Origin of the sequence: Corynebacterium sp. HMSC062A03 (assembly GCF_001811145.1) — a bacterium.
In the GTDB taxonomy this organism is placed as follows: Bacteria; Actinomycetota; Actinomycetes; order Mycobacteriales; family Mycobacteriaceae; genus Corynebacterium; species Corynebacterium aurimucosum.
The window spans coordinates 1-56,393 of sequence record NZ_KV803707.1; the positions used below are offsets into that span (position 1 = coordinate 1).

The window sequence follows — 56,393 nt, forward strand, 5'->3', positions numbered from 1 at the left end:
TAGCTGAGGTAGGAACTAAACCCAGGACGCTTCAGCGTGGTCGATTCTTCGGCATCAAGCCACCACACCACCAGGGCCTACCACATCCAGGTAGAAACACCGGGGATTTACCGTCAAGGACAGCGATATACGGTCGTGAAGCCTATACTTTCAACAATCACACTGGACAGTGACTATAAATCACCGATCCCAGACACACTTTCTGACCCTTAACCCATTTTAGCGGACGTGCGGCAACATGGTCCGTATCGGGAACGTGGCAATCAGACCCTAGACATCAAACCCTTACCTAAGTAAGGTAAGGCTATGCAAAAGAAAGACTTCATGAATGTGCGTGCAGTTATCGCACTCGTAGCCACTCTAGCCCTAGGCGCAGGCCTTGTTGCGTGTTCTTCTGATTCTTCTTCTAAGGAAGGAAACGGAGAAAAGAAGATCGAGCGAGTTGTGGCGCTTGATTGGCGCTACGAGGAAATTCTCAAGGCCCTCGATGTGGACCCAGTGGGAATCGTGGAAATCGGTAAGTCGGAGGCACCGACCACTTTGAAAGGGCAGCTGGGTCAAGCGACCTCTGTGGGCCAGGCCAAGCAGCCGAATCTAGAGGTTATCCAGTCCTTGGAGCCGGATCTGATCCTGGCTAGCCCTACCCGTCAAGCCGATATCATGCCGCAGTTGGAAGAGATTGGGCAGACCGAATCCTACCCAGATGAGACTTACTTGGACGTGCTGGACTCGATGGATGAGATCGCGGCCAAGCTAGGTAAAGAGGAAAAGGCCAAAGAAGTCCGTCAGCGCATCGAGGACAAGATTGCTCATACCAAGGACGCGGTAAAGCCGGGGAGTCGTGCGGTCGTGGCTGGCTGGTCCAGTGAGATGCTCTATACCTGGGTCAACCCTTCCTTCCCCCAGTCGCTACTAAGTGAGGTGGGCTATGACTATGCCTTCGAAGGTGAGAAGTCATCCATCGAATCTAAGACTGATGTAGCGGAACTGACCGGCGATAAGCTCCCTGGTATGAAGGCTGACCTAGTCTTTATGTACAAGGACGTCGATGCGTTTAAAAAGACGCCCTATGCCAAGGGTAGCGGCGACATCGTAGAGGTGGACCAAGATATCTGGTCGCGCGCCCGCGGGCCGCTTTCCGCCGAGCATATGCTCGATGACATCATCGCCGCCGAAGAGTAGTGGCACCTCGAACTAAAACCAGCGCCTGCCTGGTCCTTGCAACCGCTGCCGTCGCCTTCGTGTGGTGGTGGCGGCTTCGCCATGTTCAGGTGCCAGCTGATACCCCGTGGCTGGAAGAAGAGCTGCATAGCGTGGCCTTTGACCGTCTCCTTGCCACCACGGTCGTCGGTATCGCATTAGGGGTAGGCGGGTTATTGCTGCGGACGGCAACTGCGAATCCGCTAGCCGATCCGTCCATCACTGGTGTGAACTCCGGTGCGGCACTCGGCGCAGTCGCAACAGCAATGTTTATAGGAAGCGAAACCTCGAGTGTTGACCAGTTGCCCGGTGCGCTGTTGGGTGCGGGGATTGCTGTGGGGGTGACGGTGGGCGTCGGTAAGAGCGGTGCGATCCAGCGCATGGTACTCGTTGGCGTTGCTGTTTCCGCGCTGTGTAGCGCATTGACCTCCATTTTCTTGGTAGTAGATGAAGCTCAACTGGCTACGGTGATGTCATGGCTTTCTGGTCGGCTTGCCGGTGTGCGCCTAAGCGGTATCATGCCGGCGCTGATTGCCGTGCTGGTCGTGGTTCCCTTGACCTTAGTCGGTGCAAAAACGCTGGACTTGCTCGTAGCAGGCGATGCCGTGGCTGGTGCTGTCGGCGCGAAGCCGGAGCGCATTCGGTTGGCAGCCATTGTGGCGGCGGTAGTGCTTATTGCTCCGGCCGTAGCTGCAACTGGGCCGATTGGCTTCTTGGGGTTGATGGCCGCGGCCGTAGCGTGGCGGGTGTGCGGCTCACACCACCGCATGGGGCTGTGCGTGGCTGGAATTGTTGGAGCAGCGGTGCTTTTGGTGGCCGATTCGGTTGGCCAGGCAATCTGGGCGCCAGCCGAGACCCCAGTGGGCATCGTGACTTCTTTGGCTGGCATGCCATTAGTGTTGTGGGCCGTCCATGCGCTGGGGAGGAGGAAGCATGCGGCATAAGAGATTTGTTGGGGTGCTAGTAGGACTCATCCTGGCGTTGGCGTTGAGCGCAATCATCGGCATGGGCGTCGGTGCGGTGATGAAACCGCCGGGCGAGGTGATCACCGCCTTCGTTACCGGAGAGCCGCTCATCTGGAAGTACCGCGCCCCGCGGATCTTGGTGGGAATCTGCGCTGGTATTGCCATGGCCGTCTCTGGCTGTCTATTGCAGTCCGCGCTACGCAATCCTTTGGCCGCACCAGATACGGTGGGTATTACCTCCGGCGGCGGACTCGCGGCCGTTGCGGTACTCATGGGATCAGGCGCCCTGCCGGCCCACCTGCTGACTTTCATAGCCTTTATTGGAGCGTTGGCTGGAACTGGGCTGGTTCTTCTCCTCGCCGGGCGCGGGGCAAGTGATCCGGTGCGCCTGCCGCTTACCGGGGTGGCGGTATCTTTTGGGCTGGGCGCCATCACCGAATTGCTCCTGGTGCGGGCTGCCCCAGAGGCAGGAGCGGCCATGACATGGTTGAAAGGTTCGCTTTACGCCCGCTCGCTTGGCGATGCCACCATTGTCGCCCCCTTTATCCTTCTCGCCCTAACCGTCGCGATGGTGGTGGCAAAACACCTGGATATGCTCGCGCTGGATGATTCCACCATGGCCGGCATCGGCGTGAGCACCAAGATATGGCGCCTAATAGCAGTAGCCTTAGCCGTCATCCTCGGTGCCGCGGGAGTCGCCGCGGCCGGGGTCTTGGGCTTCGCCGGACTCATCGTCCCCCATGCTGCTCGCTTGGTTGTTGGCGCGAACCTGCGCTGGCAAATACCCGTGGCAGCCCTAGGCGGCGCGGTCCTTGTGACCGCATGCGATACGCTCGGTCGCTGGGCCTTCGCCCCCACGGAAATCCCCGTTGGCGCGCTCATCGCGCTGATCGGTGCACCGTATTTCATTTTCCTATTGACTCGACTGACCCGAGTGCGAAACGGAGGCTAGACATGACACTGACGTGCAGCGGATTAACCGTGGGCTACGGTGGACCCGATGTGGTCAAGGACGTAAATCTTCACTTATCCAGCGGTCAAGTAACCGCTCTGATCGGGCCGAATGGCTGCGGCAAGTCGACGCTTCTCAAGACATTGGGCCGCCAACTTACGCCCAGCGCAGGTGCGGTGTACCTCTCGGACCAAAATATCAGCAAGTATTCCTCGCGTGCCTTTGCCCGTGAAGTTTCTTTTCTGCCACAACATCCCGTGGCTCCGGAAGGGGTATTAGTGCGTGACGTCATCGGTTACGGCCGCTATCCCTATACAGGGGCGCTAGCGACGATGCGGGCCGGAGATCATGCAGCGGTTGAGCGTGCTGCCTCGCGTGCTGGGGTGAGCGAGCTTCTCGACGCCCCCGCGGCAGACCTTTCCGGTGGTCAGCGCCAGCGCGTCTTCCTCGCTATGACTTTGGCCCAAGAAACGCCAATTACCTTGCTTGACGAGCCGACTACTTACCTCGACCCCGCGCACCAATTGTCCATTTTGGATCTGATTCGAGATCTCAATGGCGCCGGGGTCACAGTGGTCATGGTGGTCCACGATATGGTCCATGCCGCGCGTTACGCCGATAGAATCGTAGCCATGCGTGAGGGACGCATTGTGGCCGAAGGGGCCACCGAGGAGGTGATGACCGCTGAACTCGTACGCGAAACCTTCCATGTTGAGTGTTTAGAGATGACTGATCCCTCCACCGGTCGACGCTTTCCCATACCCATTTCCGTGCACGCTCCTGAATTTTCTGGAACCCTAGAAGGAAGAAGATAAATCTATTTAAAGGAGTACGTAGCAATGGCAAACGAACTAGGCCACGAAGTTGACCTGGATCGCAACGAATACAAGTACCTGGCATCTGAGGACACTGTGTCTTCGGCAGCTAACTCTGGCACCTCCGCTCGGTCCGGCGCGGCTGCAGCAGGTGCAGGGGTTGCAGCGGCAGGCGCCGCGGGCACAGCCGGCCTATCTACCGCCAGCAAGTACGAGCCGCAGAATCACGTCGTTGCTGGCGCCGACGAAGAGCATGTAGGCTCTGCCTCCGAGCAGCCGGACCTGCAGGAGAAGCTGGATGAGAACAACGCTGACTACGCGCCGAGCCAGCACATCGTAGGTGAGGCGCAGGAAGAGCACATTGGTTCCGCCCCGCAGCAGCCGGACCTGCAGGAGAAGCTGGACGAGGAGAACTCGGACTATGCGCCGAGCCAGCACATCGTAGGCGGCGCGCAGGAAGAGCACATTGGTTCCGCCCCGCAGCAACCGGACCTGCAGGAGAAGCTGGACGAGGGTAACTCTGACTACGCCCCGAGCCAGCACATCGTAGGCGAAGCAAACGAAGAGCGTGTTGCTACTGCGCCGAACCAGGACAACGTCAACGGTCAGCAGTCCTCTGAGCGCCTGGATCAGCTAAAGGACAAGGCATCCGAGGCTGGTAGCGCCGTCGGCGATGCGTTCCAGCGCGCTAAGGGCTTCGTGGAGGACAAGGCACACGAGTACCAAGAGGAGTCCACGAAGAAGGGTGGCTTCTTTGACCGCGTCAAGGGCGCTGTCCGTGATGCTCGCGAGTCCATCGAAGACAAGCGCAAGAACTAACCAGCGCTGATACTAAGCCGCTTTCCCAGGGCTCGGGGAGGCGGCTTTTGTCGTATGCGCAATCCTGCTAATCGTCTAAGGCGTGAAGGTAGAGTTGGCTAATCAGCAGGCGCCTTGGCACGTCCACAAGTGGGCGCAGGGAGGGGAGGAAGGGCTCTGAGGCGGCGTCGATAAGCAGCAGTGTGCGGCCATCGCGCAGGCGCTCCAGAGCGAAGGTCTCCTCGCCGCGCTCAAGGTGTCCGGGAAGGGTGCCGTAGGTGAACCCGCAGCGGCCGTCCTTGTGGAATACATCGACCACGCGGCAGCGAAAATCCCATGGGCCAAAGCCACGTTTCGCGGCGGCCTCTATTTGTTAGAAAGGTCGCTTGACTGATTCGGCTTCACAGTGCTTCGTGGGCCCGAAATCGCTAGGGCAGCATGTGCTTGCCCGTGCGCAAGGAACTGAAGATTAAGGAGAACCATCATGAACAACAAACTGGCGAAGGCATGGCCAACGCCGCGCAGTGGTCGCTCGTAGCCGCTACCGCATTCTTCGCTCTGAGCTTTGTCGGTGCACTTAGGGTGCTCCGTGCTGCGGGGGGGGAGAAGGGTGCCCCCGCAAACAACGCCGATCTCGGTGCCCGCGTTAATCGCGTCCCGAACTGATTTTCCACCCGCGTGCTGCTTTGCGTTGCTGCCAGAAGTGACGGTAGATACCGGGGACATCGGAAAGCTCAGAATGCGTGCCCAGCTGGCTGACTTGCCCGTGTTCATCCAAGACTACGATTTGATCAGCAGATTTGATTGTATCCAGCTTATGGGCGATGACAATAAAAGTAGATTGCTCCCGTAGCTCGTCCATCGCAGCAAGAATGTTTGCCTCATTTTCTGCATCGAGCGCGGAGGTAGCCTCATCAAAGAGTACAATCGGCGCTTGCTTGAGAAGCGCGCGAGCTACAGATACGCGCTGGCGTTCACCACCGGATAGAAGCCGACCGCCTTCACCAACAGGAGTATGCCACCCTAGGCGGTTGGCAATAGAAGTCACGCCTGAAAGATCAGCTGCGCGGAAGACTTCCTCATCGGAGGCGTCGGGACGACCAACGCGGATATTAGCGATTAACGAGTCGTCGAAGAGGTAGACATCCTGAAAAACCATGGACAGTCTGGACATTAACTGTTCGGTTCCAAGCTCGCGGATATCTACGCCGTCAACCATCACCGCCCCGGAATCTACATCCCAGAATCGCGAAATAAGGCGCGCAATTGTGGTCTTTCCGGAGCCAGAAGGACCGACAATGGCGGTAACGGTGCCTGGTCGAGCATGGAAAGCGATATCTACCAATACTGGTTTATCGCCGTATCCAAACGTGACATTACGCAGCTCTACACTTCCCGAACCATCGCCTGGGCGCGGAGTAGTGGGTTCCGGTAGGGAAGGGGCATCGGTGATGAGCTCAGTTTCTGTGAGCGCGATACGGCCGGCATCTAAACCGACGAAAGAAGAACCCAGCTGCTCAAGCGTGCGGGTAAACCTCAAGCTGATTCCGATGATCGCAATTGTTTCTAGTGGCGATAGGGCGCCTTCAACGGCAAGATCCGCGGAGACCATAATGAGAGCCACAATGAAGATCTGCACTACTATGCCGTTGAGTAGCAAAGCTAATGTGGATACCCATAGCTCGCGTATTCGTGCTTTATGGTCGATTTCTAGCGCTTGCTCTAGTGGCGCAAAAACTTGTGATTGTCCTGCCGCGCGCAGGGCTGGTTGACGGTTAGCAAATTCTACGATGCGCTGGGAGAGCTCTTTACTCGGCCCCAGTGCGCGGTTCGATGCTTTCTCACGAATCCATGCAGCCAACTGCATCACCACGAGCGCCAATGGTGCGATGATAAGAAGGACCAAGCCCAGCTTCGGGTTCCAGAAACACGCTCCTACTAACAAGGTGACAAGTGCCGCGCTATCGCGGTATATCGTTCCTTGAATATGCGCAATGGTCTCGGCCGCCACCATAAAGCGATCTGAAACGAGGCGAGATAGGCCGCCGGTATTAGCCGGTACGAACCAGCCGAGCGGTAGCGTTGCTAATTTATCGCCCACAGTCGTGTGCGCGGCTCGGATGAAATCCAAGGCCGTGTGGTAAGAGGCCATGGTTGCGAAAAATCGTAGCGCAAAAGCTACGAGCGCAATTGCCAAAAGCGTCCACATCCATGGTGCGATCGTCGTATCCCCATCGAGTGCCTTTGTAAGTGGCACGAGCGTGAGAACGGCGAGGCCATCAAGCACGCCAACGATAAGCGATAGACAAGCATACCTTTTATTGAGCTTATGGCCTACAGGACTTTGCAGCTTTTTGACACTGCGAGTGAGTAGCGGATCACGAAGACGCGAACTAACAGGCGTAGTGGCATTAGACATGAGAATTATCCTTCATAGGCTTGAGGCAGATTATTTGGTCTGCTCCTTGGATGGACTCCGGCTTGTGGGCGATGACTAAGACGGTCTTGCCTCTGACGAGTGTGGCTAGAGCTGCTTGAATTTCTGCTTCGCAGTCAGGATCAGTTGCCGCAGTAGCTTCATCCAGGATCAAGATTGGGGCATTGGTAATGATTGCCCGGGCAATAGAAATGCGTTGCTGTTGTCCACCGGATAAAGAGGTGTCCTCACCAACAACGGTGTCGAGCCCAGCCGGTAAAGCGCGAATATCAGCAGCTATGTGCGCAGCCTCTGCGGCTTGCCAGATCTCTTCATCGCGGGCTTCTGGGCGTGCAAGGCGAATGTTTTCCCGAATACTCATACGCAGTAAGTGAGGATCTTGTAAGACGAAAGCCACAGTGCGGTACAAACTGTCGAAAGTGAGATCACGGATATCCACGTTGTTGATAGTGATTGTGCCCGAATCTGGATCCTGGAAACGCGCCAACATCGTTGCTGCTGTGGATTTGCCAGACCCGGAGGGGCCAATCAATGCCGTGACAGTGCCTGCATTTAGTTGCGCAGAAAAGTCTTGGAGGACTGGTGTGTCTGGGGCGTAGCTAAAGCTGACCTTATGGAACTCCACCTCCATGTCTTGACTATTGGCGTCGAGGCTCTTTTGGCCTTCTTTCACATGGGAAATTGTCATGACTTCATCAAGGCGCAACGCCGCATTGCCAGCGAGCTGGTAAGACCACATCATTTGGCCGACGGTTTGAATCGTGCCCGGGAGCACCAGCGCAATTAACGTTGTTGCGATGACTTCAGCGACCGTGACATAGCCACCAGCTATCAGCAGGGAACCGACTCCTAGATTGATAAGGATGAGGACAGGAACCGCCACCACAGACTCTGAGATTGCGGAAACACGCAGAAGCGGACGTACCCACTCGTAATAGAATTCCGCGAATTTTTGGGCAGCTTCGCTATATCGAGCGTGGGCTTTGCCAACGGTGCCGAAAGCCTTGACGACGGAAATACCTTCGGAGAACTCCACCGCAGTCGCAGAGACCTCACCCAGATAATTATCCATTTCCGCAGTTTTTGTGCCCATATCTTTCATTGAATATGCTTGGATTGCTAGGAAAATGGGCACAGTGGCAATAGAAAGTAGACCAAGGCGCCAATCCAAGATAAAGGCATAAACCAGAAGCGCGAGGGGCGTAAAGATCGCGGCGACCTTCTCTACAGGAGCATGGGCTGTCAGGGTGTGCAGAGTTAACGTATCGTCCTCGACGGCTTTGCGGACTTTGCCGGAATTAGTCTGGCTAAACCACGAGAGTGGTGCTTTCGCAATAGCGGTAATAATTCGGCGCCGGTTAATCCCCACCAGCTTTGCATCAGCGAAGTGGGTGATTGCAAGGGCAAGGAAATAGAAGAATAGCTGGCCCAAAAATGCAGCAAGTAGCCATTTCACAATGGACGCGACGTCATCAGTATTGCCGTCGATTAGAGCATTTCCCAGTGCCACCAACGCGACGTAGGGTGCTACGGCGAGTACCGAGGATATAAGCGCGAGAAACTGTGCGAAGTAGATGGTTGTTTGCACTGGGGCCAGTAGTTTTTTTAGAGCGACCTGGCCGGCTTTTAGTTTTGCGCGAGCCTCTTCTTCCGGTGACGCACCGTGTGATTCTGGTGCGTGGGTTCCGCTTGATTCTGTGGAACTTTGTTTTAGTTCAGACATTTCTTTCTCAATTCTTGTTGATGTCAGTCATCTCGATGATTCTGGTGACTGATTCTTGGATGAATTCGTGGTCATGGGTGATGACGATGACCACTGCTCCGCTTGCTGCAAGAGATCGAAGTAGCGCAGAGATGGATTGCAGTTGGCGCCAGCCCACGCCAGAGGTAGGTTCATCGAAGATGTAGATCGCTGCTTGCTCGGCTTGGGCTGAAGCTATGGCTAAGCGTTGCCGTTGCCCACCGGACAGAGACTGCGGATGCCGTTGGGCCATTCCTGCCAGATCGAGGCGATGGAGAATCTCATTGACATCGATGTGGTCCCGCTTCTTCTTTGCCAGTCCGAGCGTGACTTCTTCTTCGGTGGTGGCTGCGAATAATTGGCGGCCAACATCTTGCATCACCATGTACGCGGCACGTCTGCGGGCAGCCGCTCCTACTCGTTTGCTGTTCAAACGGAGACTACCGCCGCGTTTGGGAGAAGCAAGACCACAAATGATCCTGGCGAGGGTGGTTTTTCCAGCGCCGTTGGGCCCGATTAAGGCGGTGACTTCGCCGCTGGGGAAAAATGCGTGGTCAATGTTTAATACCTCATGTGCGCCATAAGAAAAACAGATGTTGCTTAGCTCGAGTCCGCTCCGCTGGGGATCGGCGTTTTCGAGCGTGGGTGGTACCGGCACGCTCGCGGGCAGGGGAACGTGGTGTAAGCTGCGTAGCCCCAATTGTTTGCGTTCGGGTTCGTCTAAGGCATAAAACTCCTGAGCGTGGAAACTCCGCGTTATTTTTCCCTGAGTCAAGTAAATAACTTGGTCAGCGATATCTTTTAAGAAAAAGAGGCGGTGATCAGCGATAATGATCGTTGTGCCTAATTCCTTCAAGCGGTGTAGCGTGCGTGCAAGAATATCGATGCTTTCCATGGAGAGATTGGACGTGGGTTCATCGAGAAGCACGAGACTGCCCGGGGACACAAGCGCGCATGCGCATGCCACGTTTTGTAACTGTCCACCGGATAATTCTTTGAATCGCCGGCCCCGAAGATCGTTAATGCCTAGTAGCTCGACCGCTGATTGAATCCTCGACTCAATTTCTGTGGGATCCACACCAAGGTTTTCTAGCCCGAAGGCCAATTCTGCATTGACGCTTTCAGTGAAAAATTGTGTCCTTGGATTCTGGAATACTGAGGCGCTGAACTCGATGGCTCGGGACAGCGGTTCTTCCGCAGGGTTAAAAGCCTGGTCATCCTTTATAATAGTGATGGCGCCTAGTAGCTCTCCTGGATTGAAATGGGGGATGAGTCCGTTGATCAACTTGAGTACCGTGGACTTTCCCGATCCGGAATCACCGGTAATCAGTAGACACTGTCCTGGAGAGACAGAAAAAGACACATCAGATACACCTTGAATGCCTGGCCGAGCGCCCAATGGATATGTAAAAGAAGCGTTGTGGGCGTTTACACTGGTTGCGATACTGCGTTCGTTCATAAGTGGACCTCCGTGGGGAGCCAGACAGAGGCAACAATGAGGCCCAACCCAGCTAGTGCAGTTGCATCGACAAGCTTGAAGGAAAGATCGGCGGTGGTGGTTGGGCGTGTGGGGCCTCCCAATCCGCGGACAAGAGCAGAGGCAGCGAGCTCATCACCAGCGCGGACGACGGCGCCTAATAGGGGGATGATCAGCATCGTGGACGATTGTGTGGGCTGTGTGATCCAGCTTTTTACTCCAGGCTGGAGACCCCGAAGGACCATGGCATCGCGGATCGCTTTGGCTTCTGCCACGATTATCGGCAAAACGCGCAGGAAAACCGCCGGTGGAATGGTGGCCCAGCCTGGTAAACGCAGGTCCCGCAGTGCTGAGGTCAACGTGGATGGTGTGAGAGTGAGCAAGCCGAATGCGCCGATGGACATGCTGATGACAAAACGGCTTAGCCACGAAAAAATTGCCGCTGAAAAAGCGAAAAATGTGGAGCCAGGAAGCTGTAATAGGCCCCAATACCCTAGATAGGATAATGCAAAAGCGAACAGGCAAATAAGACCATAGTGTGGCTTTACTGTAGCTAGTGCGATGGAGCTGAAGGCGATAGAAATCAGCAGTGTCGGTAGGTGGCCGTGGCTGAGAGCTACCGCATTGATTACTAGAACAGAAAGCAGCACGGTTCGTGGATCGATCGAAGATCGACGAAGCACGCCCTGTTTTTGCAGGCTCACAGGAGACCAGCGCTTTCAAAGTGTTTGCGGCTGACGCGAACTCCGACCTTTCCTCCGATAAAGCCGACGATGAGCGCACAAATGGCCAGTACTCCAATGGTCCATGGCTGGAAGATATCCGACATAGCATCGGCGTATTCTTGACCCATTTGGTCTGCGATATCGACGTAGTATGAGTCCGTATCCAGAATTAGCGGGATAAAAGGCAAAGAAATCCAGACACAGAAGATGCCGTAGGCAATAGGGAAGGACTTGGCAATACTGAGGTGGCTTTTTGTAATAATCAAATCTGCGATAAACCCAAGAATTATGCTTCCCAGCAAGGTCCAGAAGTAGTGTCCGGTGAGCATGAATGCTAATCCGTTAATACCACCGACGAGGGTGAAAGCACCCATTTTGGACGTGCGGACGGCATAAAGCGCTAGCACGATTCCGTTTGCGATTGCCGCGATAAACCATCCAATAAACATGAATTGTGGTCCTGCGAATCCAATCATTCCGCTTATAAAGGTGATTACAAAGTAAAGTGCAGCAAAGATGCCAGCGTTGATGAGATCTCTGGTGTTTAAACGTGTCGTCGACCCACTGGATGAGCTTGTACTCCGTGCGGGCGTAGAGGACTGTTTGGTCATAGTAAACCTCGATTCATGAAAATCAGGCAAGGTAAGGCTTGCCTAATACATATAATACTGTTTATAAACTATTTCTAGTTTTGATCTGAAGGTTCACCCTTAATGGGGGTGAATGCAGATAAGCGGACATCAAACCAGAGCACGACTGCCGACTACGCACCGGCCAAGTAGGCACGAACGGCAAGACAACCCTGCGATGGGGCGACAAACTACGCCGTCTCTACATCGGACGCCGATGGGGCGGAGAACCCATCATGGTCTGCGTCAACAACCACGTCGACATCAAAATAACCGCCACCGGGGCACAAATCGCCGCCTACACACTCACCGAAGAAAAGATCTATTACAACAAGAAAGACAACGAACTCAACCCCCAACGGGGCAACTAAAAACTAAAAATCTCGAGACACCGACCGGAACGATGTCTCGAGACTTCACAGTGTGCCCCAGAGAAGATTCGAACTTCCGACACCGGCTTTAGGAGAGCCGTGCTCTATCCCCTGAGCTACTGGGGCGGGGTGCGTTGCGCACCTAGGTAAGACTAGCAGCACCGCGCGGTGTGGCGGTAAATGTGTCGCCTTGGGTTTACTCGCCGACCAGCTCCGCGTACTTGGCGCGGACCTCGCTGGCGGAAGGGTTGGTGACGTGGGTGCCGTCGGAGTAGAGGACGGTCGGAACGATGCGGTTGCCGTCGTTGACGGACTCGATCCACGCATTGATGTCTTCGGTGCCGTCGGCTTCGACGTCGACGAGCTCGTATGGGGTTTCGGTGCGATCCAGGTTTTTGATCAGCTTTGCACAGAACGGGCACCAATCAGCGAAGAAGATGGTGACGTGCTCAGTGGTTTCGGGAGTGGCAACGTTGGTGCTCATTATGCAGCAGCCTTTCTGTCGTAGGTGAGGAATCGGTATTTCATCGGCAGCTCGCTGGGCGGCTGGCCTGGGATGGTGAGGTGACCGGATGCGGAGGTGAGCCAGTCGCTATCGGCAGACAAGCTGAACTCATCCGGCACTTTCGGGGCCAGGACGGCATCTGCTTCGTAGGCATCGCCCACTTGCACACCCATGAGGGTGAGCTCGATTGTATCCACGCGGTCGAGGGCGGAGTTATAAAGCTGGCCACCGCCGATGATCCAGGCGTCGCCGAGCGCGGTTTCGAGTGCGGCGTCGATGTTGCCCACTACGGTCGCACCTTCGGACCACTCGCCAGGTTCGCGGCGGGACAAAATGATGTTCTCTCGACCGGGTAGCGGGCGGAACTTGGGGTTGAGGGATTCCCACGTCTTGCGGCCCATGATGACGGGCTCGCCCAGGGTGACTTCCTTGAAGTGCTTGAGGTCCTCCGGCACGTGCCAGGGCATGACCACGCCGTCACCAATGACACCGTCGAGGGACTGGGCCCAGATTGCGCCCAGCATTAGACGGATACCTGTGCCTTGATGGTGGGGTGGGGGTCGTAGCCGATGACCTCAAAATCATCGAAGTCATAGTCAAAGAGGCTCTCAGCCTTGTGGAGCTTGAGCTGTGGGTACTCGCGGGGCTCACGAGAGAGTTGCTCTTTGACCTGCTCGATGTGGTCGTTGTAGATGTGGCAATCCCCACCGGTCCAGATGAGCTCGCCCACCTCAAGGCCTGCTTGCTGCGCAAACATGTGAGTCAGCGCGGCGTAGGAGGCCAAGTTGAAGGGAACCCCGAGGAACATGTCCGCCGAGCGCTGGTAGACCTGCATGGACAGCTTGCCGTCAGCGACATAAAGCTGGAAAAGCAAGTGGCAGGGCATGAGCGCCATCTTGTCCAACTCAGAAACGTTCCACGCGGAGACCAAGTTGCGGCGCGAATCCGGATTGTTCTTGAGCGTATCCAGCGCGACCTGAATCTGATCGATGTGCTGGCCATCCGGCGTGGGCCAGGAGCGCCATTGCACGCCATAGACGGGGCCCAGCTCACCGTCCTCATCGGCCCACTCGTTCCAGATACGGACCTTGTTTTCCTGGAGCCACTTCACGTTGGACTCGCCGCGCAGGAACCACAGCAGCTCACCAATCACGCCGTGGAAGTAGACCTTCTTGGTGGTCAGCAGGGGAAAAGACTCCGCCAGGTTATAGCGAAGCTGGGCACCGAACAGGGAGAGGGTGCCGGTGCCAGTGCGGTCGCCTTTGGGAGCGCCTTCTTCCAGGACGCGGCGCAGGAGGTCCTCGTACGGAGTCTCAATCATGGTCGCCATGATAGCACTCTTGCGCCCGTGCCACGCGCGTGGGGTTAGTACCCGCCGTTGGCCTCAGCGTAGGCGGTGGCGTGCTCCAGAATCTCGTCTGCCAACTCCGGGCGGCAGATCAAAAGATCCGGGATGAAGGTGTCCTCATTGTTGAATTTGATGGGGGAGCCATCCAGTCGTGAACAGTGCAGACCCGCCGCCAGAGCCACGCCCACCGGGGCGGCCTGGTCCCACTCGTACTGGCCACCGGCGTGGATGTAGCCGTCATAGTCACCGAGCAGCACGTGGATCGCCTTCGCACCTGCGGAGCCTACGCCGACGGTCTCAAAGCCCATCTTCTCCGCGACGTAATCCGCCACCTTCGGCGGACGGTTGCGGGAAACCACAAACTTCTTCGACAGCGGGCCGGTCACCGCGCGCACGTCGGAGGACTTAAAGGTCACACCCATGTCCGGCATGCCGACGGCCGCGTGGATGGGGGTGCCGTTTTCCACCAGCGCGATGTGGACGGCCCAGTCCTGGCGGCCGGTAGCGAACTCCTTCGTGCCGTCGAGCGGGTCAATGATCCACACGCGGTCCTTCTTCAAACGGCTCAAGTCATCGGCAGCCTCTTCCGACAGGACGCCGTCCTTGGGACGGTGCTGCTCAAGGACGCGGGAGATCCACTCCTGAGCGGCCTCATCGCCGGCATCACCCAGCGCCAAGCCGCGCAGCAGGCCACCGTTGCGCACGCCTTTGAGGATTTCGCCGCAGCCATCGGCGAGGGAGTTGGTTAGACGGGAATCAGAAATCTCAACGGTCATAGTGACCAGATTAGCGCGCGCGATACAGTAGGGCATGTCTAAAAACGTTCTGGCGAAGTTTCGCCCACAGGTGGCCGGGTGGTTCCAGGACGTTTTCGCCGCCCCCACCCCCGTCCAAGAGCAGGCATGGGAGGCGATTTCCGGTGGTGCGAATGCACTGGTTGTAGCGCCAACCGGCTCTGGTAAGACGCTCGCGGCATTTCTGTGGGCGCTGAATTCTTTAGTGGAGCGCGAGGGTCAGACCGCGCTACCGCTGAGTAATGAACCCTCCCGCGAGGGAGCTCATGATGGCGTGAGAGTGCTGTATATCTCACCGCTCAAGGCTTTGGGCGTGGACGTTGAGAATAATCTGCGCGCCCCGCTCAACGGCATTGCCCGCACCGCCGAGCGGCTGGGCCTAGAGGTGCCGGATATTACCGTCGGCGTGCGCTCAGGGGATACCCCGCAGGCAGAGCGCGCCCGCCAGGTGCGCAAGCCGCCAGACATCCTCATCACCACGCCGGAATCGGCCTACCTCATGCTCACTTCCAAAGCTGCGGGGATTCTGAAGACCGTGGATACCGTCATCATCGATGAGATCCATGCTCTGGCTGGCACCAAGCGCGGCGTGCACCTAGCTCTGACTTTGGAGCGCCTCGGGCTTATCGCCGGGGAGTTCCAGCGCATTGGGCTCTCCGCCACGGTGCGCCCGCTGAGTGCTGTCGCGAACTTCTTGGGCGGCGACCGTCCCGTGGACATCATCGCCCCGCCCGCGAAGAAGCGCTGGCAGCTCGACGTCCACGTGCCGGTCGAGGACATGTCGGACCTGCCCACCCCGGAGCAGGGATCCCCCATCGGGGAGGCGACTGTCGACGACCCCCTTGGCATCACCCAAGGCCCCCAAGACGCCCTGCGCGTGCAGGCGCAGCGTGGGGAAACGGACACACACGGCGGGGCAGGAGACTCCGCCTTGCCCACGGCGAAGTCCATCTGGCCCTTCATCGAAGAAGAGCTGTACGCCGAAATTATGGAGCAGCGCTCCACCCTTGTCTTCGTCAACTCGCGTCGCACCGCCGAGCGGCTTACTAGCCGGCTCAACGAGCTTTATGCCCAGGAGCACGATCCGGAATCCTTGAGCCCAGCGACCCGGCGCGACCCGGCCCAGCTGATGAAGCAGGTGGACGTCGCCGGGAAGGCACCTGCCGTTATTGCCCGCGCGCACCACGGTTCGGTGTCTAAGGACGAGCGCGCGTTGACGGAGACGATGCTCAAGGAAGGCACGCTCAAAGCCGTTGTGGCCACGAGCTCCCTGGAGCTGGGCATCGACATGGGCGCGGTGGAGCTGGTGGTGCAGGTGGAATCTCCACCCTCGGTGGCCTCCGGCCTGCAGCGCGTGGGTCGCGCCGGGCACTCCGTGGGTGCGGTCTCTCACGGTTCTTTCTATCCCAAGCACCGCGCGGACCTCGTGCAATCAGCACTCACCGTCGCCCGCATGGAGGAGGGCCTCATTGAGGAGATGCACGCACCGCGCAACCCGTTGGATGTCTTGGCACAGCAGACGGTGGCGGCGGTGGTGGCGTCGGCAAGCGCGGGCGCGAGCGAGGGCCTCGAGGCCGACAGTTGGTATGACACCGTGCGCCGTGCCTGGCCCTATAAGGACCTGGCGCGCGAGGTCTTCGACTCCGTGCTGGACTTGGTCAGCGGTGTGTACCCGTCGACGGATTTTGCGGAGCTCAAACCCCGTGTGGTCTATGACCGCGTGACGGGCGTGCTCACCCCGCGCCCCGGCGCGCAGCGCGTGGCGGTGACCAACGGCGGCACCATCCCGGACCGCGGCATGTTCGGCGTCTTCCTCGTGGGCGGTGAGGAGAAATCGCCGCGCCGCGTGGGTGAGCTCGATGAGGAAATGGTCTATGAAACCCGGGTGGGGGATATCTTCACCCTCGGCGCGACGAGCTGGCGAGTGGAGGAGATCACGCGCGACCAGGTGTTGGTGACACCCGCGCCGGGGCACACCGGCCGTTTGCCCTTCTGGAACGGTGACCAAGCTGGGCGTCCCTATGAGCTGGGCAAGGCGTTGGGTGCATTCCGGCGGGAGGCGCTCGCGGATCCGTCGGTGGTGCGCGGTGCGGATGAGAATGCGCGGCGCAATATCGCCGCCTACCTGCAGGAACAGAATGAGGCCACCGGGCTTATCCCGGATGAAAAGACGCTGCTGCTGGAGCGCTTCACGGACGAGCTGGGGGATTGGCGCGTGCTGTTGCACACCCCGTTTGGCCGGCCGGTGAATGCGGCGTGGGCGCTGGCGGTGGGGCAGCGCGTGGCGGAGCGCACCGGGATGGATGCCCAGGCCGTGGCGGGCGATGACGGCATCGTGCTGCGCCTGCCGCAGGGGGAGCAGGACCCCGATGCTGCGCTCTTTCTTTTCGACGCCGATGAGATCGCGGACATCGTCACCGAGCAGGTGGGCAACTCCGCGCTCTTTGCTTCCCGGTTTAGGGAGTGCGCGGCGCGAGCGCTGCTTCTGCCGCGGCGCAACCCCGGCAAGCGCGCGCCCTTGTGGCAGCAGCGCCAGCGCGCGGAGCAGCTTCTCGACGTCGCCCGCAACTACCCATCCTTCCCCATCATCCTGGAGACCGTGCGCGAATGCGTGCAGGATGTCTATGACCTGCCAGCACTCACGGAGGTCATGCGGGAACTGGCGCACCGCCGCGTGCGCATCGCGGAGGTCACCACGGAGCAGCCTTCGCCTTTCGCATCCTCGCTGTTGTTCAACTACACCGGCGCGTTCATGTACGAGGGGGACTCGCCCCTGGCGGAAAAGCGCGCGGCGGCCTTGGCATTGGACCCGGCGCTGTTGGCGAAGCTGTTGGGCACGGTGGAGCTGCGCGAGCTTCTCGACGGCTCCATCATCGCTGAAGTCCACGCCCAGCTGCAGCGCACCACTCCGGAACGCCAGGCGCGCACCACTGAGGAGGTCGCGGACCTGCTGCGCGTGCTCGGCCCCATCCCGATCGAGGAATTCGGCGCGCACGCCACGGTGCCACCCAGCGCACTCGATGCGCTCGGCGCGCGGATCATGCGGGTGCGCATCAACGGCCGCGAGCACGTGGCGCAAGCGCTCGATGCGCCGTTGCTTCGCGACGGCCTGGGAATCCCCGTCCCGCCCGGTATTCCTGCACAGCAGGCCACGATTACCGATGCCGTCGATCAGCTGGTCAGCCGCTGGGCGCGCACGCGCGGGCCCTTTGTAGCGCGCGATGTGCAGGAAGCTTTTGGCCTGTCAGCCGCGGTGGCGCACTCGACGCTGAATGGGCTGGATTCCATCCTGGCGGGGCACTACCGGCAAGGCGTGGAGGAACAGGAGTACTGCGCGGCGGAGGTGCTCAAGGTCATCCGCTCGCGCTCGCTGGCGGCTGCCCGAGCTGCCACGCAGCCTGTTTCTCCCGCGGCCTTCGGGCGCTTCCTGCCGGACTGGCAGCAGGTAGCCGCGGTGGGCCGGCGCCCAGTGCTGCGTGGGGTGGACGGCGTCTTCGCCGTCATCGAGCAGCTGGCCGGCGTGCGCCTGCCGGCCTCGGCCTGGGAGAGCCTCATCCTTCCTGCGCGCGTCGGGGATTATTCGCCGACGATGCTCGATGAGCTCACCGCCAGTGGCGAAGTCCTCATCGTCGGCGCGGGTAAGGCCGGCTCCAACGACCCGTGGATCATGCTGCTGCCGGTGGATTATGCCGCACAGCTCGCCCCGCAGGTCTCTGCGGAGGAAGCGGGCGTGCCCCTGCTGCAGACCCAGTTGCTCGAGGCCCTGCAGGGCGGCGGCAGCTACCTCATCTCCGATATTCAACCGCAGCTCAGCGGCACACCCGAGGAGGTCCGGGAGGCGCTCTGGGGCTTGGTGGAAGCAGGTCTGGTCAGCCCCGATTCCTTCGCTCCTATCCGGGCCCACCTGGCCGCAGGTGGGCGCGCCGGGCGTGCGGCGCATCGCGCGCGGCGTCGGCCAGCGCGCTCGCGCCTGCGCATGGGGCGCACGTCCTTTGCGCAAGCGCACAATGTGTCTGGTGCGCAGGTCGCACCAGACGTGGTGGGGCGCTGGTCGCTGTCCGTTCCCGCGGCCACGGATGCCACGTCGCGCTCCATTGCCCACGGCGAGGCCTGGCTGGACCGCTATGGCGTGCTCACCCGCGGATCAGTGGTGGCCGAGGACGTCCTGGGTGGTTTCGCCTTGGCTTATAAGGTGCTCTCCGGTTTTGAGGAATCCGGCAAGGCCATGCGCGGCTACGTTATTGAGGGCTTGGGCGCCGCGCAGTTCTCCACGCCCGCGGTCATCGACCGCCTGCGCGGTGTGGATGATTCCCCGGACGTTACAGGCTGGCCCTCCGGCACCCGCGAGCCGCAGACGTATGTTCTTGCCGCGACGGACCCGGCCAACCCTTATGGCGCAGCGCTGTCTTGGCCGCCGACTGATGCTGGTGACTCTGGTGCCCGCCCCACCCGCGCCGCGGGTGCCTTGGTGGTGCTCATGGATGGCCTGCCGGTGGCGCACTTAACCCGCGGCGGGAAGACGCTGACGACGTTCTTTAACGCTCTTCCCGAGGGCATCGAGCGCACCGAGGTACTAGCCGCAGTGCTTGCAGGCCTCAACGAGCTGGTGGCCGCCGGGCGCTTGAGCAAGCTGGTCATTGAGAAGGCGAACGGGCGGCCCATCTTCGAATCAAAGCTTGGCGGTGAGCTGCGCGCACTGGGGGCGGCACTGACCCCGAAGGGCGTGCGGATTACCGGATCTGCCCACACCGCCTCTTCCGGCCGTGCAGGACAGCACGGTCACTCTGGAGAAGCCGCGCGCTCCGCCGAACCTTACCGTCCCGCACGTCGCGGTGGGCGTCGCGCCGTCGAGGCGATGGAGGAGCTCTCCTTCGATGATCTGGACAGCGAAGCTTCTGAGGCCTTGGGGGACCCCGGTGCGCCCGATACACCGGGGAGCCCAGGAGGTTTTCGCCCCCGTCGGCGGCGGCACTGAATTTTATTTAGCAGCGTTTGGGCATGGGCTTTTCCTAGGTCTACCCTCAGATGTTGATAGACCTATAGAAAAGGAGTCTTGTTGCCATGCGGCTAAAGCGCCAACTGCCTAACGTGTCCGAGCTGAAGAACCTCATGAGGTTTGAAGCACCCAACCTCGACCGCCGGGCTGCCCGCTTGGCGGAGGCCGCTGATGTGTGGGACCTGCGCAAGATAGCCAAGCGCCGCACCCCGAAGGCGGCCTTCGACTACGTCGATGGTGCCGCCCGAGACGAGGTCAGCTACCAAGAATCCCGCGATTTCTTCCGCGACGTGCGCTTGCTCCCTAACGTTCTCAACGGCGCACACGACATTTCCTTAAGCACCGAGATTGCCGGCGAGCCCGCGGCCCTGCCCTTCGGCATCGCGCCGACCGGCTTTACCCGCTTCATGCACGCCGAAGGTGAGGACGCCGGTTCCCAAGCCGCCCGCGACGCAGGCATCCCGTTTACGCTCTCCACGATGGGCACGCGCTCGGTGGAGGAGGTCGCGGCCTCGCAAGGCACTAGCGGGCGCCGCTGGTTCCAGCTCTACCTGTGGAAGGACCACTCCGCCTGCCAGGAGCTCATCGAACGCGCGGCGGCCAACGGCTATGACACCCTGGTGGTCACCGTGGACACGCCCGTGGCCGGCCAGCGTCTGCGCGATACCCGCAACGGCATGCGCATCCCGCCGCGCCTGACCGCCGGAACCGTCTTCGACGCCGCGTGGCGCCCGGAGTGGTGGTTCAACTTCCTCACCACGGACCCGGTTACTTTTGCCTCCCTGACCTCGACCACCGGCACCCTGGGCGAGCTGGTCAACACCATGTTCGACCCGGGCCTTAACTTCGAAGACCTGGCGTGGATCCGCGAGTCCTGGCAGGGCAAGCTCTTTGTCAAGGGAATCGTCAACCCCGAGGACGCCCGCAAGGTCATCAACCTCGGCGCCGACGGCATCGTGGTGTCCTCCCACGGCGGGCGCCAGCTCGACCGCGTGGTCAACACCCTTCAGGCCCTTGAGGCTGTGCGCGCAGAAGTGGGCCCGGACGTGGAGATTATCTACGACTCCGGCGTCATGTCCGGCGTCGATATCGCCATTGCGCTGGCGCTGGGGGCGGACTTCGTCCTCATCGGCCGCGCCTACCTCTACGGGCTGATGGCCGGCGGCAAGGAAGGCGTCGACCGCGTCATTGAGCTGCTGGCGGAGGAGTTTAAGAACACCCTGCAGCTGCTCGGTGTGAAGAGGATCGAAGACCTAGGCCGGCAGCACGTGGTTACCCCGTGGGAGCCGGGCGCGCTGGCATTCGGTGCGGGAAAGGATGCGCCGGTAGAGTAGGCACCCGTTTGGTGAGGAGGTTCTACTGTGCCAGAGGGTGATTCCGTTCTGCAGCTGTCGAACCGGCTCCAGTTCATGGAGGGCCGGCGCGTGACCTCCTCCTCCCTGCGCGTGCCGCGCTATGCCACCGTGCGTTTCGACGGGCTGGTGTGCGAGGAAGTCTGGCCCTATGGCAAGCACCTCTTCATGGACTTCGACGGCGAGCTGATCCTGCATACGCACCTCAAGATGGAGGGCACGTGGGCCATCCACTACGCCGGTGACCGCTGGCGCAAGCCCGGCCACAGCGCGCGCGTAGTGCTACAGATGGAGAACGCCCCGCGTGATATCGAGCTAGTAGGGCACTGGCTGGGGCACGTGGGAGTGTTTCCCACGCGCGAGTTTGAGCAGCGCATGGCACACCTTGGCCCCGACATCCTCGCGCCAGAATGGGAAGAAGGAGGCTTCGAGGAGGCCGTGCGCCGCATCGAGTCCCGCTCTGAGCGCAGTATCGGTGCGGCCCTCTTGGACCAGCGCAACGTGGCGGGCTTGGGCAACGAGTACCGCGCCGAAATCTGTTTCTTGGCCGGCGTTCATCCAGCGACGCCGGTAGCGCTTGTCGACGTCCCCCAGATCCTCACCCTCTCCCGCCGCCTCATCTGGGCTAACCGGGACTCGCCGGTGCGTGTCACCACCGGTGTGAAGCGGGCGGGGGAGACCACGTATGTCTTTGGCCGCAACCGTCAGCGCTGCCGGCGCTGCGGCACTCTCATTGAGAAATCCACGCTGGGTGGCGTGGACGCCGGCGGCGACGAAGGCGAGTTGGAGCGTGTGATCTGGTGGTGCCCACACTGCCAGCCGCGCCGCTAGGCTGGGATGTATGAAGATCATTTTTAACATCATCTGGTTGGCAACTGGTGGCCTTGTCCTCGCCCTAGGCTACTTCCTTCTTGGAATCCTGGCGTGCATCCCCATCGTGACCATCCCCGCAGGCGTGGCCTCGATGCGCATGGCCAACTTCGCGCTGTGGCCTTTCGGACGCTCCGTCATTCAGCCGATCAAGGGGACTGGTGGCATGTCGCGGTTCTCCAACGTTGTCTGGTTCCTGGTCGCTGGCCTGTGGCTAGCCATCGGCCACGTGACCACCGCAGCAGCCCAGGCCGTGACCATCGTGGGCCTTCCAGTTGCCTGGGCCAACCTAAAGATGATCCCGGTGACATGCTTCCCGTTCGGCCGCAAGATTGTCGACTCAGATGAGATCCCCTTCGGCTGGGAGTCGATGATCAAGCTTTAACGATTCTCTCTCCGGTTGCGGGGGTGGTCAGGGTGCTTTAGTGTGCTGAGTCATGGGGGATTTAGAGACCTATTTCTCCTACCGCAACTCGGGGATTTCTTTGGTGGAGCAGGCGGTAGGAGGCGAGAAACACTTACGCACACTCGGCGCTTCACCTGCCGACGCTGCCGAACTGGCACGCCTGAACCACATTTACTTCGGCACTACGAAGTTCACGGGTAAGCAACGCACTGCCCGTACCCGGGCCGCAGAGCAACGCCACGACCTAGCCACATTAAGCCTGATTGAGTCCTACACCAAGAAGCTGAAGAACCAGCTACACGCGTGGAATCTACGGGTCAAGCTTGCCGGCACACCTGCCCACAGCATCCCAGCCGTGGCAGTCAAGCGCTTAAAGGAGCTCAAACCCAAGCGCGTTCCTACACCTGGTGTGCGCATGACCTACCGGGCTGATGGGCCGCACTCGCTAACCATTACCGATGATCCCATGACCGTCACCGAGATGCGCGGCGTTCTAGAATCTCTCAACCAGGACAATCTGTTGAAGGCAGCCAAACACGTCTTCTTCAGCAAGTCCCACGGCGGAACCAAACCGGCCATATTCACCAGTGTGGTGGTGACCTTGGACAAGCTCGACAAGATTGTCAGCGGCGACGGCGATGACATCGTCCTAGAGCTGACCAATGGTGGACGGATGACAGGGCGGGAGTTTCTGAACTATAAGTTCGCCGAGATCGGCTACGTCACCCTCATCCACCCCACCATCGGGCCGGTGTGGCTGCACCGCATGAAACGCTTAGCCGGTTTTGAGCAGCGCATGATGGCTAGTGCTGAGCATCCCACCTGTGCCAGGAAAGGATGTAATAAGCCTGCTGATTATGCCCAGGTGCACCACCTCATTCCGTGGAAAGCAGGAGGTACCACCGACCCGCCGAATCTGACGATGCTGTGTGCTTATCACAACGGCATTAACGATGATGACCCAGAGAAACCCACCGGGGCCGGCTATGTCTTCCGACTGCGCGGTGATGTGGACTACATCCCACCCTGGGGAGAACCAATCACCGCCCAGGTTGCCTATCAAGCCGCGCAGCACGGACTTGGACCGCCCGACAGCTAAACCGCCACGCAACACAAAAGACACGCGGATGCCCGCAGGAAGGTAAAACACCACGCGGACGCCCACAAGGGCCTCCGCGGCGTTGGCGATCGCACATGTCGATTGCGCGCCAAAAAAGGCGTGAACCCCCGACCGTTCGGCCGGGGGACGTCGCCAAGCAGTGCTTAACGGTGGCTGCGGTACCAACCGATCAGAGCATCGGTGGAACCGTCGCCGGATGCGGCTTCCTCCTTGCCGGAGACTGCTGGTGCTAGGTCATTAGCTTGCTGCTTGCCCAGCTCCACGCCCCACTGGTCGAAGGAGTTGATATCCCAGATGATGCCCTGGGTGAACACGATGTGCTCGTAGAGCGCAATGAGCGCGCCGAGGGTCTGCGGGGTGAGCTCCTCCGCCAGAATGGTGGTGGACGGTCGGTTGCCCGGCATAACCTTGTGCGGCACGAGGGCTTCGTCCACGCCTTCGGCGGCAATCTCTTCTGCAGTCTTACCAAAGGCCAGAACCTTGGTCTGCGCGAAGAAGTTACCCATGAGCAGGTCATGCATCGAACCGGTGCCATCTGCAGTGGGGAAGTCCTCCTTCGGGCGGGCAAAGCCGATGAAGTCCGCCGGGATGAGCTTGGTGCCCTGGTGCATGAGCTGGAAGAAAGCGTGCTGGCCGTTGGTGCCCGGCTCACCCCAGTAAATCTCCCCGGTGCCGGCGCTCACCGCAGTGCCGTCGCGGCGTACGGACTTGCCGTTGGACTCCATGGTCAGCTGCTGAAGGTAGGCGGGGAAGCGGCCGAGGTCCTCGGAGTAAGGCAGCACCGCGTGGGTCTGCGCACCGAAGAAGTTGGAGTACCACACGCCGAGCAGGCCCATCAGAGCCGGCACGTTCTGCTCCAGAGGAGCGGTGCGGAAGTGCTTATCCATGGCGTGGAAGCCTTCGAGGAAACGCATGAAGTCCAGGGGGCCGATGGTGCACATCAGGGACAGGCCGATGGCGGAATCGACGGAGTAGCGTCCGCCCACCCAGTTCCAGAACCCGAACATGTTCTGGGTGTCGATGCCGAACTCCGCGACCTTCTCCGCGTTGGTGGAGACCGCAACGAAGTGCTTGGCGACGGCCGACTCGTCACCATCAAACTGCTCAATCAGCCAGCGGCGCGCGGCGTGAGCGTTGGCCAGGGTTTCCTGAGTGGTGAAGGTCTTGGAAGCGACGATGAAGAGGGTGGATCCGGCATCGAGGCCGTCGAGAGTTGCGGCGAGATCCGCCGGGTCGACGTTGGAGACGAACTCCGCGCTAATGCCCGCTACCTCGTAGGAGCGCAGGGCCTTCGCGGCCATGGCCGGGCCCAAGTCGGAGCCGCCGATGCCGATGTTGACCACCTTCTTGATGGTGTGGCCCGTATGTCCCAGCCACGTGCCGGAGCGCAGCGCGGTGGCGAAGTCGCGCATGCGGCCTAAAGTTTCGTGGACGTCGGCAGCGACGTCCTGGCCGTCCACGCTCAAATCTTTTTCAACAGGCAGGCGCAGCGCGGTGTGCAGCACGGCGCGGTCCTCAGTGTTGTTGAGATGCTCGCCGGCGAACATGGCATCGCGGCGTCCCTCGACGTCGGCGGCGCGGGCGAGGTCCACCAGTGCGTTGAGGACTTCCTCATCGATGAGATTCTTTGACAGATCCACGTGCAGGCCCGCAGCATCGAAAGAAAAATCTGCGGCGCGGGAAGTGGAGTTGGCAAAAAGCTCACGCAGGTTGAGGTCCTTTTTGCTCTCAAAAAGCGAGGTGAGCGCGGCCCACTGCGGCTGAGCGGTGATGTCCATTGCAAAAGCCTTTCTGGCAGGTAGCAGACATGAAACTTACTGTGTCCACCGTAGTCCAGAAATCCCTTCGCTGCCGAAGCAGAAGGCTGCACTGCGATGAACTAGGCGTAGAGCTTTAAATCGAATTGCTTCATCGTGTTTCCGATCTCCATGGCGCCCACTTCGACGTCAGAGGGATCCTGGTCGTTGCCGAAGGACAGCACACCAACGGCCCAGAGCTTGCCGTCGATGGAAGCATAGACTGGTCCGCCACTATCTCCCGGGGCGCTGTCATTGCCGAAAGTAAACAGCCCTTGATCCTCGTGGCGGTCGATGAAGTTGCCACAGGAGACTCCTCGCGTGGAGCCGGCGCGGCAAATTGTGGGCTTCGTCAAAGCAACGTCCTCAAGGGGCATCCATCCCGCCAAAGGCGCGTTCAGAGCAGGTGACGTCGAGACTTGGGCGGCTGGGTTGGAGACCTCGATGAGCGCGATGTCGGCTGAGTTAATCCTGTCCGTATTGGTATTGCGGGCCTCTAACACCATCTCGCCGATCTTCACGTTGTCTCCAGCGCGATCCTTGTAGAAAAAGGTGTCGCCTTGATCCCCGCAGTGGCCGGCGGTGAGGATAAAGAGGCGCTCGCCGTCGCCAACGAAATGACCAGCGGAGCATCGTCCGCTGCTGTCTGCGTTGTAAATTGCGACCCCCGGAGTGAGAACACCAGCCGTCATGAAGTATTCAGCTGCCTCCGGTTGGGCCAGATCCACGCGGGGATCGGGGCGTTCCGCCTGGGGGATTTCAGTGGTGTTATCCCAGAGAGAATCGCTGTCGAGGACTTCTTCCGAACCCCTATTTGTTCCGGAGTCCTGTGCGCGGCCGGAATCACCGATAGCAGGAAGGTTCAGGGTTGTGGTGGTGATGGTAGCGACGTGGGAGGAAGAACCGCTGCAGGCGGTCAGCGCGAAGGCGGAAGTAGCTGCGGCGAGAGTTGCAGCGAGACGAGAGAAAAAGCGCATGAAGAGAGAGTAGCTCACGACCTAGCGTGAGGCGCGTGCGTTGGGGATTATTCCGCGGGCCGCTCAGCTAGCCAAGCTTGCCGCGTCCCAATCGCAGCAGGGCAGAGGCAATGGCGGGGCCTTCCTCGCCCAACTCGCTGCGGAATTCGTTGAGGATAGCGATTTCGCGGGTATGCACCAAACGGGTACCACCTGAGCTCATGCGCGTCTTACCAATGGTGCGGGAAATATCGGTGCGGCGCTTGATGGCGTCGAGAATAACGCGGTCGAGGCGGTTGATTTCTTCGCGGTAGCGCTGAATCTCGGCATCGCTCAGTGGATCATCGGTGCCCGAGGACATACGAATATCGAGGCCGTTGTCCACGACGTTGGGGTCTTGGTGTTCGGGGCCCAAGCCCGAGTCAGGGGGGCCAGATTGTGAAGCGCTCATGTCTTCAGATTGTGCCACCACGTTCGAGCAAAGGGGAATTATGAGTCGTGACGTTGGTCTTCGCCGGTAGGAAGTGGTGTGGGAAGGCAATGTCCGGTGGTGCTAGTAGGTTGGAGAGCATTATGAATAACAATTCTCCGTTTAGGCCCCGTTCTTCTTCCGCTCCTTCCACCGACGCCTCCGCCGGTGGTTTTTCTCCCGCGCCCGGACCCAACGCGGATACCCCTTCCGGTCAGGCTTCTGATCCGTTGCTGGAAGGATTAAACCCCCAACAAGAAGAGGCCGTGACGCATTCGGGCTCACCGTTGCTCATCGTGGCCGGCGCGGGTTCGGGCAAGACCGCCGTGTTGACCCGCCGCATTGCATATCTCATGCGCGAGCGCGGGGTCGCCCCGTGGCAGATCCTTGCCATCACCTTTACTAATAAGGCAGCCGCGGAGATGAAGGAGCGCGTGGGCCAGCTTGTCGGGCCTGTGGCAGAACGAATGTGGGTGTCCACTTTTCACTCCATTTGTGTGCGTATCTTGCGTAATAACGCCCAACTGGTGCCTGGGTTGAATACCAATTTCACCATCTATGACGGCGATGATGCGCGTCGGCTGCTCACCATGATTGCCAAAGACATGCAGCTGGATCTCAAGAAGTACTCGGCACGTGTTCTGGCGAACCAGATTTCCAACCGCAAGAATGAGCTCATCTCTCCGGAGCAGGCGCGCGCGGAGGCAGAGAGGACGAAGAATCCTTTCGAGCTCACCGTGGCGAGCGTGTACGAGGAATATCAGCGCCGCCTGCGTGCCGCGAACGCGGTGGACTTCGATGACCTCATCGGGGAAGTGGTGCGCATCTTTAACCAGCACCCACAGGTAGTGGAGTTTTATCGCCGCCGCTTTAAGCATGTGCTTATCGACGAATACCAGGACACCAACCACGCGCAGTATGCGCTTGTGTCGGCCTTGGTGGGCAGGGGAGAGCTGCCGCCGGATGCGCCGGAGCTATGCGTGGTGGGTGATTCTGATCAGTCAATTTATGCCTTCCGTGGAGCCACCATCAGGAATATTCAGGAGTTTGAGAGGGATTATCCGCAGGCGCACACGATTCTGCTCGAGCAAAACTACCGGTCGACGCAGACCATCCTGAACGCGGCGAATGCGGTCATTGCGAAGAATGAGGGCCGCCGCGAGAAGAACCTGTGGACTGCCCACGGCCAGGGTGAGCAAATTGTCGGCTACGTGGCGGATAATGAGCACGATGAGGCGCGGTATATCGCCTCGGAAATTGATTCCCTAGCGGATAAAGGCACGGCCTATTCGGATATTGCGGTTATGTACCGCACCAACAATGCTTCGCGCGCATTGGAGGATATTTTCGTGCGCTCGGGCATCCCGTACAAGGTGGTCGGTGGCACGCGCTTCTACGAGCGCCGCGAGATCCGGGACATGGTGGCTTATCTGCGCATCATGGATAATCCGGATGACACGGTGAGCTTGCGCCGCATCGTTAACGTGCCGAAGCGCGCTATTGGTGACAAGGCGCAAGCACAGATTGCTCTGCACGCGGAGAACCTTGGGGTGAGTTTTGGGGCTGCTCTCCGCGATGCGGCAGCGGGCAAGGTTGCCGGGCTTGGCACACGGGCAGTGAATGCCGTAAGCAAATTCAACGAGATGATGGAGGGCGTGCGCGCGCAGATTCCGGGCATGGTCAACGAAGTGACGGGTCAACCGGATTTGGGAGAGCTGCTCAACGCGCTTCTCGATGCCACCAGCTACCGCGCGGAGCTTGAAAACTCCAACGACCCGCAGGATGGGGCACGCCTCGACAACCTCAACGAGTTGGTGTCGGTGGCGCGCGAGTTCAGCTCTGAGGCGGCCAATGAGATGGCCTTCTTGGGCGCAGACGCAGAGGAAGCCCCGGAGCTCTCGGAAGGTGAAGCCGCGCCGGGCTCGCTTCAAGCCTTCCTTGAAAAGGTCTCGCTGGTGGCGGATGCAGACCAGATTCCGGATCATGAGTCAGGAGTAGTCACGCTGATGACTCTGCACACCGCGAAGGGTCTGGAGTTCCCAGTTGTCTTCCTCACCGGCTGGGAGGATGGTCAATTCCCACACATGCGCTCCCTGGGGGACCCGAAGGAGCTCAGTGAGGAGCGCCGCCTCGCCTACGTGGGTATTACGCGTGCTAGGGAACAGCTCTACCTCACGCGCGCGATTCTCCGCTCGTCCTGGGGTAACCCGGTGACGAACCCGGCCAGCCGCTTCCTCGCCGAGGTCCCGGAAGACCTCATCGACTGGCGCCGTGAAGAACCAGACAGCTCGCTGTCCGGCGCGTGGGGTGGAGATGATTCCTATCAATACGGGCGAACCTTCGACTCAAGTAGCGGGTTCTTTGGGTCCCGTGGGGGCGGCTATGGCTCGCGGGGCGCTGCGTCTTCCCCTTCGCAGCGCTCGCGCAAGCCAGCTCCGGCAACATCGATGCCGAAGAATAACCATCTCAATTTAGTTGTGGGGGACCGTGTTAACCACGCGAAGTACGGGCTGGGCACGGTCATCGAAGCCTCCGGTACCGGCGCGCGGGCGACGGTCACCGTGGACTTCGGCTCAGCGGGCAAGGTCCGCCTCATGCTCATCGGCGGTGTGCCGATGGAAAAGCTTTAAAGCTTTAGATGAGGATGCCGCGCTCGCTGAACCAATCCACCGGATCAACGGCCGCGCCGCCGCCCGGGTGCACCTCGAAGTGCAGGTGTGGGCCGGTGGAGTGGCCCTCGTTGCCAATGACGGAGATCTGGTCGCCGGCCGTGACTCGGTCACCGACGTTGACCAAGAGCTGATCACTGGGCATGTGGCCGTAGACGGTGATAGTGCCGTCGTCGTGCTGGATGCGGATCCAGTTGCCGAAGCCCTGGGCTGCGCCGGAAGAGATGACCTCTCCATCCATGACAGCGTAGATGGGCGTGCCAACTGGGTTCGCTACATCGATGCCGTTGTGGAAGGAACCCCACCGCGGGCCAAAGCCAGAGGTAAAAGTACCGGAGGTCGGAAAGACCACGGTATTACCGTTGGCATCCTGGCCGCGCGTAGGGGTGAGGCCGGAGTGATCGCCCTGTGGGGCGAAGGCCTCGGCGAGACCAGGAATGCTGGAGGGATCGAGGACGATATCGAATCCGTCCTGTGTGGAGTTGATTTCCGGGGTGGAGGCCCCGTTGAGGGCTCCGGCCGTGGAAACGATTAGCCCGGAGAATGCTTTGAAGAGGTCGGCCTTGGAGTCTTCCTTGACTTCGATGTCGCCGGCGGTTGGGCCCTGGGAGGACCCGTCGGAGACATCCACGCTTGCTGCCGGTTCGGCGGCGAACGCTGGGGCCGTCACGGTAGCGGTGGTGACCGCCACGGCGGCGAGTGCGCTGAGCGTGCGCTTCATAACTTCACGTCCTTAAGTCCTGCTGTGGCTCGCTTCCGCCGGCGTCAGCGGCAGGAAGCTTGTGAGCGATAGGGCACGGCCATACAGCCGTTATGCGCCTTGAAGCCTGCGACACGCCGGCGCGGGTGCAGCTGCGTGCTGAGGCTCTGTGGCAACGAGATACAAACTATCCCGAGCTATCACCCTGCGCAACGTCTAAAAATGCAGGTAAATACAGGGATTGTTCGAAAAACTATCGAACACCCCAGCGTGTTACATATGTGAAAGAAGTGAAAATTGTTACAGGGGTAAAGTAGAGGTTTAAAGAATGGGGGTAGGCTATGGGGGTGTGAAAAGAGTAGTTCCCCAGCCGAAAGCTCGGCCAGGGAACAACGGGGCCTACGGAGCTATGTCAGCGAACGTGATTCGCTGCGATCCCGTGCGGTCAGCGGCCCCGTCTTATCGCTGCGATTCACCGCAGCCGCCAGTGCGGCGGCCAGAAGCGGCACGATAAGCACGGCGAGGAATTGCCACCAATCCGGGGTGAAGTAGTCTTGCGGGCGCAGACCATAAGGTGGGGTCGAGGAAACGAATCCAGAACTATCGGCAAAGAAGTACGTGCCGAGATGACCGGCAATTACGCCGAAAAGCATGCTTACGGTGGCCAGCATCCAGGTCTGCCACGCCGCTACCTTGGCCATCAGCGAAGGGTGGGCGCCGATGGATTGCAGCACGGTGCTTTCCTGGCGCATGCTGCTCACTGCGTTGGCAATGATGAGCGCGAGCACGATGAGGCAGACGATCCCCATTCCGAGGCCCAGGTAGTAGCGGAAGTTCTTGGGAGTAGTGACTGCGAAGCTTAGCGAGTATTGCGACTGCGAGGCGCTCGCTGTCAGGTCTCGCAGCTCTTCGCGCTCTGACTCGCTTGGGGGTTCGTCGAACGTGAGGGCTTGGCCCACGTAGAAGGGCTCCATGTTCAGCTTTTCTGCTGCCTGCTGGCTAATCAAGACTACGTCGCGGGCCGCAGTGGGGAGGGCCTCCACAATTGGCAGATCAGCCTCCTGTGTTCTGCTCGGTTCTTGGCTGTCAATGCGGTTATAGGATTTTACGGTCACCGTTCCATGTGTGTTATCCCCGACGTGGCTGCTGTGGGGAAGCACGATGCCGCCGGCATCCAACGTCTGTGCCGCTGCGCGTCGATCCTCTTCCGAGTCGAACTGCCAGAGCTCAAGCTGGGAAGAATCCGTTTGGACCATCCTGCTTTGATAGATCAACGGGTTATAAGGAAATGACGTCATCAACTCGTGCGCACACTCCTGGCGCGCTTCTTCAGAATCATCGGTGCGCCGCCCCTGGCTATCCACGAAGACTGCCCTCTCAACTGGCTTGCTGAGATCGACCTGCTCGCACTGGTAATCAAATTCGGTGGTGAGCTCGTAAAACGTGCCATCCTCCGGAAGGCTGAAAGACGTCGTCCACGAAGGGAAAGCGTAGAAGGAGTGTGTGCGAACCCCGGTAGCCTGCTGGATGGCCTCTGCTGCCGCGCGTTCTTCCGGCGTGGACACCTGCGTTGGTTGGTCAAACGTCGTCTCTTCAATCAGCGCTGTGGTCTCCGGCATGACAAGCGCTTCTTCGGCTACGCTCTTTGCGCTATCCGTCATGATGCCCACGCCAAACAGGGAGGCGACGAAGGCAACTGAGACGAGAGCGATGGACGTCGGCAAGGCGTGCATGCTGCGCCGGGTCAGGCCGCGTCCAGCCAGACGCAACGCGAGGGGGCCGCGATGAGATAGTAAGGAGCATAGGAAGACCAAAGCGGGGGCAGACGCGGCAACCGCGATGACTCCGAAGAGAGCCAGCACCGTGGGGATATACCCGCCCCATGGGCTGAAGCTGAAGAGCACGAGCAGAAGCAAGAATGCCGGGCCGATGGCCATCCACCGACGGAAGCGCAAGAGGCGGTCGGGGGCGGCGCCTTGAATTGCTGTGGACAGGGCGCCACGTTGCGCCAACCACGCGGGAACGATGGAGACAATGACACAGCCTGCCACCGCCACGAGCCATGCGAGGCCAATAGCTAGGAAGGGCGGGCGTGCAGCAAAGTCCGGATAGCGGGCTGTCCACCACACCCATGAGACCGTTAGGCCAACGATTACACCGATGGTGGCGCCGATTAGTCCCATCAGCAGGCCATAGGCCATCACTGCGAACATGATGTGGCGTGGTAATGCACCCTGGCTCGACATCAGCGCGTACAGGCGCGTATTGCGTCCGGTAGCCAGCGTGAAGACGGGCGCGAGAAGGAAAAGGATGAGCAATCCGGCGATGGCGTAGAGGCCGAAGAAGAAGAGCACGAAAAGAATGCTGCTCAGGATTCCGCCAAAGGAATCCGGCTCAGAATCGGGTCGGTCCGTATCTCGCAGCTCCGGTGCCCAGATTTCCAGCCCGGCCTCATGGGCGCGGTCGGCATCCTCTTTGGTCAGCGTTGTATCACCCACGATGACCCAGGAGGTGTTTATCTGAAAGGACGGGTCGCTGAGAGCGTCATTGAGGGTGGGGGAGGTGACAAAGTCATAGTTTTCGGGAGCAATAGCCGCGACCGTGACTTGGTGGTCGCCGCTCAGAGCACTGGTGCGCACGGTGATGACGTCTCCAACGGAGGCGTCGAGCTTGTGTGCGGTAGAGCGCGATAGAACTGCCTGGTTGGGGCCAAGATTGAACTTATCGACGGCCTCCTGTGCGGGCTCCGGCGGATTCTCTGCGTCGAATTGATCTACCCAGGAGCTGGCTGACTTCCCATTATGGATTAGTGACGTGCTAGAAAAAGCGGTGACCGGGCTGACGCTGAGGCCTCCAGGAAGCACGTCGGCAGCTAGACCTGGCACGTCTTCATAACTAATCTCCGGGTGTTCGGCGCTGATCTGCAGGGTTCGCTCGGGTGAGCTCAAGGCCGCGGAGAGCCGACCAGAGGAATTATCAAAGAGTGCCATTCCGATGACAAGGGCCACCGGTAGCGCAATGAGCATCACGGCAGCCAAAGTGCGCCATGGATGAAGCTTGAGATCGCGCCTCGTCGGGCGGGTGGCGGCATTAATGCCGGACATACTAACGCACCTCCTCGCCGGTGAGGCGCCCGTCGCGAACCATGACAACACGGTCAGCCCAGCCGGCGAAACGCGGCTCGTGAGTGACCAGTATGCCTGAGGCGCCGGCGTCGATACGTGCGCGCAAAACCTTCATGATCTCCTCACCCGTTGAGGTATCCAAGGCACCGGTAGGCTCATCCGCCAAAAGCACCTTGCGCGGTCCAATGAGCGCGCGGGCAATCGCCACGCGCTGGGCTTGGCCACCGGAGATTTCTTCCGGGAAGCGGTCGATGGTGCCGTCGAGACCGACCTCACTGAGTGCTTCCTCTGCAGCTTCTCGGCATTGCGCAGGCGAGAGCCCGTCCAGCTCAAGAGGGAGGGACACGTTCTCGCCCACGGTGAGGGAAGACACCAGGTTGAAGTGCTGAAACACGAGCCCCAAGTGGCGGCGGCGGGCGATGGCGGCCTTGGCTTTGGAAAGCTGGGATGCATCGGCACCGTCGAGAAGCACGCGTCCCGACGTCGGTGGCTGTAACAGCCCCGCGACGTTGAGCAGCGTGGACTTGCCGGAACCAGAAGGGCCCATGACCGCGACGAGTTCACCCGGTTTCAGCTGCAGGTTGACGGAATCCAGGGCGGTGACCTGGCGGGCGCCACTACCGAAGACGCAGGTGATGTTCTCGAGTTCGAGCGGGAAAGGCATGTGCTGGGACGTGGGGATAGAGTCGGGGGTCATCGCGGGGCCTCCTCGGTGGCGGTTGGGTTGGCTAGGGATTCCACGCGGTCGAGCCAGCGTGAGAGAGATTCCAGGTCGAAGATTTGGCGCTCAACAGCCAAGCGCTGGGCGCTGCGCTCTGCGGGCAGTTCCGAGGCTTGGCGGTTGAGCTCACGCAGCTGGCGGACGGTGGCAAAGCGCTGGGCGTCGAGCACGGCAATGACGTCGACGTCGGAGCGTCGCGCTGCAAGCGACACTTTGAGCACGAGTTCATCGCGCTCGATGGCGTCGTTGTGCAGGGTGGACATCCACCACTGTGAGAGCTCTTCGCGGCCAGTTGGGGTTATGGCATAGCTGGTGGCGCGGCGCCCGGTGGGGCCGGTGAGCTCACCGTCGGTGGCGATGAGACCATCGCGCTCCAAGCGGCTCAAAGTTTGGGCGACTTGGCCCATGTTGAGCGGCCAGAGGTTGTCGAAGGTCTCAGCAAAGCGCGTTTTTATGTGGCTGGCAGTAGCGGGCTCTTCACTCAGCAGAGCAAGCACGGAGTGTTTGACGGACATGGTCACCTCCTGCGCGGAGGAAAGAGGGAGAATACGATCGGTACATACCCGGTAAGTTACCGGGTAACCTTTGGGGCGGTCAAGAGTTTTCGGGAAAGGAATCTTTCAGTACCCCCGTCCGCTTGCCCGGTGTGGAGTAGGTGGTGGAGCGTGCTCGAAGGCAAGGGCGGGGTGGTAGAGATGCAAAAAGCGGCACAGAGCAAAAGTGCTCTATGCCGCCTAAAAGTTGTTGGAAGGTTAGGTTGGGTAGGGCCTAAGAAATGTTGACGCCGCGCTCTGCAAGCCACGGAATCGGGTCCACAGCGCCCTCACCGGTGGGGTGAATTTCAAAGTGCAGGTGGGAGCCGGTGGAGAAGCCCAAAGAGCCCATGCCGGCGATCTTCTGGCCGGCGTGGACGCGCTCGCCCACAGCGACGTCGAGGGTCTGCATGTGTCCGTAGACGCTCATGGAGCCGTCATCGTGCTTGATGCGGATCCACTGGCCGTAGCCGGAAGCCGGGCCGGAATCGATGACGGTGCCGTCCATAACGGAGAGGATTGGGGTGCCTACGGCATTGGCAATGTCGATGCCGGAGTGGAAGGAGCCCCAGCGGGGGCCGAAGCCAGAGGTGAAAGTACCTTCTGCCGGGCGGGCAACGGACGGTGCACGGTTGGCTTCGTCAGCAGCTGCGCGCGCATCGGCGGCCTGAATGGCCTTGTCGAGCTGGGTAGCCAGGTCAGCGACCGGCTTGGTCTCAGCTATGGAGAGGATCTGTGGTGCGGCATCCTCAACGGCGGCCTGTGCGCCCTTGAGGGGATCGGTATCTGCCTGCAAGGTGTAGTCGATGGACTGTGCCTTGGTCTCACCAGTGCCAGCGGATTGAATGGTGCCGGCTGCGGCGCCGCCAACACCTGCGGTGGATACGGCGCCTGCGGCGACGGTCATTACCGCCAAGCGCCCCTTCGCGGTCTGCGAGGTGGTGATCTTGCGGTGGCGACCTGCGCTTCGCTGAGTCTTGCTTCGCATGAACTCTACTTCCGTCCTAATTCACTATCGTCCAGCCAGAACAATCGTTACATCTAAACCTGGTTGGTTATCCGATTGTGACCTTCCTGTTACCAACGAGATGTAACAGTAGCGTCTCGGCGAGAGCGGAGCAACCCGGATTGCGGTTTTCTTCTTGATACGTCGAAAGATTTGCTTGTTTTGATGCGGTAGCTGATTCCTGTGAATGAAGTGAATCCCTGGCGGTGCTTTCGATCTCCGGTAGCGATGTGCGCGTGGGTAGTTCTCATGGGCGGATGCAGCTAAGGATATAGCTGATAAAGAGTATCCGTTCGGGGGTGTGCGCGACCTTTTAAATCAGACCTCGTCGCGCCACCCCCGGTGGGGGAGGTGCCCGTGGCAAAGTGGACGCCGATGAATAAGAACACGAGTCCCCAGTCTAGGTCGTCTGCCCGTCCACGCGCGCACGTGCGTGGACGCGGTGATGGTGCTGAGCACTCTGAGCGCGGGCACCGGCGGGATCGCCGGGATCCTGCGCAGCGTATTAAAGGAATCGAGTCAGACAAGGCACGTGCCCGCCGCGCACAGGCCCCAACAACACTGCGCGGGCGCATCCGTCGCATGCTCATCGTCGTCGGTGTTCCGCACCTCGTTGTTGTCCTCGGCATCCTGGTGGTCGCCATCGCAGCACTTCTTCTCACCAGCTCCCCGTCGGCGTGGCTGAACACCATCGTCGGGGAGGCTTGGATGGTGTTCAACCTTGCGCCTATCCGCGCTGGTGGAATTGATGTGGGCTTCGTTCCAGCCCTACCTGCACTGCTCTTGGCCTGGTTGGTGGGTCGCCGTGTGCGCGCGGCGGTGAAGGATAGGGTGAGCATCAACGACCTGCTTGTCTTGAGCGCCTGCGTGCTGGTGGTGCCACTCGTCCTGACTTTCATTGCGTGGTTGATGTTGTGGGATGCCGGGAAAGTCTATGATGTTTCTCCTCCGGAGCTCTATCGCGTTCTTCCCCGCATGCTTCTGCTTCATGCGGTTGCCCTAATTGGTGGCATGGGGCCTCGCTTGTGGAAGGCCTTGGCCAAGCGCAGCGGCATTCCGCGCGTTTTCGTCGACGCCGCCCGCATCGGCCTGAGCTACCTCGGATACCTGGTTGCGGCTGGGCTCGTCCTCGTGGTGGTTCTGTGGGGATTCGGTTGGTCGCGTCAGGCCGACATGCTTGCCAGCTATCCGGTGCTCAATGCGCTGGGAACAATCGGCCTGTTTCTAGTGAGCATTGTGTACCTGCCCAACGCCGCGGTGGCAGCCGGCGCAGTGCTGAGCGGCTCGGAGATGCACATTGGTGAGGGAACCAGTGTGAGCCTCTTTAGCGGCCATGTAGTTCCGCTTCCTCCGCTACCTTTGGCCGCCGCGATTCCGCCTTCCATTAGCCCTTGGTTCGCGGTGTTGTTGGTGGTCCCAGCAATCGCAGCCGTGGCGGCATTTGCTCGTCGCCGCGCCCTGGTGTCTTTCCAGGTCGTGCTCGTTGCAACCATCACGGTGGCAGTGACCGCCCTCGTGGCAATCTACGGTGTTTCCGGAACGTTGGGAGTGTACGGATACACAGGCCCTGAGGTCTGGACTGCGGTGGGCTTGAGCTCCCTGTGGTGCCTCGTCGTGGGATGTGCTTTTGCCGCCGCACAGGCAGTGACGGCGTGGCGTGCGCGCCGCGCCACCGCCCCGGTTGCTGAGCCGGAAGCTTCGGCTGCAGCTGAGGACGTTGAGGAGGTCACTGAGGACTCCACCAGCGCCGCTCAGGAAGAGCACGAGCAGGAACAGGCAGCGCTTGATGACGACACCGGTGCCGAGACAGCCGCCGACACCGACATAGACGCCGACACCGACACCGAGGACGAGGCTGATGCCGAGGCGAAGACTGACACGGAGGAAGCCGATTCCGAAGTAGAGGCTGACGCTGAGACGGAGGCTGTGCCTGAGGCTGATGTGAGTGATGCAGAAATCGTGGAAACGGGCGATGTTGACGTCGACACCCAAGCTGAAATCGAGGACGAAGCAGTAGCGGATGAAGACGGCGATGCGGAGCGCGCTCCAGAAACAGAGGAGAGCGAAGAGCCCGAAGGTTCCGTTAAAGAGTGAAAATTCCCCGGTTCGCAGCGGTAGCGGCTAGGCTGTAGCGCGTGACTACACCGCATCAGCCCGCTGCTACTGCCCGCCTCAACGTCGTGGTTCTGGTTTCTGGAACCGGCTCTTTATTGCAGGCCATCTTGGATGGCCAGGATGAGCACTACAGGGTCGTGAAAGTCATCGCGGACGTGCCTTGCCAAGGCATCGAGCGCGCGCAGGCGGCGGGAATCGCCACCGAGGTCGTAGAGATGGGTGCTGACCGCACCGAATGGAATAAGCGTCTGGTTGCCGCAGTGGATACTGCGCAACCAGACGTTGTTGTTTCCGCAGGTTTTATGAAGATCCTGGGTAAGGATTTTCTGGATCGCTTCGAAGGTCGCACCATCAATACTCACCCTGCGCTCTTGCCTGCCTTCAAAGGCGCGCATGGCGTGCGCGATGCGCTGGCTTATGGCGCCAAAGTCACAGGCTCGACTGTCCATTTCGTTGATGCTGGTGTCGATACCGGCTCCATCATTGCCCAGGAACCCGTCCGGGTCCTGCCAGAGGATGATGAAGCCAGTTTGCACGAGCGCATCAAAGTGGTCGAAAGAGAACTTATCGTCGATGTCCTCCGCGCGATGCGCGTGGAGGGCGAGACGCTCAGCATTCAGCTCTAACTATCTCATTACCGCAAGGAAGGCTTAAGTCCCCGTACCATGAGCGAAGATCCTAAGAACATCAAGCGCGCGCTAATTAGCGTTTATGACAAGACCGGTCTGGAAGACCTTGCCCGGGCACTTGATAACGCTGGCGTGGAGATCGTTTCCACCGGTTCCACCGCGAAGAAGATCGCGGACTTGGGCATTGATGTCACGCCCGTCGAGAAGCTCACCGGCTTCCCAGAGTGCCTCGAAGGCCGCGTAAAGACCCTGCACCCGCGCGTGCATGCAGGAATCCTCGCGGATACCCGCAAGGAGGACCACCTGAAGCAATTGGAGGAGCTGGAGGTAGAGCCCTTCCAGCTCGTCGTAGTCAACCTGTACCCCTTCCGCGAGACTGTGGCTTCCGGCGCGGACTTTGATGGCTGCGTGGAGCAGATCGATATCGGTGGTCCATCCATGGTGCGCGCTGCCGCGAAGAATCACCCGTCCGTCGCAGTCGTCGTGGATCCAGCCCGCTACGGTGATGTGGCTGACGCTGTGGCCAACGGCGGCTTCACCTTGGAAGAGCGTCGTGGCCTCGCCCGCGATGCCTTCCTGCACACCGCTGATTACGACGCCGCGGTGTCCGCATGGTTCGTCGATCAGCTCAGCGACGGTGACGTGACCACTCCGCTGCGCTACGGCGAGAACTCCCACCAATCCGCGACCGTGACCCGCATCGGTACCACTGGTTTGGCCAATGCGAAGCAGTTCAACGGCAAGGAGATGAGCTACAACAACTACCAGGATGCTGACGCCGCCTGGCGCGCTGCCTGGGATCATGAGCGCCCGTGCGTGGCCATCATCAAGCACGCCAACCCGTGCGGCATCGCGGTGTCTGAGGAGTCCATCGCGGCTGCCCACCGCGCAGCACACGCCTGCGATCCAATGTCTGCCTTCGGCGGAGTCATCGCGGTGAACCGCGAGGTCACCGTCGAGATGGCCGAGCAGGTCAAGGAGATCTTCACTGAGGTCATTGTGGCTCCGTCTTACGAGGAGGGCGCCATCGAAGTTCTCAAAGCCAAGAAGAACCTGCGCGTGCTGCAGGCAGAGCATGAAGCGCCCAAGGAGGAAGTTAAGTACATCTCCGGTGGCATGCTCACCCAAGAGCCGGATACCTACCAGGCAGAGGGCGATAACCCGGCCAATTGGACGCTGGCTGCGGGTGAGGCGTTGAACGAGTCCGACTTGGCGCAGCTCGAATTCGCTTGGCGTTCCGTGCGCGCGGTGAAGTCCAACGCCATCCTGCTGGCCAAGGACAACGCCACCGTGGGTGTCGGTATGGGCCAGGTCAACCGCGTCGATTCCGCCAAGCTCGCGGTGGAGCGTGCTAACACGCTGGCCGACGGCGCCAACCGCGCCGAAGGTTCCTTCGCTGCTTCCGATGCTTTCTTCCCGTTTGCCGATGGCCTGGAGGTTCTCCTTGAAGCCGGCGTGAAGGCCGTGGTGCAGCCAGGTGGTTCCATCCGCGATGAGGAAGTCATCGAGGCCGCCAAGAAGGCCGGGGTGACCATGTACTTCACGGGAACCCGCCACTTCTTCCACTAAATCCTGGATAGCCCGCTGCCGTAGGCAGCGCGCAGCCGTCTCTCTTCGCCGTTGCTGTTTCGCCGCACGGGGAAGGAGGCGGCTTTCGTATATATGGCAGCTTTTCCCTAGAGGGCAACAACTGCCCTAAACGACGAAGTTATGCGCCGCCACTGCAGTCAGAGGCTATAACTTTGGCAACTAGGGCAGCTTTGGCGCTACCGCGCGAGGGGCCGTCGGGTGTGCGCTACTGCGCGTGGAGGGAAGCCACCGCGAAGCCAGTGTTGTCCGCAGGATTGCCGTTGGCGTCCTTATACGTAAAAGTAAAGCGCAGGGCTTGGTGGTCTGCGATGTTGATGGGCATCTCGAGAGCCTCCTCTGCCGGGACCTCGAAGGAAGCCAGCTCAGCACCGTCAGCTCCGTTGACGGTAACGGTGGCGCTGGCAACATCAGTATTCTCCCGGTCATCGCTGAAACCAAAGACCGCGTTGAGTTGGCTATGGCTTTCGGCCAGCTGCACATCAGCGATGTTAGTGCTGCCGGAGCGCGAGACATAGGAATCCGGGAAGAAGGTGCGGGCAATGACCACGCCGTCAGCCTCCAGGTCAGTATCGATACGGCCGCTGGTGGCAAGAGGAGTTCCCGGAAGCGTAGCTGTTGAGGTCGGTTCGGAGGATGCAGCGGTGTGGCTTGAGCCGGACGACTCGCGTCCCCAGATAAACCATGCACCGACGCCGAGAATGACCGCGAGGATGACGAGCAGAGCAATCAGCGCGGCGATGGCACCGCTGAAACGACCTGTGCCCTTCGGCGGTTGTGGAGCGGTGTACGTGGTGGGTTGAGGTGGACTCGGCGGAGTTGGAGCGCTCCCGCCGAAAGGCTGTGAGCTGGGGCTAGCAGATTGCCCACCAAACGGCGGAGTGTTGCCGAACCCGCTCGGAGAACCGCCCGGGCCGGACTGGTGTGGGCCGTTAGCACCGCCGGGGGCGCCGGGGTGGCCAAACCCCGGAGCGGGTGAACCGAAGCCGGAGGAACCGGAATTGCGTGGCGGAGTGCCCGAAGGGCCGGTAGGAAACGTCATGGCTGGGAGAATAACAACCTTTCCGTGCACAGGGGAGATAGAGCTTTGAGATACCTCTAATAATCTAAACCCTCCACCGCTGTCCGCGCGGGCAGAGATGCAAACTCGTGGGAATACTCCCCATCAGAATCAGAAAAGTCGTGGAAACACGGCGTCGTGAATGAAGCACGATGCACGAACCTCACCGCAATCGTGGTAGCTGTGCAAAGATAAGAAAGATAGAAAACGCCTATACGGCATAACCAGAACGTCTAGATCTACGGAGGCTTCGGTGACTGACTCAGATCGCAACCATGGATTCGGCGCACAGTACCCGCAGGGAAATAGCGGCCAGCCGCAGCCTTCCCGTAAAGATACCCACCCGGAAACCGCGGACTTTGAAGCGCCGCTAACGCAACAGCGTCCCCTGCCGCCCCAGAGCTACCCGCAGAACACGGGAAACAATCAGAGTTATGCGCACTCCGGCGAGCGCAATTACTCGAACCCTTTTGCCGCCTCCGGTGCATCAGGCCAGTACGGCCAGCAACAGCAGTTCCAGACGCAGCACTTCGCGTCCCAGCAGGTGCCGCAGGACGGTAGCGGACAGTATGACCAGCAGCCAGCAGGGTACCCCGCTGGCTATTCTCAGGAGAGCAGCGGACGTGGCAGCTCCTCCAACTCCGGCAAGTTTGTGCTTATCGCCGTGCTGATCCTGGCGGTCGTCCTCGTTATGGCCGCGCTGGCCTACATTTTTTTCTTCAAACATGCCGACTCACATTCTCAAGCCGGCTCGCCCCTGACCACCGCGCAACTCACCGAGCAGAATGAGAGTGCACAGGAAGACGCAGAGAGCGCGGGGAGCGAGGAGAACTCTGAAGAAACGACAGAACAGACCACGACGACCTCGCAGTCTCACAAGCGCCCCGAGTACCCGGACTTGCCGGAGGGGGCGATTCCGGCGAACGACGCCGCGCGCAACAACGAACCGGGTGGCAACTTCAACAGTGTCTACCGTGGAACAGTGGTAACGACGGAATCCTTCGCCAACGTTGTGCGCGATGAGTACGTCAAGCACTACGTGGAAACCCACGAGTTTGATGCCACCATTAAGGCCTACAGCCCAGTCACCGAGATCACCTACACCATGGATTGTTCCGACAACGGTGAATTTGTCACCTGTACCGGCGGCAACAACGCGGTTGTGCTCATCCTCTAATGCTCAGGCGGTCAACAATGAAACAGGTAGCAATGCGACGTCACAGCCCCGCACAGCTGCGGCGCCGGATGGCAGTACTAGCAGCGCTGGTGGGGATTGCGGGGGCGTCGCTAAGCGCCTGCACCATTGGTGATGTCTCCACACCTGAGACCAGCACTCCGGCGAGCAGCCCACAGCCCACGCTGCCTGATTCCGGGGCAGAGGTATCTGATGGACCCGCCGCTGATTCAGCCCTCGACAAGGAACCAACCGTGATTAATGCTACCGACCTTCAGGAAGCTGTCGACGCCATCGCTGCAGACAACCCCGGTACCGGGATCGCGGTGGCCGGCTCAGGAACCGTCGCAGCGGCTGGCAACACCGGCCCGCTGCCTGCGTGGTCCACCGTGAAAGTCCCGTTGGCCATCGCCGCCGAACGCGCTGGGGTGGCGGATCCCGATACCGTATCCCGGGCGATCACCTATTCCGATAACGCCGCGGCCGATTCTCTCTGGGAGGCCCTCGGCGGGGGAGAACAAGCCGCACAAGCCACCCAGGCCATCATTGGCACAACTGAGGTCCCCGCTACGCCACCGCGCCCCGGTTTTAGCGCCTTCGGCCAAACACAGTGGTCGGTGTCTGAGCAAGCAGAATTCATCGCCGCGCTGGGGTGCCACGAAGGCGCGGATCCGATCCTTGCAGCCATGGGACAGCCGGATCCCGCGCAGAACTATGGTCTTCGGGCTTTAGAAGGCGCGGTGATGAAAGGCGGCTGGGGGCCGGCCGAGGACGGATCTTATGAAGCCCGCCAGATGGGATTAATCACGCTAGGCGGGCACACGGTGGCAGTGGCGATCTATGCCGCAGCGCCTTCCGGCGATTATGGCGAAGCACAGCAGATGCTGAGCCGCGTGGTCAAACAGCTGGCCACGGCAGAGGTCGAGTGGCCCGATGCGCGATGCCAGCAGGGCGCTGTTTAAGAAGCACGAGCGATGTAAAGGCGCTAGCGCGGCCAATAGTCCTCGAATTCGCCGGCCTCGCCGTCGATGTCATAGTCCGTGCCGCGAATGTTCAGCACGGAGCCGGTGTCTTTCCCGCTGGTTGGATCAAGAATCGTGGCGCTGAAGGAATCCCCTTCACCACGTGCAGGGCCAAAGGCAGCGCCGCTGGACCAAACACCGCGGTAAAAGAGGGAGTCCTGTTTCTCACAGACCACAATGTGTGAATCGGGATCGGTGCCATGGGCAGCGAAGATCATATCCTCCCCCTGTTGGCAGCGTGCCTCAGGATAATCGGACCAACCGGCGGCAGTGAGTCCCTCGGGGACGTCGGCAGCCCCGGCGCTCACTGAGGTTCCCGGAGCCTGCTCGCTCGGTGCTTCTGCCTCGTCCGTTTCTTCATCTTTCTGCGCAGCAGTCTCCTCCGGGGAGGCAGCCTCCTCCTGAGGGGCTGTCTGCTCCGAGTTTTCGCTGGTGCTGGACGTTTGTTGGCTGGTGGAGCGGGCGTCGTACCAGATAACGAGGCCTGCAATCACCAGCGCAATGAGAATTGCGATCGCGCAGATGATCGGAACGAGGTTGCGCTGCTCCGATTGAGGCTGCCGAGACTGGCCCGACACCGGTGTAGGGGGCTTATGCTCGTGATGGTTAGTGCCAAATCCTGGGGTCGTCATAGGGTCCTTGGAAAACGGTAGAGAACAACACGTAGCATAACCGGCCTGGCAACACCGGACGGAACCGCGCTTAAGTACCCTCCATTTGGGGGCGATGGGACATGGCAACATCATGCTGCCCAGTGCATATGGTCCAATGGGGCAGTGACTAATTCCTACTTCGTGCAATGGCTGACCCAGCAGAAGCGCTACACCAACGTGTACCTGCTGGGTGAAGGCGGCATGGGGCAGGTCTTTCATGCCACGGATCCGGACCTTTCCCGTGAGCTCGCCGTCAAGGTGCTGTTGGATGACGTCCGTGATGAAGCCTCCCGCGCCCGTTTCCACAATGAAATGAAGGCGCTCACGAAGATCGGTAGCCACCCAGGGGTAGTCCAGTTTTATTCCAAGGAGTCCACCCCGCGCGGCGATGACGTGATGGTCATGGCCTTCATCGACGGCAAAACCTTGGGGCATGCTATCCGTGAGCGGGCCCACCAGGGCCGGGGATTTAGCGTGGCGGAGGTTGTGTATTACCTCAAACCGATTGCCTCGGCGCTGGATTATATGCACCATGAGCTGCACCCTGGGTGGGTGCATCGGGACATCAAGCCCGCCAATATTCTATTGCGTAAGAACCCCGGCAGCTTGCCACCGGCTGTGCTGAGTGATTTCGGAATCAGCATTGAGGAGGGCCAGTCTCGGCTGACCAAAATCGGCCACATTGTGGGAACTGAGAAATACTTGGCCCCGGAAAATAACGGTAATGCTTATGGCGATGATGATATGTCGGCGCGCGCGGACGACTATTCCTTGGCCCTTATCGCCTTCGAGATGCTTACGCTGCATCATCTTAAGGACACGATGCCGCGCAGCGAGTGGGAAGGGCAGCGGCGCATCCCGGATCTGTCCAGTGATGCCTTCGCCGAATTCCTGGCAGGGGACACAAGCCGAGTTGTGTCGGAAGTACAGACCGTACTGAATAAGGCACTCAACAGCGTGCCCATGCAGCGCTATGCGCGGGCCCAGGACTTCATTGCCGCGCTTGGCGACGTCTCCCAGTCCCGCCCCGCCCAGCGTGTGGCGGCACCGGCGGCCGATGCTCCGCGTATAGCGCCCACGCCGCAGCCTTCGGCACAGCCGGAGCAACCGCGAAATGCCGGAAGAGCTGGGCAGCCGAGCCAGTTTGGCCGGCATCCTCAACCCTCCCAACGCTGGCCGGAACCTGCCGCTTCCTTCGGATCCGTGGAGCGGGCAAGGCCCACTGGTTTCGTCGCTCCTTCGAACCCGATGGCGTCCCCAGGGACTGTGTCACCTTCCACACCGGTTACGCCGGCGATGCCAGGGTCTACCGTCCAACGCGGTTCCACGCCGCAGCAAGCAAACAACAAGCCGCCTGCGAGGGATAATTCAAACGCTCTTATCATCACGGTCACTGTCGTTGTCATCATCCTCATCTTCGTGGTGACGTGGGCTATCGTGGCCTAGCGCTAGCGGGGTGGGGCAGTAACTTAGCGAGCGGAACTAAAGTGAGAGCCGCTACACTGAAGGACACTGTTTGAAGGCACCTCGCCGGGATGGATGGCGATGTGCGCACGTTTCCCAGCCCTACGGAGGTGTCTATGAGCCCGCAACAGCCACTCCCACCGCAGAACGCTCCTCAGGGGCCGCGGCTGCGCATTGATGATTTGATCGGTGGCGTGATGGTCATGTCCCCGGGCCAAGAAGTCATTGTCGGCCGCGCCGGTGACTTCCGGGTAGGCGAGGAGGACCTCAGCCTGCACCGCCAGCTTTTTCAGCTGTGGTACGGCGGACAGGGCTGGATGATTTGCAACGTGGGCAGCCATATCCCACTGCGCATCGAGCTGCGCGGTGTCACGGGGTTTTCCCGCATCGATTTGGGCCCGCGTTCAGTAGCGGCTGTACCCCCGGGGCCATCGCGGATTACCTTTGAGACTCCCGAATGCCCCTATGAGCTGTATATAGACGTGGAAAACAGCAACTACTCGCGTCGCACAAAACGCGAGCAGGATGTCGATGAGGAGCGCACGCGTACCCGCCACGTTCCCAATGATGAACAAGAAGAGTTGCTGCGCCTGCTAGCCAGCTACCTCAAGAAGCCGGGCTCCACCGATGCTGATATCCCTTCGGTCCGCGAGATCGCCGAGGAGCTGGGGTGGACGGAAAAGAAGACGAATCACAAGATGGACCGCCTTGTGGACAGCCTCCGAGCAGACGGTGAAAAGGCGTATAAGCCTTATAAGACCTTCCTAGCGCACTATGCCATCCGGCACGGCCGCTAGGGCATCCGCTACGGCCGCTAGCGAGTCGACTTCTTCCGGTCGGCCGCGGCGGCGGCAGCGGAGGAAATAGAGTCGTTGCGGTTCTTGAGCAGATCTAAGGTGGTCGCTTCGGCGTCCTTAGGCGGGGTGGTGCCGAGGACTGCGAGGGCGGCGTCGGCAAGCATGGCAGACTGCTCCGGTACGCGCTGCGAAGCATCAAATGGCGCGTTGCCATCGTTGGGGCGCATCTCGATGACGGAGAGCGCGATGTGGAAGGGCAGCTCGAGGCGCGGATCATCCTCGCCCACAATCCCCGCTGCGGCAGTGCGGAAGTGCTCTTTCAAGCGGTCACGCTGTTCGTGATACTCGCCGAATTCGGGGGAGTTGGCCACCGGCAGTTGATACAGACGGCCTACATTCCACGCTGAGGTCAATAGCAGGCGCGACTCTGCGGCCACAAGGGACCACAAGCGCTGTGCCGGTGCAGCGTCTGAGGCCGCGAGCTCATCCGCGAGTTCCAGCGAAGGCTCAATGGTGGAATTGAGCAGAGTGAGGAAGATATCCGTCTTCGAAGGAAAATGGTAGTACAGCGAGGCCTGACGGATACCGACGGCATCGGCAATCTGGTGCGTGGAGGTTGTCGCAAAGCCCTGGGTGGTGAAGAGCTCGGATGAAGCATCCAGGATCTCCTCGCGCGCGGTGTTTCCCCGGCGGCGCGGACTGTTCTTCCGTGGCCTGCCAACGCTCCCTGCCATGAGGCGGACTCCCTTCGATAAAATTCATGTAATAACTGACGGCAAGTCAGTAATCCTACACCCCGCCGTGAACGGCGATCGTTAACGCTTAGCTTTCACTACAGCTAACCACACTACCGTGCCTAGCCACGATGGATTCGATAGCAGCAGAGACAGTGCGGCACGCCGAACCGTAGGCGGTGCGGTCCAAAGGCGGCAAATCTGCCAGCATAACGCTGTGCTGATCGACGCCCTCGTACCACCGACCCAACTCGAGGGCGATGCCCGTGCCCCAAGCTAGGCTCAGCCCCTCCGCTTCGGCGGAGGTAAGAAGCTCACGCTCGACGCCAATGGCGAGGCGGTCTGGGGTGGGGCGGGGCGCGGGAGCTGCCCAACGGGCGATGGCAGACACCGGTGCGAGCAAGGAGAGACGAATGGACACGTCGGCAGAGCGGTCGGGGAGACCGTCGACGAGCTTCAGTGGTGCCGGCCGCTGAGACACTGCCTCGGCGTAGAGTTCCTCCTCGCCGCCCGCGCCTAGGGGAAGGCCGGCGTCCGCACGCGTCGATGCTAGGTCTTGCACCGCGCCACAGGATAGACCGGCTTCAGTGATAATCTGCTCCAGCTGTTCGTCGGTGCCCAGCCACGTGATGGGGAGCGAGGGGAGAAGATCGCCGCGGGCAGCGGCGCCGGTGAGCCGCACAGGGCTCGCCAGACCGGGAGAGCGGACAATATCGGTCACCACGCGAGAAAACCAGGCAGCGAGCTCAACTCCATCTCCGCGGTGGGCTGTGGCGTTGCGCAGCAGGTCCTGTGCCTCCTCTAGCAGGCCACGGGCATGGGCAGGGGAGTGGCAATGGGTGGCGAGTTCACTGAGATCGGTGAGGGATTCGTGCAGTGGCATAAGGTCCTTGTTTCCCTTTCCATCAGGGGCGTTCTAGCCCTTCAATCTATCACTCTGCACGCGCGCGTTGAACATGACAGGGTGGATACGGGCGCACAAGGTTGCTGGTTGGAAAATAAAAGCCGCCGCCTACTTTCCCCTTTCAGTAGGGGAGGTAGGCGGCGGCTAAAAGCTCTTTTGTCCTGTCCTAGTGTGTCACGAGTACAGCGGCAAAAGTGCGCTGTTGAAACCAGCTAGTGTTTAGCGGGACGTGAACGGCAGGAGAGCCATTTCGCGTGCGTTCTTGACGGCAGTAGCAACCTGACGCTGCTGCTGCGGGGTCAGACCGGTGACGCGACGGGAGCGGATCTTGCCGCGGTCGGAGATGAACAGACGCAGGGTCTTGATCTCCTTGTAGTCAACCTTCTCAATGCCTTCGGCCTTGAGCGGGTTCTTCTTCGGGCGGCGGGTCTGCTCCATACGGAACTTCTTGTGATTATTACGCTTGACAGCCATTGTATGGGTACCCCTTTACCAGCTGGACTTGCGAACGCCCGGCAGCTCACCACGGTGAGCCATGCCGCGCATACGGACACGGGACAGACCGAACTTGCGGAGGTAACCGCGCGGACGTCCATCAGCGGAGTCGCGGTTACGGACGCGGACGCGGGCGGCGTCGCGCGGCTGACGGTTCAGCTCGAACTGCGCCTCGAGGCGCTCTTCGTCCGGGGTGTTCGGGTTCTTGATGATTGCCTTGAGCTCAGCGCGACGCTCCGCGTAGCGGGCGACGATTTCCTTGCGCTGCTCGTTCTTGGCGATCTTTGACTTCTTAGCCATAAATTATCGCTCCTCGCGGAATTCGACGTGCTTGCGGACGATCGGATCGAACTTCTTCAAGGTGATGCGATCCGGGTTGTTGCGCTTGTTCTTACGGGTCACGTAGGTGTAGCCGGTGCCCGCAGTGGACTTCAGTTTGATGATTGGACGGATGTCATTACGTGCCATCTTTAGATCTTCTCCCCACGTGCGCGAATCTTAGCCACGACGGACTCGATGCCATCGCGGTCGATGATCTTCATGCCCTTGGTGGAAACGGTCAGGGTGATGGTACGGCCCTCAGAGGGCAGGTAGTACCGACGACGCTGCACGTTGGGGTTCCAACGGCGCGAGGTGCGGCGGTGCGAGTGCGAGACCTGCTTGCCGAATTCCGGCTTGCGGCCCGTTACCTGGCAAATAGCCGACATGGGTCTTCTTTCTCCTAGCCGCCCACATCGAAAGCGACTAACGGAGTGCCTATTCCGCGGTGAGGCGCGGCGCTCGAAAAGTGAGGTTGAGCAGGAGGCATATATCCGTTGAACACCAGTTGATGAGGGCGTAAAACGATTACTTTGACAACAGCAAGGGGAAATCTTACATGCCACGGACTGTAGAACCTAATCACCGTTGAATTATCGTCGGGCTTTGGCGCTTATTATTTGTGTCTCGCCCACGGCTCTCCCGTGGTGAAGCTGCAGGCGGGGGCGTTGGGGGCGGGTTTCCGCGCCTAACTCTGTGGGCTGCGTCCTGCGGCGATTTCGATTTTAATGCCGCTGGCCTGTAGGATATTTCGAGTTGTCGGCGCGAGCCGCACAATTTTGTAAGTATAGAGACCCAACTCGGGCACGATCCTTTCACGCTCCCACAAGCCATCGAGCGCCGTCGTCGCGGCGATGCTCGGTGGTATGAAAAGGGACGCGTCGCGGAAGGAACCGACCCGTAGTTCAACCCTGAGGGAATCGACATATGAAGAAAGATATCCATCCGGATTACCACCCGGTGGTCTTTAAGGACGCCGGTACCGGCCACTCCTTCCTGACCAAGTCCACCGCTACCTCCGATCGCACCGTTGAGTGGGAAGACGGCAACGAGTACCCGCTCATCGTCGTTGACGTGACCGCTGAGTCCCACCCGTTCTGGACTGGTGCGCAGCGCGTTATGGATACCGCTGGCCGTGTTGAGAAGTTCAACCAGCGCTTCGGTGCAATGGCTCGCCGCAAGAAGAAGAACGCGTAAGGAGGATAGAAGAAGATGGCAACTCCTAAGTTTAAGAAGTCCCGCGCGAACACCCACTCTCGCCGTTCCCAGTGGAAGGCTGACAATGTCGCCCTCCAGGAAGTCACCATCGACGGCCAGACCGTGCGCATTCCGCGCCGCCTGGTTAAGGCTGCCAAGCTCGGCCTGGTAGACGTCGAGCAGTTCTAAGGTCTGAGGCGCTTTCAGCGTTGAGGTCTTAGGGCCATGACTGTTACCCCGCGAATCCACAAAGAAAAGTGGATTCGCGGGGATTTTGTTATGCCTGAAAATTTTTGTTTTGTTGTCGTGTCCACTGTTTATGCAGCTTGGAACAATTGTTTAGCACACGTATAAACTATTGCGGTGCTTAAGGGGTGGCTTTTAGGGGGCGACAGGCTGGGTTCTACTTCGTGAATAGGGCCCCGATAGGACATAATTGAGATTATGAAAATTCTTGTCGTCGATGACGAGCAGGCTGTACGCGAATCGCTCCGCCGCTCTCTGAAGTTTAATGGCTACGAGGTCATATTGGCCGCTGATGGCGTACAGGCTGTCGAGATGGTGCACAGTGAGCACCCAGAGCTTCTCATCCTCGATGTGATGATGCCGAACATGGATGGTCTGGAGGTCTGCCGCACCCTGCGCAGCGAAGGTTGGGACCGCCCCATTCTGGTATTGACGGCTCGCGACGGAGTGTCGGACCGCGTTGCGGGTCTTGACGCGGGCGCTGATGACTATCTTCCCAAGCCCTTCGCGCTGGAGGAGTTGCTAGCTCGCGTGCGTTCCTTGGTCCGCCGTGCCGCTGCGGAGTCGATTGCTAAGAAGCAGCCAGTTGAAACTCAGTTGAGCTTTGAGGACCTCAAGCTCGATGCCGATACGCGTGAGGTGACTCGGGGCGAGCGTCAGATTTCTTTGACCCGCACTGAGTTTGCCCTGCTGCGCCTGCTCATGGAGAACCCCCGCAAGGTACTCTCCCGCAATACCATCTTGGAAGAGGTATGGGGCTATGATTTCCCGACCTCCGGAAACGCTCTTGAGGTCTACATCGGTTACCTCCGAAAGAAGACTGAAGAAAGTGGCGAGCCGCGTCTTATTCACACCGTGCGTGGCGTTGGCTACGTCATGAGGGAGGCTATCGCGTGATTCTGCGGAGGCCCGCGCCCGACGCGGTGCCTTCTGAAGCCCTAGATACCACTGCGTGGTTGGGTCTCTCAGGCCGTCGTGGCTGGGCTTCGCGGGCGCCGCTTCGGTGGCGCCTTTCTCTTGTTACCGGTGTCGTTGTCGCCGTTGCGGTAGCCGTAATGACTTTTTTAACCTACTGGTTGGTTGCAGCGTCGATGACGGCGAGCGTCGATAAGCAGATCATGCAACAAGCGGATGTGCTGATGCGGCAAGCTCAGGACCCAGCCTTTGTAGAGAATATCGATCAAGAAATCGCGACATTTAAGCTCTATAACCCCTCGACTCGGGTCTCTATCTCTCCGCCTGCGGTTGCGTTTTCCTACGGTGATGCATTGCCCGTGGGTGGTGATTTTAAGTCGGATGGGGACAGTGAGGAAAGCTCCATCCGTACCTTGGGCGGTGAGCGGGTACTGGCCAAGTACCAAGAAGGCGGTGCGACGGTAGTCCTAGCTAAGGACTTGGGGTCTACCGAAGACCTCGTCTCCGCAGTAGGCTCGGCTTTGCTTATCATCGTGGCCTTTGGCGTTTTGCTGTCCGTCTTTGCGGGCATGGTGGTGTCCAAGACAGGCATGGAGCCCATTGCTCGGCTGAAACGTGCAGTCGATTATGTGACGCAAACCAATGATCTGCGCCCGATTGCGGTCGAGAGCAACGATGAGATGTCGCAGCTGACGGTGTCCTTCAACCGAATGCTGTCCGCACTCCAACACGCGCGCGTGCAACAATCGCAATTCGTGGCCGATGCCGGCCATGAGCTCAAAACGCCGCTGACGTCCATGCGGACCAACATTGAGCTCCTCATGATGCTGAATAAATCCGGTGGCGGTTTCGGTATCAGTGAGGAAGACCGGCGCGATTTGGAAGAGGACGTGATGGCGCAGATGTCCGAGCTGTCGACTTTGATTGGTGACCTCGTGGATTTGGCGCGTGAGGATGCCACCGAAAAGGAACCCGAGCCGGTGGAGCTGCATGAAGTTTTGGAGCATTCCCTCAACCGAGCTAAGCGCCGCCGCCCAGACGTCGACTTCCGTGTGCGGTTTATCCCCTGGGTCCTAGACGGGGATCCCTTTGCTTTGGGCCGAGCCACGCTCAATCTCATGGACAATGCCGCGAAGTGGTCTCCGGCTACGGGCACCGTCCGCGTATCGATGCAGCAAGTAGCCCAGGATAAGGTGCGCCTGCGCGTGGATGACTCGGGCCCCGGTATTGCCCCAGAGGAACGCGACAAGGTCTTTGAGCGTTTCTACCGTTCCGCGGAAGCCCGAGCGATGCCGGGATCTGGGTTGGGGTTGGCCATCGTGAAATCCGTGATTGAGCGGCACAACGGAGCCATCACCATCAAGGAATCTGCAGATGGAGGAACGCGCATGGAAGTCATCCTGCCAGGACATCCTACCGAGGGCGATGCCATGGTGGACGGCCTGGAAGAGCAGCCGAACGAGTTTCAGTTAGATTCGACCGCTGCACAACAAGCGACGGGACAGGCGCAGGAGACTTCCGGAGAATACTCGGAGAACCACAATGACCGCGGCCGAATCTTTGCCGAGCGGTGGTTCAATCAAGGTTGACGTGCCGTGGATCGCCCCAGTTCAGAGCACACAGGAAACGTCCAGGCTTTCCTAGCACACTGGCAGAGCAGAGACAGATGCGCACCAGCTTGAAAGAGCACACTACCTGATATGAATATGAGGAATTCGAACATGGATAGTCCCATGGATAACCCGCTGAACTCTGATGGACGGGGGCAGGCGCAACAGCGCGGCGAGGCATCTTCGGCGGGAAGCGAATCGAATGGTTGGAATCAACCGCGCACCAACTCGTGGGAGTCTGGCGGGCAGGCCCCTTATGGGGGCCAGCAGGGGCAGGGGAACCGACCTTTGTTTGGTGCTCAGCCCTCCCAGGTTCCCTACGGCGCGCAAGCGCCTTATGGCGGAGCGGGCTACGGCTTCGGCCAACCCAATCAGAGCAGCCAGCAGTTGCAGAATCCGACGCAGCCTTATGCAGGACAACAAGGTGCGGGCGTGCACGGCGTGCAGCCGGGCCGCGATCAGAAGAATAAGCGCAAAGTAGGTCTGGGCACTGCGCTGGCAATGATGCTCGTCGCAGCCGTCGCTGCTGGCGGTGTCACCGGTGCGGTGGTCGGCGCGGCGGGCAAGGACAAGTCTTCCACTTCGACCGTCAACGAAGTATTGGAACGTCAGCCAGTGGCAAATAGCACCGGCCAAGAGCCGGCTGATGGCTCTGTGGAAGAAGTAGCGTCGAAGGTTCTCCCGGCAGTGGTCTCCATTTACTCCATAACCCGCTCGGGTGGTGCTGAGGGCTCCGGATCCATCATTTCCCCGGATGGCTATGTGCTGACCAACCACCACGTGGTTGCCGGTGCGGACCAAGGAGGGCGCCTAGAGGTGACAATGAATGACGGCTCGCGTCATAGCGCTACATTTGTTGCGTCGGATGCGACGACGGATGTTGGCGTCATCAAGATTGATGATGCCAATGACCTGCCCTACCTTCAGTTTGGGGATTCGGACGCTGCTGCAGTGGGGCAAGAAGTAGTCGCAGTTGGTTCCCCGCTGGGGCTCAACGCAACGGTAACGTCGGGAATTGTGTCAGCCAAGAACCGCCCTGTTCGTGCCTCGCAGGAAGGCGGGGAGTCCTCGCTGATCGACGCTATTCAGACCGACGCAGCCGTAAACCCCGGTAACTCCGGTGGCCCCTTGGTGGACATGGAGGGCAACATCATTGGCATGAACTCGATGATTGCCTCGCTGTCGAGGGGCTCGAGTTCCGAAGGCGGTTCCATTGGTTTGGGATTTGCAATTCCTTCGAACTTTGCCAAGCGCATGGCCGATGAGCTCATCAATAACGGCAGGGTCAAGCACCCCACCTTGGGCGTTAAGGTTCGCGCGCAGAGCGAGACCCAAGGCGCAGAAATCGTCGACGTGGAACCTGATAGCCCGGCTGATAAGGCAGGGCTGAAGTCCGGTGACGTGGTCACCCGCGTTAATGAGCGCCTCATTGAAAGCTCTGATGCCCTGATCGCGGCAACCCGTTCCCAAGAGTTTGGTGCAACCGTCACTCTCGAGGTGAAGAGTCGCGACAGCGAAGATGCGAGAAAGGTAGAGGTAACGCTGGCAAGCGAGTAAGTTTACAAATACTTGGGCGGTGCGCCAGCACCGCGTGAACCTCGCACCCTGACACCTTTTCAAGAAACTACTTCCGGAAGATTCCGTCCCACCTTTAAGGAGAACCTCCGTGGCAGACAACACCGACGCAACCGAGCTGTTGGGGCGCGATGCCTCACGCGAACTCGATGATGTTACCGAACCCGATGACGCCTTCCTCATTGCCAGCGAACAAGAGCAAAGCGTTCAAGCGCCGCGCCGCGCGCTCGTTGTGATCGTCACCGATCACCCGGATGAAGCGGCCCAGGACACATCGCGCTTGGCCGGTGAATTGCTGGCTGAAGCCGAGTTCACCGTTGACGGTGCAGTGATCGTCCGCTCGAAGAAGTCCAAGATCCGGCAGGCTATCGAAACCGGCGTGGTCGGGGGAGTAGACCTGGTGCTCACGATTGGCGGCACGGGAGTCGGCCCGCGTGATAAGACCCCGGAGGCAACCCGCGCGGTGTTGGACCAAATGGTTCCGGGCGTGGCGCAAGCGTTGCGCTCTTCCGGCCAGGCTTGTGGCGCGGTGGATGCGTGCACCTCCCGCGGCATTTCGGGCGTGTCTGGGTCAACGGTCATCGTCAACGTCGCTTCTTCCCGCGCGGCGGTGCGCGATGGCATGGCCACTTTGACGCCGTTGGTGCATCACCTCGTTGATCAGCTGCAGAAATCCAGCGTCTAATGGCCGAGCCCACACCGCGTACCCCGCGGGCGCGCCGTCGCGTGAAACGTCCGTCGACCGCCAAGAATTACGACCGCAGCTTCGATGTCCCTCACGGGCCAATGTCTGGGGCCGCTGGCTCTTCTTCCGCCGCAGGGGCCGATGAGCTGCGCACCGTGAGCTTTGATATGGACGCAGGCGGCCCCGGTGGTGACAACGAGGACGAGGTCACGGGGGAGGCCTTCTACCGCGAGAACATGCCGCCGCATTTTGGCACCACACAGTAGTGCGTGAGCAGCGTGTGAAGGCAAAAGAAAATCCCGCAGAACTCCGGCGAAATGCCGGTTCTGCGGGATTTTTAGGCTTGGGGCTTCTGGCTTAGATGTTGGAGCCAGGCTTGTTGGTGGTCGTGCCACCGTTTTCAGCAGCGAGCAGGTCGCGGATCTCGCCGAGTAGCTGCTCGGTGGTCGGAGCCGGCTCCTCCGGGTCAACGCCCTGGCGGCGCTTTGCGTGCTCGGTGACGGCGTTGATCGGAGCAACGATGACGAAGTAGATGACAGCGGCAACGATGAGGAAGTTGATAAGGGCGGTGATGACTGCACCGAAGTCCAGGAAGGTCTCCGGGTTATCGGTAATTGCGAAGCCCAAGCCACCAAAGTCTGGGGAGCCGAGGGAGTTAATCAGCGGCTGGATGATGTGATCGGTGATGGAGGTAACGATCGCGGTGAAGGCGGCACCGATGATGACTGCTACGGCCAACTCGATGACGTTGCCGCGCAGGATGAAATCTTTAAAGCCCTTGAGCATGGTGGTGGTTGTCCTATCTACGGGGGTAGGTGCTTCTTGTGTCTTAAGCGTCTGCTTTGTGTAGTCCGCACTGTGTGCAGGCGCGCTGTTCAGAGAAGTCGGAGAAAAGCAGGCATAGAGCAATAATGCTCTCTAAGAGAGGCTCTAGATGCGCAGGGACTCCAACGGAAGACGAAGCATGTGGAAATACTGGAATAGCGAAAGCCACTTCTGTGCGCCATCCTGCAGGTGGTGCCGCGGGGGTCGCGCGGCAGTCACGAGACTGCAAGAGCATAAAGCGCCCGAGTGGATGTGCCTATAGTAGGCAGAGTTTTCATGTCGTGGCAACATCTTGTGGAGGTTTACCAGTGCAAACGCGATGATCTTCACAACATGGCTTAACTGTGGGCGCGGTCGCCCACAATGACAACCGTGAGCGGTTGTGTAAGAGAAGCGGCCGCGACGGCTTCGGCTGCCTCAGCAGGAAGGGCGACGAGGAGTGTGTGCGTGCGCGCATCTTCTTCGTCAGTGCCCACCGATACGACGCGTGCGCCCCGTGCAATTGTCGAGCCACGAGTGGGAGCAGAAATGTCGTCGCTGTCGTCGACCGTGCTGACGATATTGACTGTATCGCCGTGATGGAGGTTCCGGGAAATTTCTGGCTCAGCCAGGGTAAGCGGGATGAGGTGGCCGTCCTCCATCCCGAAATCCGCGATGAGATCAGAGCTGAGAAGGCGGGTGCTGGTGAGGATTTCACCGGCGCTAGCCGCTGCCACCAGAACACGCCCTACTGCATCTTCCGGGTTGCTCCCCAACGCCGTGGCGGGCAGAGCGGAGGAGGGGACGCGTGCTACGGAGACATCGCTTAGCGCCAGCGTCTCGCCAGCGGCGACGTCCCGGGCCATGACCACGACGCGGGGCTGCTCGCGGGTAGAGGCGAGGGCACTCGCCGCCGCGGCAAGGAGCAAGACT

General features: G+C 60.1%; 53 protein-coding genes, 1 tRNA gene and 1 pseudogene (1 of these 55 running past the window's edge). 26 read left to right on the plus strand and 29 right to left on the minus strand.

The window, feature by feature from the left end; translation table 11 throughout:
* Positions 1–306: 306 nt before the first annotated feature.
* Genes HMPREF2781_RS11150 through HMPREF2781_RS11170 form a run of 5 tightly spaced genes read left to right on the plus strand, consistent with a single transcriptional unit; the run spans position 307 to position 4,751 of the window.
* Positions 307–1,182 (plus strand): ABC transporter substrate-binding protein, encoded by an 876-nt coding sequence (locus tag HMPREF2781_RS11150; protein WP_049157735.1) that lies wholly within the window; start codon positions 307–309, stop codon positions 1,180–1,182.
* Between the two features lie 29 nt (positions 1,183–1,211).
* Complete coding sequence (locus HMPREF2781_RS11155) at positions 1,212–2,144, plus strand: FecCD family ABC transporter permease (protein ID WP_209168001.1); 933 nt, start codon at positions 1,212–1,214, stop codon at positions 2,142–2,144.
* Complete coding sequence (locus HMPREF2781_RS11160; protein ID WP_046646996.1) at positions 2,134–3,117, plus strand: FecCD family ABC transporter permease; 984 nt, start codon at positions 2,134–2,136, stop codon at positions 3,115–3,117. Before HMPREF2781_RS11155 ends, HMPREF2781_RS11160 begins: the two co-directional genes overlap by 11 nt.
* 2 nt (positions 3,118–3,119) lie before the next feature.
* Positions 3,120–3,932 (plus strand): ABC transporter ATP-binding protein, encoded by an 813-nt coding sequence (locus HMPREF2781_RS11165; protein WP_046646995.1) that lies wholly within the window; start codon positions 3,120–3,122, stop codon positions 3,930–3,932.
* Positions 3,933–3,956: 24 nt separating this feature from the next.
* On the plus strand, positions 3,957–4,751 hold the full coding sequence (locus HMPREF2781_RS11170) for a hypothetical protein (protein ID WP_046646994.1): 795 nt from the start codon (positions 3,957–3,959) through the stop codon (positions 4,749–4,751).
* Positions 4,752–4,818: 67 nt separating this feature from the next.
* Here the strand turns inward: HMPREF2781_RS11170 and HMPREF2781_RS11175 are convergent, their stop codons facing one another.
* The 6 genes from HMPREF2781_RS11175 to HMPREF2781_RS11205 form a co-directional block, all read right to left on the minus strand.
* Complete coding sequence (locus tag HMPREF2781_RS11175) at positions 4,819–5,100, minus strand: DUF1990 family protein (RefSeq protein WP_369815742.1); 282 nt, start codon at positions 5,098–5,100, stop codon at positions 4,819–4,821.
* A gap of 276 nt (positions 5,101–5,376) precedes the next feature.
* A complete protein-coding gene (locus HMPREF2781_RS11185; protein ID WP_029158873.1) occupies positions 5,377–7,149 on the minus strand; it encodes an ABC transporter ATP-binding protein in 1,773 nt (590 codons plus the stop codon).
* On the minus strand, positions 7,142–8,890 hold the full coding sequence (locus HMPREF2781_RS11190; protein ID WP_049155198.1) for an ABC transporter ATP-binding protein: 1,749 nt from the start codon (positions 8,888–8,890) through the stop codon (positions 7,142–7,144). Before HMPREF2781_RS11190 ends, HMPREF2781_RS11185 begins: the two co-directional genes overlap by 8 nt.
* Positions 8,891–8,897: 7 nt before the next feature.
* Complete coding sequence (locus HMPREF2781_RS11195; protein ID WP_070646042.1) at positions 8,898–10,367, minus strand: ABC transporter ATP-binding protein; 1,470 nt, start codon at positions 10,365–10,367, stop codon at positions 8,898–8,900.
* A complete protein-coding gene (locus tag HMPREF2781_RS11200) occupies positions 10,364–11,089 on the minus strand; it encodes an energy-coupling factor transporter transmembrane component T family protein (RefSeq protein ID WP_070646045.1) in 726 nt (241 codons plus the stop codon). The genes HMPREF2781_RS11195 and HMPREF2781_RS11200 overlap by 4 nt, the downstream gene beginning before the upstream one ends.
* The gene (locus HMPREF2781_RS11205) at positions 11,086–11,721 is read right to left on the minus strand and encodes an MptD family putative ECF transporter S component (protein WP_070646049.1); all 636 of its coding nucleotides are present in this window, start codon (positions 11,719–11,721) and stop codon (positions 11,086–11,088) included. Before HMPREF2781_RS11205 ends, HMPREF2781_RS11200 begins: the two co-directional genes overlap by 4 nt.
* A gap of 140 nt (positions 11,722–11,861) precedes the next feature.
* On the opposite strand from HMPREF2781_RS11205, the pseudogene HMPREF2781_RS12355 reads away from it, so the two are divergent.
* Positions 11,862–12,110, plus strand: a pseudogene (locus tag HMPREF2781_RS12355) (IS481 family transposase); the annotation flags it as partial.
* Positions 12,111–12,163: 53 nt separating this feature from the next.
* Here the strand turns inward: HMPREF2781_RS12355 and HMPREF2781_RS11215 are convergent.
* The 5 genes from HMPREF2781_RS11215 to HMPREF2781_RS11235 form a co-directional block, all read right to left on the minus strand.
* Positions 12,164–12,236 (minus strand) — tRNA-Arg (locus tag HMPREF2781_RS11215).
* 70 nt (positions 12,237–12,306) lie between these two features.
* The gene (locus HMPREF2781_RS11220) at positions 12,307–12,594 is read right to left on the minus strand and encodes a mycoredoxin (RefSeq protein ID WP_070646054.1); all 288 of its coding nucleotides are present in this window, start codon (positions 12,592–12,594) and stop codon (positions 12,307–12,309) included.
* A complete protein-coding gene (locus HMPREF2781_RS11225) occupies positions 12,594–13,139 on the minus strand; it encodes a dihydrofolate reductase (protein WP_070646057.1) in 546 nt (181 codons plus the stop codon). Before HMPREF2781_RS11225 ends, HMPREF2781_RS11220 begins: the two co-directional genes overlap by 1 nt.
* Complete coding sequence (locus tag HMPREF2781_RS11230; protein ID WP_070646060.1) at positions 13,139–13,945, minus strand: thymidylate synthase; 807 nt, start codon at positions 13,943–13,945, stop codon at positions 13,139–13,141. Before HMPREF2781_RS11230 ends, HMPREF2781_RS11225 begins: the two co-directional genes overlap by 1 nt.
* Before the next feature lie 35 nt (positions 13,946–13,980).
* Entirely contained in the window at positions 13,981–14,739 is a 759-nt protein-coding gene (locus tag HMPREF2781_RS11235) for a 3'(2'),5'-bisphosphate nucleotidase CysQ (protein ID WP_210386036.1), read from the minus strand.
* A 34-nt stretch (positions 14,740–14,773) separates the two neighbouring features.
* Here HMPREF2781_RS11235 and HMPREF2781_RS11240 point away from each other — a divergent pair, with 34 nt between their 5' ends.
* The 5 genes from HMPREF2781_RS11240 to HMPREF2781_RS11260 all read left to right on the plus strand — a co-directional run bounded on the left by HMPREF2781_RS11240 (position 14,774) and on the right by HMPREF2781_RS11260 (position 23,480).
* Positions 14,774–19,732 carry an Lhr family ATP-dependent helicase gene (locus tag HMPREF2781_RS11240; RefSeq protein WP_070646064.1) on the plus strand — a complete coding sequence of 1,653 codons (4,959 nt, stop codon included), beginning with the start codon at positions 14,774–14,776 and terminating at the stop codon, positions 19,730–19,732.
* A gap of 86 nt (positions 19,733–19,818) precedes the next feature.
* Entirely contained in the window at positions 19,819–21,087 is a 1,269-nt protein-coding gene (locus tag HMPREF2781_RS11245; protein ID WP_070646067.1) for an alpha-hydroxy acid oxidase, read from the plus strand.
* Positions 21,088–21,114: 27 nt separating this feature from the next.
* Entirely contained in the window at positions 21,115–21,936 is an 822-nt protein-coding gene (locus HMPREF2781_RS11250; protein WP_070646070.1) for a DNA-formamidopyrimidine glycosylase family protein, read from the plus strand.
* Between the two features lie 10 nt (positions 21,937–21,946).
* Complete coding sequence (locus HMPREF2781_RS11255) at positions 21,947–22,360, plus strand: YccF domain-containing protein (RefSeq protein WP_070646073.1); 414 nt, start codon at positions 21,947–21,949, stop codon at positions 22,358–22,360.
* A 52-nt stretch (positions 22,361–22,412) separates the two neighbouring features.
* Complete coding sequence (locus HMPREF2781_RS11260) at positions 22,413–23,480, plus strand: HNH endonuclease signature motif containing protein (protein WP_070646076.1); 1,068 nt, start codon at positions 22,413–22,415, stop codon at positions 23,478–23,480.
* A 164-nt stretch (positions 23,481–23,644) separates the two neighbouring features.
* On the opposite strand, the gene pgi is transcribed toward HMPREF2781_RS11260, so the two are convergent.
* From pgi to HMPREF2781_RS11275, 3 genes are all read right to left on the minus strand, one after another.
* A complete protein-coding gene (pgi, locus tag HMPREF2781_RS11265; protein ID WP_070646079.1) occupies positions 23,645–25,279 on the minus strand; it encodes a glucose-6-phosphate isomerase in 1,635 nt (544 codons plus the stop codon).
* 101 nt (positions 25,280–25,380) lie between these two features.
* Complete coding sequence (locus HMPREF2781_RS11270; RefSeq protein WP_070447373.1) at positions 25,381–26,274, minus strand: trypsin-like serine protease; 894 nt, start codon at positions 26,272–26,274, stop codon at positions 25,381–25,383.
* 67 nt (positions 26,275–26,341) lie between these two features.
* The gene (locus HMPREF2781_RS11275; RefSeq protein ID WP_070646084.1) at positions 26,342–26,704 is read right to left on the minus strand and encodes a chorismate mutase; all 363 of its coding nucleotides are present in this window, start codon (positions 26,702–26,704) and stop codon (positions 26,342–26,344) included.
* A 122-nt stretch (positions 26,705–26,826) separates the two neighbouring features.
* Between HMPREF2781_RS11275 and pcrA the strand changes: the two genes are divergently transcribed.
* The gene (gene pcrA, locus HMPREF2781_RS11280; protein ID WP_070646089.1) at positions 26,827–29,352 is read left to right on the plus strand and encodes a DNA helicase PcrA; all 2,526 of its coding nucleotides are present in this window, start codon (positions 26,827–26,829) and stop codon (positions 29,350–29,352) included.
* Positions 29,353–29,356: 4 nt separating this feature from the next.
* Here the strand turns inward: pcrA and HMPREF2781_RS11285 are convergent, their stop codons facing one another.
* The 5 genes from HMPREF2781_RS11285 to HMPREF2781_RS11305 form a co-directional block, all read right to left on the minus strand.
* The gene (locus HMPREF2781_RS11285; protein ID WP_070447274.1) at positions 29,357–30,112 is read right to left on the minus strand and encodes a M23 family metallopeptidase; all 756 of its coding nucleotides are present in this window, start codon (positions 30,110–30,112) and stop codon (positions 29,357–29,359) included.
* Between the two features lie 386 nt (positions 30,113–30,498).
* A complete protein-coding gene (locus HMPREF2781_RS11290; RefSeq protein WP_070646094.1) occupies positions 30,499–33,195 on the minus strand; it encodes an FtsX-like permease family protein in 2,697 nt (898 codons plus the stop codon).
* Position 33,196: 1 nt separating this feature from the next.
* On the minus strand, positions 33,197–33,913 hold the full coding sequence (locus tag HMPREF2781_RS11295) for an ABC transporter ATP-binding protein (protein WP_070447267.1): 717 nt from the start codon (positions 33,911–33,913) through the stop codon (positions 33,197–33,199).
* Complete coding sequence (locus HMPREF2781_RS11300) at positions 33,910–34,452, minus strand: PadR family transcriptional regulator (RefSeq protein ID WP_070646097.1); 543 nt, start codon at positions 34,450–34,452, stop codon at positions 33,910–33,912. Before HMPREF2781_RS11300 ends, HMPREF2781_RS11295 begins: the two co-directional genes overlap by 4 nt.
* 253 nt (positions 34,453–34,705) lie before the next feature.
* Positions 34,706–35,458 carry a M23 family metallopeptidase gene (locus HMPREF2781_RS11305; protein ID WP_070646100.1) on the minus strand — a complete coding sequence of 251 codons (753 nt, stop codon included), beginning with the start codon at positions 35,456–35,458 and terminating at the stop codon, positions 34,706–34,708.
* 447 nt (positions 35,459–35,905) lie between these two features.
* Here HMPREF2781_RS11305 and HMPREF2781_RS11310 point away from each other — a divergent pair, with 447 nt between their 5' ends.
* Genes HMPREF2781_RS11310 through purH form a run of 3 tightly spaced genes read left to right on the plus strand, consistent with a single transcriptional unit; the run spans position 35,906 to position 39,789 of the window.
* Positions 35,906–37,570 carry a cell division protein PerM gene (locus HMPREF2781_RS11310; RefSeq protein WP_246821855.1) on the plus strand — a complete coding sequence of 555 codons (1,665 nt, stop codon included), beginning with the start codon at positions 35,906–35,908 and terminating at the stop codon, positions 37,568–37,570.
* A 41-nt stretch (positions 37,571–37,611) separates the two neighbouring features.
* A complete protein-coding gene (gene purN / locus HMPREF2781_RS11315; RefSeq protein ID WP_070447254.1) occupies positions 37,612–38,217 on the plus strand; it encodes a phosphoribosylglycinamide formyltransferase in 606 nt (201 codons plus the stop codon).
* Positions 38,218–38,256: 39 nt separating this feature from the next.
* Positions 38,257–39,789 (plus strand): bifunctional phosphoribosylaminoimidazolecarboxamide formyltransferase/IMP cyclohydrolase, encoded by a 1,533-nt coding sequence (purH, locus tag HMPREF2781_RS11320; protein WP_010187644.1) that lies wholly within the window; start codon positions 38,257–38,259, stop codon positions 39,787–39,789.
* Positions 39,790–40,015: 226 nt separating this feature from the next.
* Here purH and HMPREF2781_RS11325 read toward each other — a convergent pair whose 3' ends face one another.
* Positions 40,016–40,849 carry a flagellar basal body-associated FliL family protein gene (locus HMPREF2781_RS11325; RefSeq protein WP_010187642.1) on the minus strand — a complete coding sequence of 278 codons (834 nt, stop codon included), beginning with the start codon at positions 40,847–40,849 and terminating at the stop codon, positions 40,016–40,018.
* A gap of 271 nt (positions 40,850–41,120) precedes the next feature.
* Between HMPREF2781_RS11325 and HMPREF2781_RS11330 the strand changes: the two genes are divergently transcribed.
* Positions 41,121–42,044, plus strand: coding sequence for a hypothetical protein (locus HMPREF2781_RS11330; RefSeq protein ID WP_010187640.1), 924 nt, complete (start codon positions 41,121–41,123; stop codon positions 42,042–42,044).
* Between the two features lie 32 nt (positions 42,045–42,076).
* Entirely contained in the window at positions 42,077–43,003 is a 927-nt protein-coding gene (locus HMPREF2781_RS11335) for a serine hydrolase (RefSeq protein ID WP_083308570.1), read from the plus strand.
* Between the two features lie 23 nt (positions 43,004–43,026).
* On the opposite strand, the gene HMPREF2781_RS11340 is transcribed toward HMPREF2781_RS11335, so the two are convergent.
* A complete protein-coding gene (locus HMPREF2781_RS11340) occupies positions 43,027–43,695 on the minus strand; it encodes a hypothetical protein (RefSeq protein ID WP_070646108.1) in 669 nt (222 codons plus the stop codon).
* Positions 43,696–43,839: 144 nt separating this feature from the next.
* On the opposite strand from HMPREF2781_RS11340, the gene HMPREF2781_RS11345 reads away from it, so the two are divergent.
* On the plus strand, positions 43,840–45,162 hold the full coding sequence (locus tag HMPREF2781_RS11345; protein ID WP_070646111.1) for a serine/threonine protein kinase: 1,323 nt from the start codon (positions 43,840–43,842) through the stop codon (positions 45,160–45,162).
* Positions 45,163–45,296: 134 nt separating this feature from the next.
* Positions 45,297–45,977 (plus strand): DNA-binding response regulator, encoded by a 681-nt coding sequence (locus tag HMPREF2781_RS11350; RefSeq protein ID WP_246821857.1) that lies wholly within the window; start codon positions 45,297–45,299, stop codon positions 45,975–45,977.
* A 17-nt stretch (positions 45,978–45,994) separates the two neighbouring features.
* Here the strand turns inward: HMPREF2781_RS11350 and HMPREF2781_RS11355 are convergent, their stop codons facing one another.
* The 6 genes from HMPREF2781_RS11355 to rpmB form a co-directional block, all read right to left on the minus strand.
* On the minus strand, positions 45,995–46,711 hold the full coding sequence (locus HMPREF2781_RS11355; protein ID WP_070646116.1) for a TetR/AcrR family transcriptional regulator: 717 nt from the start codon (positions 46,709–46,711) through the stop codon (positions 45,995–45,997).
* Between the two features lie 88 nt (positions 46,712–46,799).
* Positions 46,800–47,594, minus strand: a complete 795-nt coding sequence (locus HMPREF2781_RS11360) for a hypothetical protein (protein WP_070447238.1) — start codon at positions 47,592–47,594, stop codon at positions 46,800–46,802.
* Positions 47,595–47,834: 240 nt separating this feature from the next.
* A complete protein-coding gene (gene rpsR, locus HMPREF2781_RS11365) occupies positions 47,835–48,089 on the minus strand; it encodes a 30S ribosomal protein S18 (RefSeq protein ID WP_010187626.1) in 255 nt (84 codons plus the stop codon).
* Positions 48,090–48,104: 15 nt separating this feature from the next.
* Positions 48,105–48,410: a 30S ribosomal protein S14 gene (rpsN, locus tag HMPREF2781_RS11370; protein ID WP_010187625.1), complete on the minus strand. Its 306-nt coding sequence runs from the start codon at positions 48,408–48,410 to the stop codon at positions 48,105–48,107.
* A gap of 3 nt (positions 48,411–48,413) precedes the next feature.
* Positions 48,414–48,578 carry a 50S ribosomal protein L33 gene (rpmG, locus tag HMPREF2781_RS11375; RefSeq protein ID WP_010187624.1) on the minus strand — a complete coding sequence of 55 codons (165 nt, stop codon included), beginning with the start codon at positions 48,576–48,578 and terminating at the stop codon, positions 48,414–48,416.
* 2 nt (positions 48,579–48,580) lie between these two features.
* Positions 48,581–48,817 (minus strand): 50S ribosomal protein L28, encoded by a 237-nt coding sequence (rpmB, locus tag HMPREF2781_RS11380; protein ID WP_010187623.1) that lies wholly within the window; start codon positions 48,815–48,817, stop codon positions 48,581–48,583.
* Positions 48,818–49,355: 538 nt separating this feature from the next.
* Here rpmB and HMPREF2781_RS11385 point away from each other — a divergent pair.
* From HMPREF2781_RS11385 to HMPREF2781_RS11415, 7 genes are all read left to right on the plus strand, one after another.
* Positions 49,356–49,625, plus strand: coding sequence for a type B 50S ribosomal protein L31 (locus tag HMPREF2781_RS11385; RefSeq protein WP_005530151.1), 270 nt, complete (start codon positions 49,356–49,358; stop codon positions 49,623–49,625).
* A 15-nt stretch (positions 49,626–49,640) separates the two neighbouring features.
* Positions 49,641–49,814, plus strand: a complete 174-nt coding sequence (rpmF, locus tag HMPREF2781_RS11390; RefSeq protein ID WP_010187615.1) for a 50S ribosomal protein L32 — start codon at positions 49,641–49,643, stop codon at positions 49,812–49,814.
* A 255-nt stretch (positions 49,815–50,069) separates the two neighbouring features.
* Positions 50,070–50,768 carry a response regulator transcription factor gene (locus HMPREF2781_RS11395; protein ID WP_010187613.1) on the plus strand — a complete coding sequence of 233 codons (699 nt, stop codon included), beginning with the start codon at positions 50,070–50,072 and terminating at the stop codon, positions 50,766–50,768.
* A 158-nt stretch (positions 50,769–50,926) separates the two neighbouring features.
* Positions 50,927–52,375: a sensor histidine kinase gene (locus HMPREF2781_RS11400; RefSeq protein ID WP_246821859.1), complete on the plus strand. Its 1,449-nt coding sequence runs from the start codon at positions 50,927–50,929 to the stop codon at positions 52,373–52,375.
* A 111-nt stretch (positions 52,376–52,486) separates the two neighbouring features.
* On the plus strand, positions 52,487–53,953 hold the full coding sequence (locus tag HMPREF2781_RS11405; protein WP_246821861.1) for a S1C family serine protease: 1,467 nt from the start codon (positions 52,487–52,489) through the stop codon (positions 53,951–53,953).
* A 109-nt stretch (positions 53,954–54,062) separates the two neighbouring features.
* A complete protein-coding gene (locus tag HMPREF2781_RS11410) occupies positions 54,063–54,656 on the plus strand; it encodes a MogA/MoaB family molybdenum cofactor biosynthesis protein (protein ID WP_010187605.1) in 594 nt (197 codons plus the stop codon).
* Complete coding sequence (locus HMPREF2781_RS11415) at positions 54,656–54,922, plus strand: hypothetical protein (RefSeq protein ID WP_070447232.1); 267 nt, start codon at positions 54,656–54,658, stop codon at positions 54,920–54,922. Before HMPREF2781_RS11410 ends, HMPREF2781_RS11415 begins: the two co-directional genes overlap by 1 nt.
* A gap of 91 nt (positions 54,923–55,013) precedes the next feature.
* On the opposite strand, the gene mscL is transcribed toward HMPREF2781_RS11415, so the two are convergent.
* Both mscL and HMPREF2781_RS11425 read right to left on the minus strand, forming a co-directional pair.
* On the minus strand, positions 55,014–55,442 hold the full coding sequence (gene mscL / locus HMPREF2781_RS11420) for a large conductance mechanosensitive channel protein MscL (protein ID WP_070447230.1): 429 nt from the start codon (positions 55,440–55,442) through the stop codon (positions 55,014–55,016).
* 377 nt (positions 55,443–55,819) lie between these two features.
* Positions 55,820–56,393: the 3' portion of an SAF domain-containing protein gene (locus HMPREF2781_RS11425; RefSeq protein ID WP_070646122.1), read on the minus strand. It continues 71 nt past the right edge of the window; only the last 574 of its 645 coding nucleotides appear in the window; its start codon lies beyond the right edge, outside the window; its stop codon occupies positions 55,820–55,822.

Coding starts and splice junctions, on each gene's coding strand:
- HMPREF2781_RS11150 (WP_049157735.1), top strand. CDS start 307: ATGCAAAAGAAAGACTTCATGAATGTGCGTGCAGTTATCGCACTCGTA.
- HMPREF2781_RS11160 (WP_046646996.1), top strand. CDS start 2,134: ATGCGGCATAAGAGATTTGTTGGGGTGCTAGTAGGACTCATCCTGGCG.
- HMPREF2781_RS11165 (WP_046646995.1), top strand. CDS start 3,120: ATGACACTGACGTGCAGCGGATTAACCGTGGGCTACGGTGGACCCGAT.
- HMPREF2781_RS11170 (WP_046646994.1), top strand. CDS start 3,957: ATGGCAAACGAACTAGGCCACGAAGTTGACCTGGATCGCAACGAATAC.
- HMPREF2781_RS11185 (WP_029158873.1), bottom strand. CDS start 7,149: ATGTCTAATGCCACTACGCCTGTTAGTTCGCGTCTTCGTGATCCGCTA.
- HMPREF2781_RS11190 (WP_049155198.1), bottom strand. CDS start 8,890: ATGTCTGAACTAAAACAAAGTTCCACAGAATCAAGCGGAACCCACGCA.
- HMPREF2781_RS11195 (WP_070646042.1), bottom strand. CDS start 10,367: ATGAACGAACGCAGTATCGCAACCAGTGTAAACGCCCACAACGCTTCT.
- HMPREF2781_RS11205 (WP_070646049.1), bottom strand. CDS start 11,721: ATGACCAAACAGTCCTCTACGCCCGCACGGAGTACAAGCTCATCCAGT.
- HMPREF2781_RS11220 (WP_070646054.1), bottom strand. CDS start 12,594: ATGAGCACCAACGTTGCCACTCCCGAAACCACTGAGCACGTCACCATC.
- HMPREF2781_RS11225 (WP_070646057.1), bottom strand. CDS start 13,139: ATGCTGGGCGCAATCTGGGCCCAGTCCCTCGACGGTGTCATTGGTGAC.
- HMPREF2781_RS11230 (WP_070646060.1), bottom strand. CDS start 13,945: ATGGCGACCATGATTGAGACTCCGTACGAGGACCTCCTGCGCCGCGTC.
- HMPREF2781_RS11235 (WP_210386036.1), bottom strand. CDS start 14,739: ATGACCGTTGAGATTTCTGATTCCCGTCTAACCAACTCCCTCGCCGAT.
- HMPREF2781_RS11240 (WP_070646064.1), top strand. CDS start 14,774: ATGTCTAAAAACGTTCTGGCGAAGTTTCGCCCACAGGTGGCCGGGTGG.
- HMPREF2781_RS11245 (WP_070646067.1), top strand. CDS start 19,819: ATGCGGCTAAAGCGCCAACTGCCTAACGTGTCCGAGCTGAAGAACCTC.
- HMPREF2781_RS11255 (WP_070646073.1), top strand. CDS start 21,947: ATGAAGATCATTTTTAACATCATCTGGTTGGCAACTGGTGGCCTTGTC.
- HMPREF2781_RS11260 (WP_070646076.1), top strand. CDS start 22,413: ATGGGGGATTTAGAGACCTATTTCTCCTACCGCAACTCGGGGATTTCT.
- pgi (WP_070646079.1), bottom strand. CDS start 25,279: ATGGACATCACCGCTCAGCCGCAGTGGGCCGCGCTCACCTCGCTTTTT.
- HMPREF2781_RS11270 (WP_070447373.1), bottom strand. CDS start 26,274: ATGCGCTTTTTCTCTCGTCTCGCTGCAACTCTCGCCGCAGCTACTTCC.
- HMPREF2781_RS11275 (WP_070646084.1), bottom strand. CDS start 26,704: ATGAGCGCTTCACAATCTGGCCCCCCTGACTCGGGCTTGGGCCCCGAA.
- pcrA (WP_070646089.1), top strand. CDS start 26,827: ATGAATAACAATTCTCCGTTTAGGCCCCGTTCTTCTTCCGCTCCTTCC.
- HMPREF2781_RS11285 (WP_070447274.1), bottom strand. CDS start 30,112: ATGAAGCGCACGCTCAGCGCACTCGCCGCCGTGGCGGTCACCACCGCT.
- HMPREF2781_RS11290 (WP_070646094.1), bottom strand. CDS start 33,195: ATGTCCGGCATTAATGCCGCCACCCGCCCGACGAGGCGCGATCTCAAG.
- HMPREF2781_RS11295 (WP_070447267.1), bottom strand. CDS start 33,913: ATGACCCCCGACTCTATCCCCACGTCCCAGCACATGCCTTTCCCGCTC.
- HMPREF2781_RS11300 (WP_070646097.1), bottom strand. CDS start 34,452: ATGTCCGTCAAACACTCCGTGCTTGCTCTGCTGAGTGAAGAGCCCGCT.
- HMPREF2781_RS11305 (WP_070646100.1), bottom strand. CDS start 35,458: ATGCGAAGCAAGACTCAGCGAAGCGCAGGTCGCCACCGCAAGATCACC.
- purH (WP_010187644.1), top strand. CDS start 38,257: ATGAGCGAAGATCCTAAGAACATCAAGCGCGCGCTAATTAGCGTTTAT.
- HMPREF2781_RS11325 (WP_010187642.1), bottom strand. CDS start 40,849: ATGACGTTTCCTACCGGCCCTTCGGGCACTCCGCCACGCAATTCCGGT.
- HMPREF2781_RS11335 (WP_083308570.1), top strand. CDS start 42,077: ATGCGACGTCACAGCCCCGCACAGCTGCGGCGCCGGATGGCAGTACTA.
- HMPREF2781_RS11340 (WP_070646108.1), bottom strand. CDS start 43,695: ATGACGACCCCAGGATTTGGCACTAACCATCACGAGCATAAGCCCCCT.
- HMPREF2781_RS11350 (WP_246821857.1), top strand. CDS start 45,297: ATGAGCCCGCAACAGCCACTCCCACCGCAGAACGCTCCTCAGGGGCCG.
- HMPREF2781_RS11355 (WP_070646116.1), bottom strand. CDS start 46,711: ATGGCAGGGAGCGTTGGCAGGCCACGGAAGAACAGTCCGCGCCGCCGG.
- HMPREF2781_RS11360 (WP_070447238.1), bottom strand. CDS start 47,594: ATGCCACTGCACGAATCCCTCACCGATCTCAGTGAACTCGCCACCCAT.
- rpsR (WP_010187626.1), bottom strand. CDS start 48,089: ATGGCTGTCAAGCGTAATAATCACAAGAAGTTCCGTATGGAGCAGACC.
- rpsN (WP_010187625.1), bottom strand. CDS start 48,410: ATGGCTAAGAAGTCAAAGATCGCCAAGAACGAGCAGCGCAAGGAAATC.
- rpmG (WP_010187624.1), bottom strand. CDS start 48,578: ATGGCACGTAATGACATCCGTCCAATCATCAAACTGAAGTCCACTGCG.
- rpmB (WP_010187623.1), bottom strand. CDS start 48,817: ATGTCGGCTATTTGCCAGGTAACGGGCCGCAAGCCGGAATTCGGCAAG.
- HMPREF2781_RS11385 (WP_005530151.1), top strand. CDS start 49,356: ATGAAGAAAGATATCCATCCGGATTACCACCCGGTGGTCTTTAAGGAC.
- rpmF (WP_010187615.1), top strand. CDS start 49,641: ATGGCAACTCCTAAGTTTAAGAAGTCCCGCGCGAACACCCACTCTCGC.
- HMPREF2781_RS11395 (WP_010187613.1), top strand. CDS start 50,070: ATGAAAATTCTTGTCGTCGATGACGAGCAGGCTGTACGCGAATCGCTC.
- HMPREF2781_RS11400 (WP_246821859.1), top strand. CDS start 50,927: ATGACTTTTTTAACCTACTGGTTGGTTGCAGCGTCGATGACGGCGAGC.
- HMPREF2781_RS11405 (WP_246821861.1), top strand. CDS start 52,487: ATGAATATGAGGAATTCGAACATGGATAGTCCCATGGATAACCCGCTG.
- HMPREF2781_RS11415 (WP_070447232.1), top strand. CDS start 54,656: ATGGCCGAGCCCACACCGCGTACCCCGCGGGCGCGCCGTCGCGTGAAA.
- mscL (WP_070447230.1), bottom strand. CDS start 55,442: ATGCTCAAGGGCTTTAAAGATTTCATCCTGCGCGGCAACGTCATCGAG.